45 protein-coding genes and 1 pseudogene (2 of these 46 only partly in view) are annotated in these 57671 nt (G+C 71.5%); 23 read left to right on the top strand and 23 right to left on the bottom strand.

Translation table 11 applies throughout. The features are described 5' to 3' along the window. Nucleotides 1–301, top strand: the final stretch of a protein-coding gene (locus tag SACTE_RS23065; protein ID WP_014048427.1) for an ABC transporter ATP-binding protein. It extends 1577 nt beyond the left edge of the window; only the last 301 of its 1878 coding nucleotides appear in the window; its start codon lies off the left edge, out of view; its stop codon occupies nt 299–301. Nucleotides 302–874: 573 nt separating this feature from the next. Here the strand turns inward: SACTE_RS23065 and SACTE_RS23060 are convergent. Continuing rightward, a pseudogene (locus tag SACTE_RS23060) lies at nt 875–1291 on the bottom strand (hypothetical protein); the annotation flags it as partial. Between the two features lie 50 nt (nt 1292–1341). Here SACTE_RS23060 and SACTE_RS23055 point away from each other — a divergent pair. From SACTE_RS23055 to SACTE_RS23045, 3 genes are all read left to right on the top strand, one after another. Then, nucleotides 1342–1782, top strand: coding sequence for a hypothetical protein (locus tag SACTE_RS23055; RefSeq protein ID WP_014048425.1), 441 nt, complete (start codon nt 1342–1344; stop codon nt 1780–1782). A gap of 83 nt (nt 1783–1865) precedes the next feature. Further along, on the top strand, nt 1866–2546 hold the full coding sequence (locus tag SACTE_RS23050) for a class I SAM-dependent methyltransferase (RefSeq protein ID WP_014048424.1): 681 nt from the start codon (nt 1866–1868) through the stop codon (nt 2544–2546). Between the two features lie 681 nt (nt 2547–3227). Then, a complete protein-coding gene (locus SACTE_RS23045; protein ID WP_014048423.1) occupies nt 3228–5276 on the top strand; it encodes a M4 family metallopeptidase in 2049 nt (682 codons plus the stop codon). A 70-nt stretch (nt 5277–5346) separates the two neighbouring features. On the opposite strand, the gene SACTE_RS23040 is transcribed toward SACTE_RS23045, so the two are convergent. From SACTE_RS23040 to glgP, 3 genes are all read right to left on the bottom strand, one after another. Further along, nucleotides 5347–6564 carry an alginate lyase family protein gene (locus SACTE_RS23040; RefSeq protein ID WP_014048422.1) on the bottom strand — a complete coding sequence of 406 codons (1218 nt, stop codon included), beginning with the start codon at nt 6562–6564 and terminating at the stop codon, nt 5347–5349. A 222-nt stretch (nt 6565–6786) separates the two neighbouring features. Then, nucleotides 6787–8577 carry a SpoIIE family protein phosphatase gene (locus tag SACTE_RS23035; protein WP_014048421.1) on the bottom strand — a complete coding sequence of 597 codons (1791 nt, stop codon included), beginning with the start codon at nt 8575–8577 and terminating at the stop codon, nt 6787–6789. A gap of 216 nt (nt 8578–8793) precedes the next feature. Then, a complete protein-coding gene (gene glgP / locus SACTE_RS23030) occupies nt 8794–11475 on the bottom strand; it encodes an alpha-glucan family phosphorylase (protein ID WP_014048420.1) in 2682 nt (893 codons plus the stop codon). Between the two features lie 707 nt (nt 11476–12182). Here glgP and SACTE_RS23025 point away from each other — a divergent pair. From SACTE_RS23025 to glgB, 4 genes are all read left to right on the top strand, one after another. Next, nucleotides 12183–14279, top strand: a complete 2097-nt coding sequence (locus SACTE_RS23025) for an alpha-1,4-glucan--maltose-1-phosphate maltosyltransferase (protein ID WP_014048419.1) — start codon at nt 12183–12185, stop codon at nt 14277–14279. After that, nucleotides 14276–16003: a maltose alpha-D-glucosyltransferase gene (gene treS / locus SACTE_RS23020; RefSeq protein WP_014048418.1), complete on the top strand. Its 1728-nt coding sequence runs from the start codon at nt 14276–14278 to the stop codon at nt 16001–16003. The genes SACTE_RS23025 and treS overlap by 4 nt, the downstream gene beginning before the upstream one ends. A gap of 232 nt (nt 16004–16235) precedes the next feature. Then, nucleotides 16236–17696: a phosphotransferase gene (locus SACTE_RS23015; protein ID WP_014048417.1), complete on the top strand. Its 1461-nt coding sequence runs from the start codon at nt 16236–16238 to the stop codon at nt 17694–17696. A gap of 48 nt (nt 17697–17744) precedes the next feature. Beyond that, nucleotides 17745–20291 (top strand): 1,4-alpha-glucan branching enzyme, encoded by a 2547-nt coding sequence (glgB, locus tag SACTE_RS23010; protein ID WP_014048416.1) that lies wholly within the window; start codon nt 17745–17747, stop codon nt 20289–20291. A 161-nt stretch (nt 20292–20452) separates the two neighbouring features. Here glgB and SACTE_RS23005 read toward each other — a convergent pair whose 3' ends face one another. Further along, nucleotides 20453–21019: a hypothetical protein gene (locus tag SACTE_RS23005; protein WP_014048415.1), complete on the bottom strand. Its 567-nt coding sequence runs from the start codon at nt 21017–21019 to the stop codon at nt 20453–20455. Beyond that, a complete protein-coding gene (locus tag SACTE_RS23000; RefSeq protein ID WP_014048414.1) occupies nt 21016–21417 on the bottom strand; it encodes a VOC family protein in 402 nt (133 codons plus the stop codon). Before SACTE_RS23000 ends, SACTE_RS23005 begins: the two co-directional genes overlap by 4 nt. A 282-nt stretch (nt 21418–21699) precedes the next feature. Here SACTE_RS23000 and SACTE_RS22995 point away from each other — a divergent pair, with 282 nt between their 5' ends. The 3 genes from SACTE_RS22995 to SACTE_RS22985 all read left to right on the top strand — a co-directional run bounded on the left by SACTE_RS22995 (nt 21700) and on the right by SACTE_RS22985 (nt 24011). Then, complete coding sequence (locus SACTE_RS22995; protein ID WP_014048413.1) at nt 21700–22233, top strand: hypothetical protein; 534 nt, start codon at nt 21700–21702, stop codon at nt 22231–22233. A gap of 240 nt (nt 22234–22473) precedes the next feature. After that, nucleotides 22474–23226, top strand: a complete 753-nt coding sequence (locus tag SACTE_RS22990; protein WP_014048412.1) for a hypothetical protein — start codon at nt 22474–22476, stop codon at nt 23224–23226. A gap of 242 nt (nt 23227–23468) precedes the next feature. Then, a complete protein-coding gene (locus tag SACTE_RS22985; RefSeq protein WP_014048411.1) occupies nt 23469–24011 on the top strand; it encodes a DUF1707 domain-containing protein in 543 nt (180 codons plus the stop codon). A 124-nt stretch (nt 24012–24135) separates the two neighbouring features. Here the strand turns inward: SACTE_RS22985 and trxA are convergent, their stop codons facing one another. Together trxA and SACTE_RS22975 are read right to left on the bottom strand one after the other, a co-directional pair. Beyond that, complete coding sequence (trxA, locus tag SACTE_RS22980) at nt 24136–24486, bottom strand: thioredoxin (protein ID WP_014048410.1); 351 nt, start codon at nt 24484–24486, stop codon at nt 24136–24138. Beyond that, the gene (locus tag SACTE_RS22975; protein ID WP_019992333.1) at nt 24483–24902 is read right to left on the bottom strand and encodes a MerR family transcriptional regulator; all 420 of its coding nucleotides are present in this window, start codon (nt 24900–24902) and stop codon (nt 24483–24485) included. The genes trxA and SACTE_RS22975 overlap by 4 nt, the downstream gene beginning before the upstream one ends. Before the next feature lie 173 nt (nt 24903–25075). Here SACTE_RS22975 and SACTE_RS22970 point away from each other — a divergent pair, with 173 nt between their 5' ends. Further along, nucleotides 25076–26542 (top strand): glycoside hydrolase family 16 protein, encoded by a 1467-nt coding sequence (locus tag SACTE_RS22970; RefSeq protein WP_037758335.1) that lies wholly within the window; start codon nt 25076–25078, stop codon nt 26540–26542. A 54-nt stretch (nt 26543–26596) separates the two neighbouring features. Here SACTE_RS22970 and SACTE_RS22965 read toward each other — a convergent pair whose 3' ends face one another. Further along, nucleotides 26597–27232: a hypothetical protein gene (locus SACTE_RS22965; protein WP_014048407.1), complete on the bottom strand. Its 636-nt coding sequence runs from the start codon at nt 27230–27232 to the stop codon at nt 26597–26599. Between the two features lie 204 nt (nt 27233–27436). Next, nucleotides 27437–28807: a C4-dicarboxylate transporter DctA gene (locus tag SACTE_RS22960; RefSeq protein WP_014048406.1), complete on the bottom strand. Its 1371-nt coding sequence runs from the start codon at nt 28805–28807 to the stop codon at nt 27437–27439. A 177-nt stretch (nt 28808–28984) separates the two neighbouring features. On the opposite strand from SACTE_RS22960, the gene SACTE_RS22955 reads away from it, so the two are divergent. The 3 genes from SACTE_RS22955 to SACTE_RS22945 all read left to right on the top strand — a co-directional run bounded on the left by SACTE_RS22955 (nt 28985) and on the right by SACTE_RS22945 (nt 32097). Beyond that, complete coding sequence (locus tag SACTE_RS22955) at nt 28985–30637, top strand: sensor histidine kinase (RefSeq protein WP_014048405.1); 1653 nt, start codon at nt 28985–28987, stop codon at nt 30635–30637. After that, nucleotides 30634–31308, top strand: coding sequence for a response regulator (locus SACTE_RS22950; protein ID WP_014048404.1), 675 nt, complete (start codon nt 30634–30636; stop codon nt 31306–31308). The genes SACTE_RS22955 and SACTE_RS22950 overlap by 4 nt, the downstream gene beginning before the upstream one ends. 165 nt (nt 31309–31473) lie before the next feature. Beyond that, complete coding sequence (locus SACTE_RS22945) at nt 31474–32097, top strand: helix-turn-helix transcriptional regulator (protein WP_019992336.1); 624 nt, start codon at nt 31474–31476, stop codon at nt 32095–32097. A gap of 124 nt (nt 32098–32221) precedes the next feature. Here the strand turns inward: SACTE_RS22945 and SACTE_RS22940 are convergent, their stop codons facing one another. Then, complete coding sequence (locus SACTE_RS22940) at nt 32222–33247, bottom strand: ATP-dependent 6-phosphofructokinase (protein WP_014048402.1); 1026 nt, start codon at nt 33245–33247, stop codon at nt 32222–32224. A gap of 429 nt (nt 33248–33676) precedes the next feature. On the opposite strand from SACTE_RS22940, the gene pta reads away from it, so the two are divergent. The 3 genes from pta to pyk all read left to right on the top strand — a co-directional run bounded on the left by pta (nt 33677) and on the right by pyk (nt 38486). Further along, nucleotides 33677–35749: a phosphate acetyltransferase gene (gene pta, locus SACTE_RS22935; protein WP_014048401.1), complete on the top strand. Its 2073-nt coding sequence runs from the start codon at nt 33677–33679 to the stop codon at nt 35747–35749. Nucleotides 35750–35754: 5 nt separating this feature from the next. After that, on the top strand, nt 35755–36984 hold the full coding sequence (locus tag SACTE_RS22930; RefSeq protein WP_014048400.1) for an acetate kinase: 1230 nt from the start codon (nt 35755–35757) through the stop codon (nt 36982–36984). Between the two features lie 74 nt (nt 36985–37058). Beyond that, entirely contained in the window at nt 37059–38486 is a 1428-nt protein-coding gene (gene pyk / locus SACTE_RS22925) for a pyruvate kinase (protein WP_014048399.1), read from the top strand. A 275-nt stretch (nt 38487–38761) separates the two neighbouring features. Here the strand turns inward: pyk and SACTE_RS22920 are convergent, their stop codons facing one another. The 4 genes from SACTE_RS22920 to SACTE_RS22900 form a co-directional block, all read right to left on the bottom strand. Beyond that, complete coding sequence (locus SACTE_RS22920; RefSeq protein ID WP_014048398.1) at nt 38762–40111, bottom strand: hypothetical protein; 1350 nt, start codon at nt 40109–40111, stop codon at nt 38762–38764. Then, nucleotides 40101–40664 (bottom strand): DUF6114 domain-containing protein, encoded by a 564-nt coding sequence (locus tag SACTE_RS22915; protein ID WP_014048397.1) that lies wholly within the window; start codon nt 40662–40664, stop codon nt 40101–40103. The genes SACTE_RS22920 and SACTE_RS22915 overlap by 11 nt, the downstream gene beginning before the upstream one ends. Before the next feature lie 301 nt (nt 40665–40965). Next, nucleotides 40966–41616: a DUF6230 family protein gene (locus SACTE_RS22910; protein ID WP_014048396.1), complete on the bottom strand. Its 651-nt coding sequence runs from the start codon at nt 41614–41616 to the stop codon at nt 40966–40968. A 600-nt stretch (nt 41617–42216) separates the two neighbouring features. Then, nucleotides 42217–43188: a tetratricopeptide repeat protein gene (locus SACTE_RS22900; protein WP_014048394.1), complete on the bottom strand. Its 972-nt coding sequence runs from the start codon at nt 43186–43188 to the stop codon at nt 42217–42219. A gap of 315 nt (nt 43189–43503) precedes the next feature. Between SACTE_RS22900 and SACTE_RS22895 the strand changes: the two genes are divergently transcribed. Then, the gene (locus SACTE_RS22895; protein ID WP_014048393.1) at nt 43504–44133 is read left to right on the top strand and encodes a TetR/AcrR family transcriptional regulator; all 630 of its coding nucleotides are present in this window, start codon (nt 43504–43506) and stop codon (nt 44131–44133) included. A gap of 74 nt (nt 44134–44207) precedes the next feature. Here SACTE_RS22895 and SACTE_RS22890 read toward each other — a convergent pair whose 3' ends face one another. The 6 genes from SACTE_RS22890 to SACTE_RS22865 form a co-directional block, all read right to left on the bottom strand. Beyond that, nucleotides 44208–44873, bottom strand: coding sequence for a hypothetical protein (locus SACTE_RS22890; protein ID WP_014048392.1), 666 nt, complete (start codon nt 44871–44873; stop codon nt 44208–44210). A gap of 10 nt (nt 44874–44883) precedes the next feature. Beyond that, nucleotides 44884–49911 carry a LamG-like jellyroll fold domain-containing protein gene (locus tag SACTE_RS22885; RefSeq protein ID WP_050986376.1) on the bottom strand — a complete coding sequence of 1676 codons (5028 nt, stop codon included), beginning with the start codon at nt 49909–49911 and terminating at the stop codon, nt 44884–44886. A gap of 353 nt (nt 49912–50264) precedes the next feature. Next, the gene (locus SACTE_RS22880; protein WP_014048390.1) at nt 50265–51965 is read right to left on the bottom strand and encodes a methylmalonyl-CoA mutase family protein; all 1701 of its coding nucleotides are present in this window, start codon (nt 51963–51965) and stop codon (nt 50265–50267) included. A 96-nt stretch (nt 51966–52061) separates the two neighbouring features. Beyond that, complete coding sequence (locus SACTE_RS22875) at nt 52062–52394, bottom strand: DUF3817 domain-containing protein (RefSeq protein WP_014048389.1); 333 nt, start codon at nt 52392–52394, stop codon at nt 52062–52064. A 53-nt stretch (nt 52395–52447) separates the two neighbouring features. After that, nucleotides 52448–52960 (bottom strand): MarR family transcriptional regulator, encoded by a 513-nt coding sequence (locus SACTE_RS22870; protein WP_014048388.1) that lies wholly within the window; start codon nt 52958–52960, stop codon nt 52448–52450. Nucleotides 52961–52991: 31 nt separating this feature from the next. Next, nucleotides 52992–54359, bottom strand: a complete 1368-nt coding sequence (locus SACTE_RS22865) for an MFS transporter (RefSeq protein ID WP_014048387.1) — start codon at nt 54357–54359, stop codon at nt 52992–52994. Nucleotides 54360–54430: 71 nt separating this feature from the next. Here SACTE_RS22865 and SACTE_RS22860 point away from each other — a divergent pair, with 71 nt between their 5' ends. After that, nucleotides 54431–55423 carry a DUF5937 family protein gene (locus tag SACTE_RS22860; RefSeq protein WP_014048386.1) on the top strand — a complete coding sequence of 331 codons (993 nt, stop codon included), beginning with the start codon at nt 54431–54433 and terminating at the stop codon, nt 55421–55423. Between the two features lie 31 nt (nt 55424–55454). Here SACTE_RS22860 and SACTE_RS22855 read toward each other — a convergent pair whose 3' ends face one another. Both SACTE_RS22855 and SACTE_RS22850 read right to left on the bottom strand, forming a co-directional pair. Next, nucleotides 55455–55748 (bottom strand): MTH1187 family thiamine-binding protein, encoded by a 294-nt coding sequence (locus SACTE_RS22855; RefSeq protein ID WP_014048385.1) that lies wholly within the window; start codon nt 55746–55748, stop codon nt 55455–55457. Next, nucleotides 55745–56095 carry a DUF3817 domain-containing protein gene (locus tag SACTE_RS22850; protein WP_014048384.1) on the bottom strand — a complete coding sequence of 117 codons (351 nt, stop codon included), beginning with the start codon at nt 56093–56095 and terminating at the stop codon, nt 55745–55747. Before SACTE_RS22850 ends, SACTE_RS22855 begins: the two co-directional genes overlap by 4 nt. 211 nt (nt 56096–56306) lie before the next feature. Between SACTE_RS22850 and SACTE_RS22845 the strand changes: the two genes are divergently transcribed. The 3 genes in view from SACTE_RS22845 to SACTE_RS22835 are tightly spaced (each overlapping or abutting the next) and all read left to right on the top strand, a layout consistent with a single transcriptional unit that may run on beyond the window. Continuing rightward, complete coding sequence (locus SACTE_RS22845; RefSeq protein WP_014048383.1) at nt 56307–56939, top strand: AIM24 family protein; 633 nt, start codon at nt 56307–56309, stop codon at nt 56937–56939. After that, nucleotides 56939–57589, top strand: a complete 651-nt coding sequence (locus SACTE_RS22840; protein ID WP_014048382.1) for an AIM24 family protein — start codon at nt 56939–56941, stop codon at nt 57587–57589. The genes SACTE_RS22845 and SACTE_RS22840 overlap by 1 nt, the downstream gene beginning before the upstream one ends. Next, on the top strand, nt 57586–57671 hold the beginning of the coding sequence (locus SACTE_RS22835; RefSeq protein WP_014048381.1) for an AIM24 family protein. The gene runs 670 nt beyond the window's last position; the window shows 86 of its 756 coding nt (coding positions 1–86); the start codon lies at nt 57586–57588; the stop codon falls past the right edge of the window. Before SACTE_RS22840 ends, SACTE_RS22835 begins: the two co-directional genes overlap by 4 nt.

Raw genomic sequence — 57671 nt, 5'->3', positions numbered from 1 at the left:
GCGCCAACTGGTGGCGTTCGCCCGCGCGCTGCTCGCCGACCCGGCGGTGCTCATCCTGGACGAGGCCACGAGTTCGCTCGACGTCCCCGGCGAGCGGGCGGTGCAACAGGCGATGGACACGGTGCTGCGCGGCCGCACCGCGGTGGTCGTCGCGCACCGGCTGTCGACGGTCGAGATCGCCGACCGGGTGCTGGTGATGGAGCACGGCCGGATCGTGGAGGACGGCGCCCCGGCCGAACTCATCGCGGGAACCGGCCGTTTCGCGGGCCTGCACCGGGCGTGGCGGGAGAGCCTGGCGTGACGGCCGGGTGCGGGGGTCGGACGGGGTGCGGATATCACGGCCAGATGCCCGCTCCTCAGCGCGGGGGAAGGAACGAACTTCTCGGCGACAAGTCTTTCCTCCATACCTGTAAACGTATGGCGTAAGCACTACGTTATGAGGGAGGGCCGTGTGCATTTGCACGGCGACTCGAAAAATTGTGTGGTGCGCCGGCCCCCAGCCGGACAGCAAGTGGCCGACGCCCACCAGCGGGCCCTGGCTGCTGGAAGTGGTTCCAGACGCTGATCCAGATCTGGATCAGCGGGAACACGATCTTCCAGCGGCCGGGGCCTCCTTCACCCCTCTTGCGGGGCTTCGCGTGTCGGCTCATCGGTCCTCCAATCAGCGAGCACCCGCCCCCGACGGGGGACTTGGCGGTGCAGGGTGATCAGAGGCCCGCAAAGCTCTACGCGGAGTCGACCTTACCCAGGGACTCCCCAACCCCGTCCGTGGTCGCAGAAATCGCCGTATCCAAGTCGCCGGGTGCAAGTCCGGGCCAGAAGAGCAGAAGGCGTCCAGAAGCCGGGCACGAGGTGGTTTCCCACCTCGCTCTCTTCACTGCGGAGGCCGGCTGTACTGCGCAAGCGAGGCCTTCGACATGGACCGGTCCACGAGCCTCAGTTCCCAGGGGCCTGTGTTCACCTCGAAGTCCTTCCCGAAACCCACCCACTTCCCGACCATGCGCCGCCCGGTCGGCTCCACGAGCAGTTGTACGGCCCCGTGGTAGCGGGCTCCCTGGTAGTACCCGTCGGCAGCCGTATGCTCCACCCAGCTTCCCGTGACCACGTTCCGGTCCACCGTCAGGTCCAGGGTGAGCGGGCTGTCCGGATTGCTGGACGCCCGTGGGAGGCTTTGCGCGGTCAAGCGGTTCCCATGCTGGACGATCACCACGTGATGTCGCCCCTCATAGGTGTCGCCCCGCCCGGACGAGTAGAACTCGTACCGGCTGAGCCACACACCGGAGAAGGTCTCGAAGGTATGCCCCGCGCCCGCCTTTGTGTTGCATGACGACGACTCCGTACATGCGCCCCGTCGAGATTGCCGACCTCATCAGCACCGAGGTACAGGCGCTGCTCATCAAGGACGTCCGGCACCACTGGCCCCACCTCACTGAGGACATGGGCAAGCGCGGCGTGCACCAGATGGTGGCCTTCCTTGCCACCAGCCCCCGCACCGAGCAACCACTGACCCCGTCGCTGCGCGTGGATGCGTTCTGGCACGCTTTTCTCCAGCGAACCGTGCCTTACGTCGCGTTCTCCAGGGCCCTCGGAGTCGACCTCATCCACCACGTACCGCAGGACGACCGCCCTGACCCGGAATCGGGCCGTCTCGCGATGGAGGTGACGAAGTCGGCGATCCGCGAGGCAGGATTCGAGGTGGACGCAGCGTACTGGCCCGGCGAAGGTGCGGCGGAGTGCACACAGTGCCATGCCGGATGCACGGACAGCCCGGTGAACACGTAGCTCCACGGAAGTAGCAGTGAGCCCGCATCGGCCGCCCGGTGGCACCACCGGGCGGCTGCCGCCTTGGATGAGAAGGGACGCACATGACCGACACCCGTGCCTCCGCATGGGACACCTACTCGCTGGCGACACCGCAACGCCGAATGGCGAACGGCAGGGGCGAGACAACGTGGTTCAACTGGACCCAGCATCCTGATCACGGGCCCGGCACGGAAGTCCTCTCCCTCGGTCCTGCGCAGGCCGCGCTCGACCTCGGTTGCGGGTCGGGGGGCAATCTGGCCCACCTGGCCGCCCTGGGGATGCGGGCCGTGGGCGTCGACCTGTCCCCGGTGCAGCTCGACAAAGCACGCACTCGGTGGTCCGACGTGCCCGGGTTGGAGCTCCACCAGGGAGATGCGCTCGCCTTCCTGGAGGACGGTGTGCAGCCCTTCCACGCCGTCTACTCCGTGTTCGGCGCCGCCTATTTCACCGATCCGGCCCGTATGCTCCCCGCCGTTCACAAGGCTCTCGCCCCCGGCGGGGTCTTCGCGATGTCCCAGCGTCCGGCGGTCGAGGGTTGCTACGGCTGCCAGGCCTCCTACATCCCGCGCGGCCCGGAGACGGACCCGGCCGTGGTGAAACGGTGGGACTACACACCCGAGTCCTGGGCCGGGTTGTTCGCGGCGAACGGATTCGACGACGTGACAGCCGTCGTTCTCCCGGCCCCGCCCCGAGGCCCGCTCCGGATCGGCACTCTCCTGCTCCGGGGCGTGCGCGGAACGTAGACGCGGCTCGCCCGAGTAGGGACGGGAGTTGGGGTCGGGCACCGAGTCCGCACCGCAGAGCACGCGTCCCACTTCAGGACTTCGCCACACGGCACTGCCGGAGCCCGGCAGGCCCCGCCGCACGTACACCGGACGACCCGGCGCCGTGCCCCCAGGCGTTCCTGGGCGCCTCAGACCGGTGACGCCGGGCTCACTCTCCTCGTCGGCGCGGCCTCGCAGAGGTCCCGTCGGACGGAGAGCTGTCCCGAGGGGGCTCCCCGCACCGTGCGGGGAGCCCTCGCTGTTCCGGCTCTCCCGGCCGCACTCCGTCCGGCCGGGAGAGGAGCCCGCACGGCACGGCGTGGAACCGGCCACAGTTCCGGTCCGTCTCAGCCCGTGGTCTTCGTCCGCTTCCCCGCGTGCGGCCCGAGGGCGGGGGATACCGGCGGAAACCCCTCTCTGCCCTGCGTCGTACGGCCCATGCCGTTTGCGGCGCCGTCTTACGCCATCGCGATGACACAGGGCGAAACGTCCGCTTAACGAACATGACCATTCCGGCAACGGACGAGTTCCGGCCAATGTGTTGACGCGGTCCTGACATGCCCCTGGTTCTGCTGGCACTCTTCCCCCGTTCCACGCATCGCCTGCTCTGCCGCCGACTCACCCAGCCGGCCGTCACCCCCCTCGCAGAAGGAGTTCCGCGTGAGATCCACGCCCAGCCGTCGTGCCACCGCGACCGGTGCCCTGATAACCGCCGCAGCCCTCCTCGCCGTCGGAGTACAGACCGGCGGCGCGTCGGCCGCGCCCGTGAGCGGTACCGCCGCCCCGGCCGCCGCGGTGAAAGGCGCCGACCCCGGCGCGCTCCCCGCCCAGCTCTCCCCCGCCCAGCGCGCCGAACTGCTCCGCGAGGCCAACGCCACCAAGGCGGCCACCGCGAAGGAGCTCGGCCTCGGCGCCACCGAGAAGCTGGTCGTCCGTGATGTCGTCCAGGATGTCGACGGCACCACGCACACCCGCTACGAGCGCACCCTCGACGGACTCCCGGTCCTCGGCGGCGACCTGGTCGTGGCCGAGACCAAGGCCGGTACGACCGAGGCGGTGACCAAGGCGTCCAAGGCGACCAGCGCCCAGCTGAAGGCCGTCTCCACCAAGGCGGACGTCGCTCCGGCCACCGCCGAGAAGCAGGCCCTCACCGCCGCCGCGGCCGACGGCTCGAAGAGCACCGAGGCGAGCGAGGCCCCGCGCAAGGTGGTCTGGCTGGCGAGCGGGACCCCGCAGCTCGCCTACGAGACGGTCGTCGGCGGCCTCCAGCACGACGGCACCCCGAACGAGCTGCACGTGATCACGGACGCCACCTCCGGCGCCAAGCTGTACGAGTGGCAGGCCATCGAGACCGGCACCGGCAACACCCAGTACAACGGCCAGGTGACGCTCGGCACCTCGGGCTCCGGCAGCTCGTACAACCTCACCGACTCCGGGCGCGGCAACCACAAGACGTACAACCTGAACCGCGGTACGTCCGGCACCGGGACCCTGTTCACCGGCCCCGACGACGTCTGGGGCAACGGCAACCCGTCGAACGCCGAGACGGCCGCCGCCGACGCGCACTACGGCGCCGCGGAGACCTGGGACTTCTACAAGAACGTCATGGGCCGCACCGGCATCCGGGGCGACGGCGTGGGCGCGTACTCACGCGTCCACTACGGCAACAACTACGTCAACGCCTTCTGGACCGACAGCTGCTTCTGCATGACCTACGGCGACGGCAGCGGCAACCTCGCGCCCCTGACGTCCCTGGACGTGGCGGCCCACGAGATGACGCACGGCGTCACCTCCAACACCGCCGGCCTCAACTACAGCGGCGAGTCGGGCGGTCTCAACGAGGCGACCTCGGACATCTTCGCGGCGGGCGTGGAGTTCTACTCCAACACCGCCACGGACCCCGGTGACTACCTCATCGGCGAGAAGATCGACATCAACGGCGACGGCACCCCGCTGCGCTACATGGACAAGCCGAGCAAGGACGGCGCGTCCAAGGACGCCTGGTACTCGGGGATCGGCTCGGTCGACGTCCACTACTCCTCGGGCCCGGCGAACCACTTCTTCTACCTGCTCTCCGAGGGCAGCGGGGCCAAGACCGTCAACGGGGTGTCCTACAACTCCCCCACCTCCGACGGCCTCCCGGTGACCGGCATCGGCCGCGACAAGGCGCTGCAGATCTGGTTCAAGGCGCTCACCACGAAGTTCACCTCGACCACGAACTACGCGGCGGCGCGCACCGGCACCCTCGCCGTGGCCGGTGAGCTGTACGGCACCAACAGCGCCGAGTACGCCGGAGTCGCCAACGCCTGGGCCGCCATCAACGTGGGCAGCCGCCCCGGTGGCAGCACCGACCCCGAGCCGGGCGGCAAGGTCTTCCAGAACACCACCGTGAAGGCCCTGGCCGACCGCGCCACCACGAACATCCCCGTCGTCGTCTCCGGCGTCACCGGCAACGCGCCCAGCAACCTGTCGGTCGCGGTCAACATCAGCCACACCTACCGCGGTGACCTGGTCCTCGACCTGGTCGCCCCGGACGGCACGGCCTACCGGCTGAAGAACTCCTCGTCGAGCGACTCGGCGGACAACGTGGTGGCGACCTACACGGTCAACGCCTCGTCCGAGGTCGCCAACGGCACCTGGAACCTGCGGATCCAGGACGTCTACTCCGGTGACACCGGCACGTTCAACAGCGTGAAGCTCACCTTCTGACGCCCACCCGCCGACCCACGCACGAGGACGACGGCCCGGGAGCACGCTCCCGGGCCGTCGTCGTGCGCGGTCAGTTCGGGTTGTCGGCGTGCGTCAGGGTCTCCCAGGCCACGAACAGGTTGTTCGAGGCGGCGGGCCGCTGCCGCTCGGTGAGGGTCTGGGTGTTCGTCATGGCGTAACCCATGCGGTTGTGCAGGGCGTTGAAGCCGACCTCGGTGACCGGGCCGAGGCTGTCCTTGAGCGAGCCGCCGCACAGGGAGGACGGGACCTTCTCCCCCAGCTGGTACTTGGCGTGCAGCCCCAGCGCGTGACGGAGCCGGTCGGCGACCTCCGGGTAGAGGTCCTGGCCCTGGATCCGGCTGGTCTCGGCGATGTGGGAGATCGCGGAGAGCCCGTAGCCGGTGTGGGTGAGGTCGCGGCAGGTCTCCTGCGAGAGCCCGTCCACGAAGGTCGACTGGCCCTGCCAGTAGTTGATGATCTTTTCCCGCGTGTCGAGACCGCTGCCGGGCGCGGCCTTCGGCAGCGATCCGTCGGCGGTCACGTATATGTACGCGGGGACGCGGCCGCGGAACTTGGCGACGGCCCTGTCGTAGGCGCCCCGGTCCTCCAGGAAGACCGCGATGCCGATCGCGGCCTCGGTCATGGAGAGTTCCCAGTTGCCGTTGCTGTTCGAGCCGTTGGCGACCTTGGGCAGGTAGACGTCACGCAGCATGGTGCCGAAGCGGCCGGACGCCGGCCAGTTGCCGTACGTGTACTTGATGATCTCGGCCGCCCGCGGCCAGGAGGAGCCGGCCCAGCCCGTCTGCAGCGGGGCGTTGCTGTTGGTGTGGTCCTTGATCACGCCCGACCAGGCGTCCATGATCTGGATCGCCTTCTGGGCGTAGCGGCCGTCCTGGCTGATGTACCAGGCCAGCGAGAGGGTGTACGCGGCCAGCGCGTCCTCGCGCTCGTCGGTGCAGCCGTTGTTGGGGTTGGAGTACGAGCCGCACTCCACGACGGCGCGGGGCTTGGCGGTCCGCGAGAGCGAGGCGTAGGGACTGGCCAGCATCTGGTCGTACGCCCCCTTCCACGGCTGGGCCCCCGCCTGGACCTTGCCGCGTACGAAGTCGAGCTGCGGCCGGCTGACCAGGACGCCGGGGTGGGTGAAGGACGCCGGGGCGGCCGCGGCGGACGGGGAGTCGGTGGCGTCGTGTTTGCCGGCCATGGCCGGGGCCATGAAGGCCGTGGTGAGCAGTGCGGCCAGGGCGGCGGCGAGGCCCAGGACGCGCGCGATGGATCCGGTACGCATGTGGGGGTGCCTTCCGGTGGGAGGTGGTCCGGCGACCGACCACGCGAACATGTTCATAGATATGAACGCTAGGCCGGTCTGTGAACTCTGCGATGAGTGAGGAACTTAAAGGCATCCCATGGACACGTCAAGACTCTGCGTTCAGGCATCGAAGGGTCGGCCCCCGGCGCTCACCACCCGGCGGACGCCGGGCCGTCGAGGTGTTCCGGGTACGGTGCCGGGTCAGCCCGGGATGTTCTGCTCGGCCCAGACGACCTTGCCGTCCGCCGTCCGGCACGAACCCCACCTGCGGCACAGCAGGTTGATGAGCTGGAGCCCGCGCCCGCCCTCGTCCTGGACGTCGGCGTGCTGGATCTGGGGCAGGTCGGGTCCGGTGTCCGAGACCTCCACCCGGAGCCGGTCGTCGCGCAGCAGCCGGAGCTGGCCGGGCCCGCCGCCGTAGCGCAGGGCGTTGCCGACCAGTTCGCTGACGACCAGTTCGGTGACGTCCGCGAGGTCGGCCAGGTCCCACCGGGCCAGCTGTTCGTTGACCAGCTTGCGGGCGGTGGAGGCGGCGTTGCCGTCGGCGGGCAGGTCCCACACCCGCAGTCCGACGTCATCCGGCAGCGCGCAGGCCTCGGCGACCTGGAGCACCGCCTCGTCGAACCGCGCGTCGTCCTTCCTCAGCGTGGCGAGCAGCCCGCCCTCGTCGAGGCGCCCGGGAGACATCGCCCCGACCGTGGCGCGCAGCCCCGCCAGTTGGACGTCCACGTCGTCGGTACGGGTCTTGATCAGGCCGTCGGTGTAGAGCACCAGCCGCCCGCCCTCGGGGACGCACAGCCGCAGCGGGTCGTACGGGATGACGCCGGCGCCCAGCGGTGCGCCCACCGGCACGTCCAGGAAGCGGGGCGCGCCGTCCCCGTCGACCAGCAGCGGCGGCGGGTGTCCCGCGCTGGCGAGTGTGTAGCTGTGGTCGGCCGGGTCGTAGACCGCGCAGAGGCAGGTGGCGACCTGGTCGTCCTCCAGGTCGCGGGTGGCCAGGTCGAGCCGGGCCAGCACCCGGTCGGGCGCGATGTCCAGCGTCATGAGGGTGCGGGCGACCGTGCGCAGCCGGCCCATGGTGGCGGCGGCCGGCAGCCCGTGCCCGGTGACGTCCCCGACCACCAGCGCCGTACGCCCGCCGGGCAGCGCCACCACGTCGTACCAGTCGCCGCCCACGCCGTGGGCGTCGGTGGCGGGGGCGTAGTGGGAACGGACGCGCAGGCCGGGGGTGTGCGGGGTGGCGCGCGGGAGCAGGCTGCGCTGGAGCGAGACGACGTGTTCGCGCTCGCGCCCGTAGAGCCGGGCGTTGTCCATGAACACGGCAGCGATGGCGGCGAGTTGACCGGCCAGCTCGACATCGGCGCGGTTGAAGGGCGGGCTGCCCCCGGCGCGTACGAAGTCGGCGGAGCCCAGCAGGACGCCCCGGGCGATCAGCGGCACGGCCATGTAGCTGTGCACCCCTTGACGGCGCATCGCGTCGGCGGCGCTGTCCGTGGGGGCGACGCGTCCGTAGTCCTCGTCGGTCATCCGGCTGACCAGCACCGGGCGGCCGTTGCGCAGGCAGTGGACGGTCAGGAGCGTCTCACGGCGCCGGCTGTGGTCGACCACCTCGCCGACCGGCGCGGGTTCCAGGCCCGACAGCGAGTCCAGGGCCTTGACCGCGATGGCGCGGGTGAGGGGGACGGCCGCGCCGGTGACCCGCTCGCCCTCCTCGCCCATCAGGACCGACTCCAGCAGGTCCACGGCGGCGCCGTCCGCGAGTCGCGGCACACTGAATTCGGCCAGTTCCCGTGCGGTGCGCTCCAGGTCGAGGGTCGTGCCGATCCGGGTGCTCGCCGTGTGGAGCCAGCGCAGCCGGGCCGCGGTGGTGAAGCGGTCGGCCCGGAGCTGGGTACCGGCCTCCGGGTGACGGATGTGCAGCTGACGGGACGCGCCGCGCTGTGCGGCCAGCCGACGGGTCAGGCGTCTCGCTCGGCTTCCGCCGCCGTTCACCGTGCCGACCTCCACTCGCGCCCGCGGGACGCCTCGCTGTCCTGTCGCATCGGTGGGACCAGGCCACACCGGCACCGGCTGTCATGTTAGCCAGGTCACGGTGGAATCACTCCTGCCGGTGAGGGGCGATCCCGTGGTGCGGACACCGGTGGGCCCGACGCCGTGCGGACGGCGCCGGGCACACCGGGAGGCGGGGCCGGGGCCAGGCGGCGCGGATCAGCGCAGGAGCATGCCCGCGCCGGTGCCCGTGTCCGTGCCGACGGCCTCTCCGGGCACCGCGACCAGCCCGAGTTCGGCACCCGAGGCGAGCAGCGGATGCGCGGGCAGCACCCGCACGGTGTAGCCGTAGGGCCCGGTGCGGTCCAGGGCGAGCGGTCCCTCGTACAGCCAGCGGTCCTCCAGGTCGTGGCCGCCGGCCGGTTTCAGCGGGAACGTCTGGGCCTCGGCGATACCGTCGCTGGAGTCGACCCGTCCCGCGACCACCTGGACCTCCACGTCGTCCGGGTCGAGGCCGCCCAAGGCGATCCTGACCCGCAGCGCCAGGGTGGAGCCGAGCTCGGCCGAGCCGCCCACGACGGCGTCGGCCAGGGCCTCCACGTGGTCGACGCCGACCTGGGGCCAGGCCGCGTGGATCTTCGCCTTCCAGTCGGCCAGCTCGCGGGCCGCCGCCGGGGTCAGCGCCCTGCGGGCCAGCGCGGCGGGGGCGTAGAGCCGTTCCACGTACTCGCGGACCATCCGGCCGGCGAGCACCTTCGGGCCGAGGGTGACCAGGGTGCGGCGGACCATCTCGATCCAGCGTTCGGGCAGGTCGTCGGCGTTGCGGTCGTAGAAGCGGGGGGCGACCCGGTCCTCCAGCAGCTCGTAGAGGGCGTGGGCCTCCAGCTCGTCGCGCCGCTCCTCGTCGGTGGCCGAGCCGTCGGCGGTGGGGATCGCCCAGCCGAAGTCGGGTTCGAACCACTCGTCCCACCAGCCGTCACGGACCGAGAGGTTGAGGCAGCCGTTGAGCGCGGCCTTCATCCCGCTGGTACCGCACGCCTCCAGGGGGCGCAGCGGGTTGTTGAGCCAGACGTCACAGCCCGGGTAGAGCTTCTGCGCCATGCCCATGCCGTAGTCCGGCAGGAAGACGATGCGGTGGCGCACCCTCGGGTCGTCGGCGAAGCGCACCAGCTCCTGGACGAGCCGCTTCCCGCCGTCGTCGGCGGGGTGCGCCTTGCCGGCGACGACGATCTGGACCGGGCGCGTGGGGTGGAGCAGCAGCTCCCGCAGCCGCTCGCGGTCGTGCAGCATCAGCGTGAGGCGCTTGTACGAGGGGACCCGGCGGGCGAAGCCGATGGTCAGCACGTCGGGGTCGAGCACGCCGTCGATCCAGCCGAGTTCGGCGGTGCCCGCGCCACGCCGTCGCCAGGAGGCGTAGAGCCGCTTGCGCACCTCGGTGACCAGCTGTTCGCGCAGGCCTCGGCGGAGGTCCCAGATCTCCCGGTCCGGGACGGCGGTGACACCGTCCCAGCGCCGGGGTGTGCCGGGCCGGGCGCCCTGGACGCTGCCGACGTCGGCGCCGGCCAGCGCGCTCTCCGCGCGTTCGGCGCCGAACTTCCTGGCCCCGAGGCGGAGGACCTCGGGCGCGACCCAGGTGGGGGCGTGCACGCCGTTGGTGACGGAGGTGATGGGGACCTCGGCGGGGTCGAAGCCGGGCCACAGACCGGAGAACATCTCGCGGCTGACCGCCCCGTGCAGGGTGGAGACTCCGTTGGCCCGCTGGGCGAGCCGCAGGCCCATCACCGCCATGTTGAAGAGGCCGGGCTCGCCGCCCGGGTAGGTCTCCGTGCCGAGACGCAGGATCCGTTCGACGTCGACGCCGGGCAGCTCGCCGTCGTCGCCGAAGTGCCGGGCGACGAGCTGGCTCTCGAAGCGGTCTATCCCGGCGGGCACCGGGGTGTGCGTGGTGAAGACCGCCCCGGCCCGCACCGTCTCCAGGGCGGCGTCGAAGCCGAGGCCCGTCTCGACGAGCTCCCGGATGCGCTCCAGGCCGAGGAATCCGGCGTGTCCCTCGTTGGTGTGGAAGACCTCGGGGGCGGCGTGTCCGGTGAGCCGGCAGTAGGTGCGCACGGCGCGCACCCCGCCGATGCCCAGCAGCATCTCCTGGAGCAGCCGGTGGTCGCTCCCCCCGCCGTAGAGCCGGTCGGTGACGTCGCGTTCGCCCGGGGCGTTCTCCTCGACGTCGGAGTCGAGCAGCAGCAGCGGGACGCGGCCGACCTGGGCCTGCCAGACGGAGGCGTACAGCGAGCGCCCGCCGGGCAGGGCCAGCACCACCCGGCTGGGGGTGCCGTCCGCCTCGCGCAGGAGGGTGAGCGGCAGCTCGTTGGGGTCGAGGACGGGGTAGTGCTCCTGCTGCCAGCCGTCGCGGGACAGCGTCTGGCGGAAGTAGCCGTGGCGGTAGAGCAGGCCGACCCCGATGAGCGGCACACCGAGGTCGCTGGCGGCCTTGAGGTGGTCCCCGGCGAGGATGCCGAGACCGCCGGAGTACTGGGGCAGGGCGGCGGTGACACCGAATTCGGGTGAGAAGTAGGCGACGGCCGAGGGGAGTTCGGCGCCCTCGGAGAGCTGGTCCTGGTACCACCTGGGGCCGTCGAGGTACGCCCGCAGGTCCTCGGACACCTCGGTGAGCCGGCGCAGGAACTGCTGGTCCGCGGCCAGCTCGGCGAGGCGCCCGGCGGACACGGCGCCGAGGAGGCGCACCGGGTCGGCGTCCGCGGGCCGCCAGCCCTCGGGGTCGGCCGCCTGGAAGAGCTGCTGGGTGTCGGTGTGCCAGGACCAGCGCAGGTTGCGGGCGAGGTCGCTGAGCGGTTGCAGGGGTTCGGGGAGGACGGGACGCACGGTGAATCGACGAATGGCCTTCACGTATCCCACCTTTACAGGGGACGTACGGATCCGAGGGGACGCACGGCGGTGTGCGTCCTGACCGTCACCCTCGACGGTAGCCGTGTGCGGCCGTACACAACCACGGCGCGCGACCGGCTCAGTGGACCGGGCGCCGCGCGGATCATCCGCCCCCGCCCCTGTCGTTGCACCGTGCGCGCTCTTCCCCGCCCCCTCCCCGGACCCGGTCGCCGCACCCGCCACGCCCGTCCCTCGCGACGCAGGCACCCCATGGGCCAGATGCGCACACATCCGGCACAGGCGATATGGCTGATTTCTACTCCTCACGCGACCTTGTGGCGCTTCGTGCCACAGGGAAGGCTGCGGAGTGCGCCCCAGGACGCTCCCTGAAGCGCCCGGAGACCGGCGCGCGACGCACGACACGTGCGCCGGGTGCACCCAGGAGTTAACACAGCGCCGGGTTGACCGCCCGGAAGCGGTGGGAAGGCTTCCCCGGTATCGGCCCGGCGTACGTCCCAGGTGCCCGGTCCGGGCACGAACCCCCCTTCGCACCTGCCATTCGAGTGCCATTCGAGTGAACGCGGACAGGAGCGGCCATGCACACCCCCCGTCACCCGACGTCCGAGCAGCTACAAAGGACGCAACCCCCCATTCGCGGCGCACGCGGTCAGCCCTCCCCACCCACCCCGCGCCCCGTGCATGCCCAGCTCCGGCCCCCAGGTGATTCCATGATCGGTCGCATTCCCGTCCTGGACGTCCGTCCCCTCGTCGACTGCGGGAGACGGCCGGCCAAAGCCGTCGTGGGCGAGACCTTCCAGGTCAGCGCCACCGTCTTCCGTGAAGGCCACGACGCGGTGGCCGCCGATGTGGTGCTGCGCGATCCGAGCGGGCGGCCCGGCCCCTGGACGCCGATGCGCGAGCTCGCCCCGGGGACGGACCGCTGGGGCGCCGAGGTGACACCGGACGCCGAGGGGCACTGGACGTTCACCGTCGAGGCGTGGAGCGATCCGGTCACCACCTGGCGGGCGCACGCGCGGATCAAGGTCCCCGCCGGGATCGACACGGACCTGGTCTTCGCGGAGGGCGCCGAGCTGTACGAGCGCGCCGCCTCGGGCGTACCGAAGCGGGACGGGCGCGAGGCGGTGCTGGCCGCGGTCGACGCGCTGCGCGACCCGGGCCGCCCGGCGGCCGAGCGGCTCGCGGCGGCGCTCTCCCCCGAGGTCGACGAGGCCCTCGGCCGCCACCCCCTGCGCGAACTGGTCACGGCCTCGCGCCCGCAGCCCCTCGTGGTGGAGCGCCGGCGCGCTCTGTACGGCTCCTGGTACGAGCTGTTCCCGCGTTCGGAGGGCGCGCGGTGGGAGGAGCCCGCGCCCGCCGAGCGCGCCCGCGCACCGAGGGCGAAGACGGCGAAGAAGTCCGCCGCCCCGGCCGCGAAGAAGCGGGCGGCGGCCACCACGCAGCTGCCGCCCGAGGCCCCGCGCCTGGTCAGCGGCACCTTCCGCACGGCGGCCGAGCGGCTGCCCGCCGTCGCCGCCATGGGGTTCGACGTCGTCTACCTCCCGCCGGTCCACCCCATCGGCACCACCCACCGCAAGGGCCCCAACAACAGCCTCACCCCGGGCGCCGACGACCCCGGGGTGCCCTGGGCGATCGGCTCGGCGGACGGCGGTCACGACGCGGTCCACCCGGATCTCGGCACGCTGGAGGACTTCGACCACTTCGTCGAGACGGCCCGCACCCTGCGGATGGAGATCGCGCTGGACTTCGCCCTCCAGTGCTCCCCGGACCACCCCTGGGTGAAGGAGCATCCGGAGTGGTTCCACCACCGGCCGGACGGCTCCATCGCCTACGCCGAGAACCCGCCGAAGAAGTACCAGGACATCTATCCGATCGCCTTCGACCAGGACCTCGCCGGGATCGTGGCGGAGACCGTGCGCATCCTGCGGTTCTGGATGGACCACGGCGTACGGATCTTCCGCGTGGACAACCCGCACACCAAGCCGGTGGTGTTCTGGGAGAAGGTCATCGCCGACGTCAACCGCACCGATCCGGACGTGATCTTCCTGGCCGAGGCGTTCACCCGTCCGGCGATGATGCGGACCCTGGCCGCGGTCGGCTTCCAGCAGTCGTACACCTACTTCACCTGGCGTAACACGAAGCGGGAACTCACCGAGTACGTCACCGAGCTTTCGGGCGACAGTGCCTCGTACATGCGTCCCAACTTCTTCGTGAACACGCCCGACATCCTTCCCGGTTACCTCCAGGACGGGGGCCGTCCGGCCTTCGAGACGCGGGCCGTGCTGGCCGCGACCCTCTCGCCGTCCTGGGGCGTGTACGCGGGCTTCGAGCTGTGCGAGAACACCCCGGTGCATTCCGGGAGCGAGGAGTACCAGGACTCGGAGAAGTACCAACTCAGGCCCAGGGACTGGGAGTCGGCGGAACGTGAGGGCCGCTCACTGGCACCCCTGATCACCTGCCTCAACCGGATCCGTCGTCGCCACCCGGCGCTCCAGCAACTGCGCGACGTGCACTTCCACTCGGTCGACAACGAGGCGCTGATCGCATACAGCAAGCGTTCCGGTTCGAACATCGTTCTGGTGGTCGTCAACCTCGACCCTCACCACACCCAGGAGGCCACGGTCTCGTTGGACATGCCGCGTCTCGGCCTCGACTGGCACGAGAGCGTGCCGGTGCGCGACGAGCTCACCGGCGACACCTATCACTGGGGCAGGACCTTCTATGTGCGTCTGGAGCCGGGTGCGACACCCGCGCACATCGCGGTCCTGCGACCGTCCCCGCCGACCGGAGGGTCACCCACACCATGATCGTCAATGAGCCCGTCCACGACCTGTTCGAGGACACTCCCGCCAAGGACCGCGATCCCGACTGGTTCAAGCGCGCCGTCTTCTACGAGGTACTCGTCCGGTCCTTCCAGGACTCCAACGGCGACGGCGTCGGCGACCTCAAAGGCCTCACCGCCAAGCTGGACTACCTCCAGTGGCTCGGCGTCGACTGCCTCTGGCTGCCGCCGTTCTTCAAGTCGCCGCTGCGCGACGGCGGTTACGACGTCTCCGACTACACCGCCGTGCTGCCGGAGTTCGGCGACCTCGCCGACTTCGTGGAGTTCGTGGACGCCGCGCACCAGCGCGGCATGCGCGTGATCATCGACTTCGTCATGAATCACACGAGCGACCAGCACGACTGGTTCCAGCAGTCCCGCACCGACCCCGACGGGCCGTACGGCGACTACTACGTCTGGGCCGACGACGACAAGCAGTTCCCGGACGCCCGGATCATCTTCGTCGACACGGAGACGTCCAACTGGACGTTCGACCCGGTGCGCAAGCAGTACTACTGGCACCGGTTCTTCTCCCACCAGCCCGATCTCAACTACGAGAACCCGGCGGTGCAGGAGGAGATCATCTCGGCACTCCGCTTCTGGCTGGACCTGGGCATCGACGGCTTCCGGGTGGACGCCGTGCCGTACCTCTACCAGCGCGAGGGCACGAACTGCGAGAACCTCCCGGAGACCCACAACTTCCTCAAGCGGGTCCGCAAGGAGATCGACGCCAACTACCCGGACACGGTGCTGCTGGCCGAGGCCAACCAGTGGCCGGAGGACGTCGTCGACTACTTCGGCGACTACACGGCCGGCGGCGACGAGTGCCACATGGCGTTCCACTTCCCCGTGATGCCGCGGATCTTCATGGCGGTACGGCGGGAGAGCCGCTACCCGGTCTCCGAGATCCTGGCGAAGACCCCGCAGATCCCGTCCGGCTGCCAGTGGGGCATCTTCCTGCGCAACCACGACGAGCTCACGCTCGAAATGGTCACGGACGAAGAGCGCGACTACATGTACGCGGAGTACGCCAAGGATCCGCGGATGCGGGCCAACATCGGCATCCGCCGCCGTCTCGCGCCGCTCCTGGACAACGACCGCAACCAGATCGAGCTGTTCACGGCGCTGCTGCTGTCGCTGCCCGGCTCCCCGATCCTCTACTACGGGGACGAGATCGGGATGGGCGACAACATCTGGCTGGGCGACCGCGACGCGGTGCGCACCCCGATGCAGTGGACACCGGACCGCAACGCCGGGTTCTCCTCCAGCGACCCGGGGCGGCTCTACCTCCCCACGATCATGGATCCGGTCTACGGCTACCAGGTCACCAACGTGGAGGCGTCGATGGCGTCGCCCTCCTCGCTGCTGCACTGGACACGGCGGATGATCGAGATCCGCAAGCAGAACCCGGCGTTCGGCCTCGGCTCGTACACCGAACTGCCGTCGTCCAACCCGGCGGTGATCGCGTTCACCCGTGAGTACAAGGACGACCTCGTGCTGTGCGTCCACAACTTCTCGCGGTTCGCACAGCCGACCGAGCTGGATCTGCGGGACTTCGACGGGCGTCACCCGGTGGAGCTGATCGGCGGGGTGCGTTTCCCGGCCGTGGGTCAGTGGCCCTACCTGCTGACTCTCGCGGGGCACGGCTTCTACTGGTTCCGGATGCGCAAGGACACGGCGGCCGCCCTGCCGCCGCGGGCCAAGAGCTGACGGCGCCTCACCTTCGTGGTGCCACCCGCGGGGCGGTTTCCGCCGCCCCGCACGGGGCACGTGGACACCGTATCGAGCTCTCATGGCTCCTTCGGGCTCCTGGTGCCCTTCGATCGATCGAGTCCGTACGGACCATCCTCACCCGACACGTCCCGCACAGCCGGACAGCCATTGCCGCAATCCGGGACACTCTTCGCATCCTGTGGTGTGCCCGGGGAAAGGACGCGATGCCATGTCGGAGGCTGCATCCACTCGAGTCGCCCTGGCGAAGAGCACAACAACGAGAAAGACCCCGAGACGAAGTCCGTCGGGGCCGGCGGCCGTTCCGCCGGGCACCGCGGGCACGACGGCCCTGCTGCCGTCGCTCGCCCCGCTGCTCCACGAGTGGCTGCCCCGGCAGCGGTGGTTCGCGGGGAAGGGCCGGCCGGTCACCGGTTTCTCACTCGTCGCGGCGACGGAGATACTGCCGCTGGATCCGTCGGCCGCGGGCCCGGGGCTGCTGCACCTGCTCGTCCGGGCCCACCAGCCGAACAGCCCGGCCCGGTCCCACGACGACGACTGCTACCAACTGCTGCTCGGTGTGCGCGGCTCGCTGCCCGCGCGCCTGGCGGCGGCCCGTATCGGCCAGGTGACGGACGGCCCGCTGGCCGGCCGCACCCTGTACGAGGGGCTGCACGATCCGCGCGTCGCCGACCTCCTGCTGGAACGATTCCGTAACCCTGGGTCACTCGGACCGCTGCGCTTCGAGCGGGCCGCGCCGATCGAGCCGGGGCTCACCCCGCGGGTCCTGGACGCCGAGCAGTCCAACTCCTCGCTGGTCTACGGCGACGCCTACATCCTGAAGATCTTCCGCCGGGTCTTCCCCGGCACCAACCCCGATCTGGAGCTGCCACTGGCACTCGCCCGCGAGGGCTGCGGCCGGGTACCGGCCCCGGTCGCCTGGTTCGAGGCGGCCACCCCGGAGCCGCTGACACTCGGTGTGCTGCAACCGTTCCTGCACGGCGCGAAGGACGGCTGGCAGCTGGCGCTGGCCGCACTGGGCGCGGGGCGCGACTTCGTCCCGGAGGCGCGTGCGCTGGGCCGGGCCACGGCGGAGGTGCACACCGCACTGGCCACCGCGCTCCCGACGCCCGCGCTGCTCCAGTCGCAGACCAGACACCTGGTGACGGGGATGGTCGAGCGTCTGGAGGCCGCCGCGCAGGCGGTCCCGGCCCTCGTCCCGTACGTCCCCGGGCTGCGCACCGCCTTCGACGCCGTGACCGCGCTGGGGCACCAGGGCCGCAGCTGGGCCGCCCAGCGGGTCCACGGCGACCTGCATCTGGGTCAGACGCTGCGCGGGGAGGACGGTTTCTGGTCACTGATCGACTTCGAGGGCGAACCGGCCAAACCCCTGCCCGAGCGCCGCAGCCCGCAGCCCCCGGTGCGCGACGTGGCCGGGATGCTCCGTTCCTTCGACTACGCGGCACGTACGCACCGCCCCTGGAGCCCCGAGTGGGCGGCCCGCTGCCGCGCCGCGTACTGCGAGGGCTACGCCGAGGCGGCGGGCACGGACCCGCGCAGCGAACCGGAGCTGCTGCGCGCCCATGAGACCGACAAGGCGGTGTACGAGGTGCTGTACGAGGCCCGGCACCGCCCCGACTGGCTGCCGGTCCCGATGGCGGCGATCCAGCGCCTGGCGGCCACGACCGTGTGACCCCTTCCCCCCGCCCCTCCCTTCTCCCCCTCCTAGGAGGCCGTCCCTGTGACCGCCCGTAAGCCGTCCCGCAAGTCGCCCGAGCCCATCGAGGTCCCGCCCGCAGCGCAGCCGGTGACCACCGAGGTCACCGAGACCGCCTCCGACACCCCGGCGCCCGCCAAGCGCCCCCGGGCCAAGCGGACCACGGCCACCAAGACCGCGAGCACGAAGTCCGCCGGGGCCAAGGCGGCGGGCACGAAGGCCGTGCGCGCCAAGGCCGCGAGCACCAAGGCCCCCGCCGCTCCCTCCGCTTCCCCGGCCCCGGCGCCCGCCGCCGACGACGTCACCGTCGAGGCGCCTTCCGCGACGGACGGCGCCCCCGTCCCGGCAGCAGCCGCTCCGCCCCGCCCCCGGCGCGGCGGCGGCAGCAAGGACGCGCTTCCGGCCACGGCCCTGGCGGACGGGGACCGCCGGCGGCTGTTGTCCGGTGAGCACCACGCCCCGCACGACGTGCTGGGCGCGCACCCGGCCCGGGGCGGAGTGGTCGTCCGCGTCCTGCGGCCCTTCGCCCGCGCGGTCACCGTACTGGCCGAGGGCCTGCGGGCCGAGCTGCAGAGCGACGGCGACGGCCTCTTCTCCGGCGTCCTGCCGATGGCGGCCGTCCCTGACGCGTACCGCCTGCTGATCACGTACGACGACAACGAGATCGAGGCGGAGGACCCGTACCGCTTCCTGCCCGCGGTCGGCGATCTCGATCTGCACCTGATCGGGGAGGGTCGGCACGAGGAGCTGTGGAAGGCCCTCGGCGCGCAGCCGATGGAGCACCAGGGCGTCGCGGGCACCCGCTTCACGGTGTGGGCGCCGGACGCGCGCGGGGTGCGGATCGCGGGTGACTTCAACTACTGGGACGGCGCGGGCTTCCCCATGCGTTCGCTGGGCTCCACCGGCGTGTGGGAGCTCTTCCTCCCCGGCGTCGGCGAGGGCGCCCTCTACAAGTACGACATCTGCCGCCCCGACGGTTCGCACACCCTGCGTGCCGACCCGATGGCCCGGCAGGCGGAGGTCCCGCCCGCGACCGCCTCGGTGGTCACCGCCTCGCACCACGTGTGGCAGGACGCCGACTGGATGGCGCACCGGGGCGACCGCCCGGTGCACGAGGCCCCGTTCTCCGTGTACGAGGTGCACCTGCCGTCCTGGCGTCCCGGCCTCGGCTACCGCGAGCTGGCGTCCCAGCTCCCCGCCTACGTGCGTGAGCTGGGCTTCACCCATGTGGAGCTGATGCCCGTCGCCGAGCACCCCTTCGGCGGGTCGTGGGGCTACCAGGTCACCGGTTTCTACGCCCCCACCTCCCGGCTGGGCACCCCGGACGACTTCCGTTTCCTGGTCGACTCCCTGCACGCGGCGGGCATCGGCGTCCTGATGGACTGGGTGCCCGCGCACTTCCCGCGCGACGACTGGGCCCTCGCCGAGTTCGACGGCCGCCCGCTGTACGAGCACTCGGACCCGAGGCGGGCCGCCCACCCGGACTGGGGGACGCTGGAGTTCGACTACGGCCGCAAGGAGGTCCGCAACTTCCTGGTCGCCAACGCCACGTACTGGTGCGAGGAGTTCCACATCGACGGGCTGCGGGTCGACGCGGTGGCCTCGATGCTCTACCTCGACTACTCGCGCGAGGAAGGCCAGTGGTCGCCGAACGAGTTCGGCGGGCGGGAGAACCTGGACGCGGTCGCCTTCCTCCAGGAGATGAACGCGACGGTCTACCGCCGCAACCCGGGCGTCGTCACGATCGCCGAGGAGTCGACCGCCTGGGAGGGCGTCACACGGGCGACCGACCAGGGCGGCCTGGGCTTCGGCCTGAAGTGGAACATGGGCTGGATGCACGACTCGCTGGTGTACGTCTCCAAGGAGCCGATCCACCGCAAGTACCACCACAACGAGATGACGTTCTCGATGGTGTACGCGTACAGCGAGAACTACGTGCTGCCGATCTCGCACGACGAGGTGGTGCACGGCAAGCAGGCGCTGGTCAGCAAGATGCCGGGCGACTGGTGGCAGCGCCGCGCCGACCACCGGGCCTACCTCGGCTTCATGTGGGCCCACCCCGGCAAGCAACTCCTCTTCATGGGACAGGAGTTCGCCCAGGGCGCGGAGTGGTCCGAGAGCCACGGACCGGACTGGTGGCTGCTGGACGAGACGTACGAGGCATCCGGCGACCACCGGGGCGTGCGGACGCTGGTGAGCGACCTGAACGCCGTGTACAACGCGCTGCCCGCGCTCTGGCAGCGTGACACGGACCCGGGCGGCTTCTCCTGGATCGACGGCGGCGCGGCGGAGGACAACGCGTTCTCGTTCGTCCGCTACGACGCGGACGGCTCCCCGCTGATCGCGGTCTCCCACTTCTCCCCGGTGGTACGCCACGACTACCGCATCGGGGTCCCGGAGGGCGCCGACGCCTGGGTGGAGGTCATCAACACGGACGCGGCCCGCTACGGCGGCGGCGACGTCCGCAACGAGGAGCCGCTGAAACCGGAGGCGGTACCGGCCCACGGCCGGGACACCAGCATCACCCTGACACTGCCGCCACTGGCGACGGTGTGGCTGCGGCCCGCCTGACGGGGCGGGGCACGGGGCGGGGCCGGCGCACCTCGGGTGCGCCGGCCCGCTTGCCCTGCGCGGACGCGTTCAGGGCTGTGCCGTGAGTCCTGGCGGGCGACAGCGAGATCGCGCGGGCGTCGCGGGGTCGCCGCCGACCATCCCGCTGCCCCTCGGCCGCCCTACTTGAGCTTGTACGAGCAGGGCTTGCCCTTGGGGCCGCTCTCGTTCTCCACGACGGTCTTGCCGTCGACGGTGATCGAGCAGCCCGCCGCGACCAGCGTGCCGTCGGCCGCGGTCGTGGTGCCGGGCGTGACGAGCACCAGCCTGCCGACCTCGCGCTCCGCGCCCCGCGGGGCGATGGTGGCGGTCTTGGACCACGGCAGGTCCACCTGCGCGAAGTCGGAGTCGTCGAGGGTGTACATGACGTTGCTCTTACCCGTCCCCTCGACCTTGATGGTCACCTCGTGCGAGGCGCCCTCCTTCACGGTGGTCCCGCCGGTCTCCTTCGGCTTGCCGGACTCCGGCGCGGCGGAGCCGTTGCCCTTGCTCTCGTCGGCGGGCTTGTCCTCGCCACCACCGCAGCCGGTCAGCAGAGCGGCCGCCAGGACGAAGGCCGTCGCGGTGAGTGTCTTGCGCATTGCATCCCCCGTGCTCGTTCCTCCCGGCACGCTCGCCGCGTCCGGGTCCTGGAAGAGCCTAGCCAGCGGCACGGACAGCCCTGCCACCGCCTTCGCTGACTCGCTCACGCGGCTCCGCTCTGCCGCAGGACGTCCAGGTAGTGGGGGTTGCGCATGACGCCCAGGATGTTGCCGAAGGGATCGACCACGGACGCGGTGACGAACCCCGCGCCGCGGTCCCGGAGCCCTTCGTACTCCTTCGCCCCCATGGACGTCAGCGTGTCGAGGGTGGCCGGCACATCGTCGACGTGCCAGTACAGGACAGCGCCGGCCGGGCCGGTCGCGGGGCCGTCGGGCGCGTAGCGGCTGTCGATGAGGCCGAGTTCGTGCTGGTGGTCACCGATGCGGAACTCGCAGTACCCCGGTCGCTCGAAGTACGGCTCGGTACCCAGAAGTTCGCTGTACCAGCTGCTCGCCGCAGCCAGATCGGCGGCCCAGAAACTGACGGTGGTGAGTCCTCGCAACATGTTCGCTTCCTTCGCCTCTACGGACACCGGATCCTGGCCGCGTTTTTTCTCGGCAGGTTCTGACGATAGGCGGGCAATAGGCCAGAAGCTGACCTGTTCGGGAGGCCGAGCCCGCGGCCGCCTTCGCGGTCCGGACCCTGGTGCCCGGAACCCGCTTTCCGGGCCTCGGGCTTCGGGCTTCGGGCCTCGGGCTTCGGGCTTCGGGCTTCGGGCTTCGGGCTTCGGGCTCCGGGCTTCGGGCTTCGGGAGGAGACCCCGTGAAATGATCGGACCATGACACGGATGCGTCTTCGTCTCACCGTCGCCCTCCCGCTGGCCCTCCTCGCCGCGACGGCGACCGGGTGCGGCGACGCGGGGACCGATCCCCGATCGGACGGCGCGCGGCCCACGAAGGAGGCCGAGGGATTCTGTCCGCTCCCCGAGGACGACCGGCCGGCTCCGACCCCCTGCATTACCGAGGACTGGAACGCGCGGCTGAAGGAGAACCACGCGTACCGCGAGCCGATGCCGATCACCGCCGAGCAGAAGGCGCAAGCCGCCCCCAGGGCGAAGGCACTGGCCGCGGCCCTGGGGGAGCTGGCGGACACCGGGACCGACGAGGGCGCCCTCCGCGCGGCGGCCGCCGAGGCCATCGGCATGACGCCGGAACGGATCGAGGTGGTCGGGACCGGCTTCGCACCGCTGCGGATGGTCAAGGTGGGCGGCGGCGAGGGACGCGTGTGCGTGAACGGGGCGGTCGACGGCTCGGGACACGCCGACGCCGAGGTCATCGGCCGCTCGGCCGACGGGGCCTGCCTGCCGCTGACGGGTCACTGACGGGACCTGCTACGCGGGTGCCGCCAGGTCCGGCGGTCCCGTCGGACTGTGCGCGCCCCGCCCCTCGCGGCGCGGATCCGGGGCCGCACACAGCCACACGCCCACGCCCGCCCACCGGCTCCCGCGACCCGCGACCCGAGCTCCGAGCCTCGAAGCCGCTTCGTCCAAGGCCGGGTTGGGGAGAAGTCCAGCTGAGCCGGGCCCGGCCCGGAGCGGTGATCAGAGGACAAGGGGACCGTGATGCACGAGGGCAAAGAGCGCCGAGCGGCGACGAGGGACGGAGCCGGTCGGCCGCGCGGCCCTGGTGTGCGAGACGCGGCCCGCGCGCTCGTCGGCCTCGCCCTGTTCGCGTCGCTCGTCGGGTGCACGGCCGACGGGAATGACGGGCAGGAGCGTGCGGCGCCCCCACGGTTCGACGCGACGGCGTCCCCCTTCACGGCGGAGGAGCTTCGCCACCGTCTCCTGTCGGGGGCCGAGGCGGGGAACGGCGTGGAACGCAGCGATCTGGACGAGGGCTCCGGTTCCCTCTCCGTGCAGGGCAGCACCCCGGACTGCGAGGAGCGCGCGCAGTACGAGGGGCGGCTCCCGGTCGTCGATCTCATGGGCACCACCCGTACGGCAGCCGCCGGTTACCGCCATGGGAAGGAACTCCTGGTGCAACGCCTCTACAGCGACGAGCCTGCCGCACTCATGACACGCACCCAGGCGCTGTTCACGACGCTGACCGCGTGCCCCCGGTACACGCAGATCATCTCCTTCGGAGACGAGGGGACTGCCGAGTACGACGTCAGAGCGCAGCGGGTCGAGGTCGCGGGCATGACGGGGCCGACCTACGGCTACTTGGAGACGAAGTCGCAGGCCGACGTCCCCGGTAGCACCACGGCCACCAAGGTGGTCGCGGTCCTCCGTGGCCGGGTGGCGGTCCTCCTGCAGGGAACCCCCGCGATGGTCGACCGCGCGCTGGCTCCGGCCGTGAGGAAGGCGACGAGCTGACGCCGCCGGAGGGGAGGGAGGATCTTCAGACGTCCGGGAGTCGACGTGACGCCCCGTCAGGACGCATGGCGATTCGCTTGCCGATGAAGGATGTTGGCGGGTCCCGGCCGGCCGTACCGCACTAGGGCTTGTTTCGAAAGTCCCGCCTGTCCGGCGACGCCTGGCACGCACGCTCGCTGCGTTGTCGGCCCCGCCCTCCGGGCGGACGGCGCTACTTTCGAAACAAGCCCTAGAGTGGGTCCGTGACCTCTCTGCCGGAGAACCCGCCGTCACCGCTCGGCGAAGACGACCGCGACACGGCCGTGCAGCGCCTCCAGGAGGCGTATGCCGAAGGGCACGTCTCCCACGAGGAGTTGAGCACGGGACTCGACCAGGTGCTCGCGGCCAGGACACACGACGAGCTCGCGCCGCTCCTGGCCTCGCTTCCCGGGGAGAAGGCGGGCACCACCTCCACGATCGCCGCCGCCGGTGGACGGATCCAGCGGCGCGGCGCATGGCGGGTACCGCGCACGCTCAAGGTCGAGTCCGCGTTCGGAAAGGTGCGCCTCGACCTGTCCCGGGCCGTTTTCGAGCACCCCGTGGTGGACATCGAGCTGCGCCTCGGCACCGGTAAGGCCAAGATCACGGTGCCTCACGACGCGGTCGTCGACATCGAGGGTCTGCGCACCGGCTGGAAGGACTCGGTCTACACGCCCCGGCGGCACTCCCCCGCCGGCGGTCCGACGATCCGTATCACCGGGGCCATGGGGTACGGACGGCTGAAGGTCCGCCACGCGCGGCGCTGAGGCCGGCCCGGGTCCTGGACGTCCGCCGGTCCGGCCGGCGACAGAGCCGTGGTGCGGGAACCCTGGGGCCAAAGGCGTCCCGCCCACCGAGGCGCCCCAGGTGAGCGCCGACGAGCGGGCACGGTCACGACCGGACCGCGGCCCCCAGCACCTCCTCCAGCTCCTGGAGCAGCCGTCGCTTCGGGCGGGCTCCCACCATCGACCGCACCGGTTCGCCGTCCTGGAAGACCATCAGCGTCGGCATCGACAGCACCGCGTAGCGGCTCGTGATGCCCGGGTTGGTGTCCACGTCCAACTGGACCACCTTGACGCGGTCGGCCTCCTCCGCGGCGATCGCGCCGAGTACCGGGGCGAGCTGACGGCAGGGCCCGCACCAGTCGGCGGTGAATTCCACCAGGACCGGGAGGCCCGCCCCCCGCACCTCCTCGTCGAATGTGGCGTCGGTGACCTCGGCTACGCCTTCCGCGTGGATCATCGGTCCTCGTCCTCCCAGTCGAGTGCACATCGTGGTTCGGGGCCGCCCGGCAGCCCGGCCGTCGCCTCCAGCTCGGCGCGGGCCAGCTGGGCGCCCACCTCCGTACGGACCGACTGGAGCTGGGCGATCAGCGTGTCCAGTTCGCCGAGCTTGCGCCGGTAGACGGCGAGCGAGGCGGGGCAGGTGTCGCCGGCCGGGTGGCCTGCGCGCAGGCAGTCGACGAAGGGCCGGGTCTCCTCCAGGTCGAACCCGAAGTCCTGGAGGGTCCGGATCTGCTGGATCAGCCTCAGGTCGCTGTCGTCGTACGCGCGGTAGCCGTTCTCCGCGCGGCGCGCGTGCAGCAAACCCCGTGATTCGTAGTACCGCAGCGTCCGTGTCGTCGTCCCGGCGCGTTCGGCCAGTTCCCCGATTCGCATACCGCGACCGTAATCCTTGACGCCGACGTCAAGGCAAGGGGCGGAGACCGTGCGTGCGGGAAGTGAGGCCGCCCGGGGCATTGACGGCTGTCCCGCCCGCCTCTACATAACACTGAGAGCGCTCTCAGCGACTTCTCGGCGCCGTCCCCCACCGGAGGTGTTCCTTGAGCACGATCCGCACGAGCCGTACCCGCCCCCGCCGCCACAGACGTACGACCGTCTTGGCCGGCCTGACCGCCGCGGCCATCGCCCTCGCGGGTGCCTTCACCGTCGCCACGACCGGGCCCGCCCGGGGTGACGTCCCGGCCGTACCGGGCTGGAATCTTGCCTGGAGCGATGACTTCGACGGGGCGAACGGCGCCCTGCCGTCCTCCGCGAACTGGCAGATCGACACCGGTCACGGCTATCCCGGCGGCCCCGGCAACTGGGGCACCGGCGAGATCCAGAACTACACCGCGAGCCCCGACAACCTGAGCCTCGACGGCAACGGCAACCTGCGCATCACCCCGCTCCGCGACGGTGCGGGCAACTGGACCTCCGGCCGCGTCGAGACCAGGCGCGCCGACTTCAAGGCTCCGGCCGGTGGCACCCTGCGCATCGAGGGACGCATCCAGATGCCGAACGTCACGGGCAACGCGGCCCTCGGCTACTGGCCCGCGTTCTGGGCGCTCGGCTCCCCGTACCGGGGGAACTACTGGAACTGGCCGGGCATCGGCGAGTTCGACATCATGGAGAACGTCAACGGCATCAACTCCGTCTGGGGCGTGCTGCACTGCGGGGTGAACCCGGGCGGCCCCTGCGACGAGACCACCGGCCTCGGCAACAGCCGCGCCTGCCCGGGCGCCAGCTGCCAGTCCGCCTTCCACACCTACCGCTTCGAGTGGGACCGCTCCGTGACGCCCAACGCCCTGCGCTGGTACGTCGACGACCAGCTCTTCCACAGCGTCACCGAGAGCCGGCTCGGTGCGGCGACCTGGGCGGACATGACGAACCACGCCGGGTACTTCCTGCTGCTGAACCTGGCGGTCGGCGGGGCGTTCCCCAACGCGCTGGGCGGCTCGACCCCGACCGCCGAGACCGTGCCGGGACGGCCCATGCTCGTGGACTACGTGGGCGTCTGGACCCGCGGCGGCAGCGGCACCACCGACCCGCCGACCGACCCGCCGACCGGTTCCTCCACCCTCGTCCTGCGCAGCGGCGGCGCGCTCGGCGCGGCCCAGTCCGCGGCCTCATCGGTGACGGTCGCGTCGGCGGGCGGCGGGAACCACGACGGCACCCCGCACTCCCCGCAGACGTTCACGGCGACGGGCATCACCCGGGCGTACGACGGCGGCTCCACCCAGTTCGACGTGTTCGCCGACTCGGGCACCACGATCGCCAACGGGCAGCAGGTGAGGGTGAGTTACGACCGTACGGGGGACGGGACCTGGGACCGCACGGAGACGTACCAGTACTTCGCCACCGATCCCGTCCCCGGCTACGAGCACTACACGCAGGCCAAGGGACTCAAGGCATCGACCGGCAGCCACGGCAACCTCGTGGGCGGCACGGTGAAGGTCGAGATATGGAACGCCATCGGCGACGGCCCCGGCACGGTCGGCGTGGGCAACCAGTCCTTCGTCCGCATCCCGTTCGGGTAGTACGGCGCACAGGGGTGCGGCCGGTACGGGAGCCCCGTACCGGCCGCACGCGTCCTACGCCCACGGGCCCCCGGACACGGCGGCGGTGCCGGTCAGCTCGAACGGCTCGCCCAGGAACCGGGCTCCGGCCCCGCCACGCGCCACCGCACGCACGGTGACGCGCTCCTCGGGCAGCACGGCCAGGAGAGCGACCTGGGAGACGAGCGGCTTACGGAGACGTGCGGGCGCCGAAACGGCTTGCGCCGAGACGTCCCGGACATCGAGATGACCGACATCCTCACACACCAACAGCGTTCGGAATCGCAGCAGTTGGTAACCCTCGTCCCCGCCGGGGCGCCCGGTGAACAGCAACGTCTCGGACTCACCCCACAGCGCAACCGGCCGGCCGGCCAAGGCGGCCTCGACGTCCCGGGGGCTGGTCGCCTCGACACCCAGGAGACCGCCCGAGAGATGTTCGGCCGCTCCCCAGGCGCCGGTGGCCGTGCGCCCGCAATGGAAGAGTTCCTCCGCGAGCTTCCCGTCCTTGCGCCGGTGCAGGAGCAGCACGAAGCCGAGGTCGCCCCGGACGCAGATGTCGGCGACGACGCCGGTGGAGCCGTCGAGGCGGGCGTACGGCGGCGGGGCACCGGCCCCGGGCGCGTGTGCGGCCGTCAGAACGGCGTGGGCGGTCTCCGCCAGATTCCCGCGCATGCTGCTCCTCGATTCGATCGGGCGTGCGGCGGCTGTGGTGGGCCCGCGGCCTGACACAGAGGCGCGACCTCCGCTGTGCGGAACGGTACGTCGGGTTCGTGAACGAAAGCGGCGAAGTCCCGCTCCGCGAGCCGGATCCGCCCCGGACACACGCGTGCGGCCGGTACGGGAGCCCCGTACCGGCCGCACGCGGCCGTGCCGGTCCTACGCCTTCGCGAGCGTCGGCTTCTCCTCGACGTCGCCGTCCCTGGACTCCGGGACGTGCGGCTCGCCGCCGTGGGTGTCGTCGGTCATCGTCTTCTCGTCGAACGGGAGCGCTCCGGAGAGGACCTGGTCGACGCGGGCCCGGTCGATCTCCTTGGTCCACGTGCCGACCAGCACCGTGGCGACCGCGTTGCCGGCGAAGTTCGTCAGGGCGCGGGCCTCGCTCATGAAGCGGTCGATGCCGACGATCAGGCCGACGCCGTCGACGAGCTCGGGGCGGTGGGACTGGAGTCCGCCCGCCAGGGTGGCGAGTCCGGCGCCGGTGACGCCCGCCGCGCCCTTGGACGCGATCACCATGAAGACCAGCAGCGAGATCTGCTCGCCGATGCTCAGCGGGTCGCCCGTGGCGTTGGCGATGAAGAGCGAGGCCATCGTGAGGTAGATCGCCGTGCCGTCGAGGTTGAAGGAGTAGCCGGTCGGCACGGTGATGCCGACGACGGGCTTGCTGACGCCCATGTGCTCCATCTTCGCGATCAGACGCGGCAGCGCCGACTCCGAGGAGGAGGTGGAGAGGATCAGCAGGAACTCGCGGCCCAGGTACTTCAGCAGATGCCAGATGTTGACCCCGGCCACCAGACGCAGGATCGCGCCGAGGACCAGGAAGACGAAGAGCGCGCAGGTGACGTAGAAGCCGATCATGATGATCGCGAGGGACTTCAGCGCGTCCACCCCGGTCTCGCCGACCACCGCCGCCATCGCGCCGAACGCGCCCACCGGGGCCGCCCACATGATCATGGCGAGGATGCGGAAGACGAGGCGCTGGATGTGGCCGATGCCGCGCAGGACGGGTTCGCCGGCCGAGCCGAGGGCCTGGAGGGCGAAGCCGGCGAGCAGGGCGATGAGGAGGGTCTGGAGGACCTCGCCCTCGGTGAACGCCGAGACCATCGTGGTCGGGATGATGCCGAGCAGGAAGTCGACGGTCGACTCGCTGGCACCCGCGGCCTGCTTCTCCCCGGCGGCCCGCGCCGCCTCGGTGAGGTGGAGGGTGGAGCCCGGCTCCAGCAGGTTGCCGACGACCAGGCCGATCGCCAGGGCGACCGTCGACATCACCAGGAAGTAGCCGAGGGCGAGCCCGCCGACCGCGCCGACCTTGGCGGCCTTGCGTACGGAGCCGACGCCGAGCACGATCGTGCAGAAGATGATCGGGGAGATCATCATCTTGATGAGGTTGACGAAGCCGGTACCGATGGGCTTGAGCTCGACGGCCAGGTCGGGGGCGGCGAGGCCGACGGTGATGCCGAGCACCACGGCGGCGATCACGGCCAGGTAAAGATAGTGCGTACGGTCCCGTCGTGCGGCTTGCTCTGCCACGGGGGCCCTCCTCGGCTCTCTGCGGTTCGCTCCCCCCGTCCCTGGGGGTCCCCCGTCCCTGGGGGTCCCGGCGACTATCCACCTCGGCGTGACGGGCGTCACCCTTGCGTTCATATCGTTCACAGACGCTTTCGAGCCACCTTGGGAGCGGGGTCGCCCGCCAGGCAGACTGGGGACATGCGCCCGCCCCGTGTCCTCCCCCGCAGCCTTGCGGGCCAGCTCTTCGTGATGCAGGCCCTGCTGGTGGCGGCCGTCGTGGCGGGATGCGCCGTCTTCGCGTACGTGTCGGGCAGGGCGCAGGCGGAGGAGACCGCGAAGCGGCAGGTGCGGACCGCCGCGCTCGCCATGGCCGAATCCCCGTCGGTGCGGGAGGCGATCCGTACCCCGGACCCGTCCGCCGTACTCCAGCCGTACGCGGAGCGGGTCCGCGCCGAGACCGGGATCGCGTTCGTCACGATCATGAACCCGCAGGGGGTCCGCTGGACGCACCCGAACGCCGCCGAGATCGGCAGGCCCTTCATCGGCCACACCGACCGGGCGCTGCTCGGGGAGACGTTCGACGAGACGTACACCGGGACCCTGGGGCCCTCGATACGGGTGGTCACGCCGGTCCGTGACGGGGGCAGAGTGGTCGGCCTGGTCAGCGCGGGCATCACCGTGGAGCGGGTGTCCACGCAGGTGCGGGAGCAGCTCGGCGCACTGGGCATGGCGGCGGGGGCGGCGCTCACACTGGGCGCGCTCGGTACGTACGTGATCAACGCGAGGCTGCGGCGGCACACCCACGGGATGAACGCCCGGGAGCTGAGCCGGATGCACGACTACCACGAGGCCACCCTGCACGCGGTGCGGGAGGGGCTGCTGATGCTGGACGGGCGGCGCAGGATCGCGCTGGTCAACGACGCGGCCCGGGAGCTGCTGGGGCTGGCGCCGGGCGCGGTGGGGCGCCGGGTGGACGAGCTGGAGCTGCCGGCCGCGCTGACGGGGGCGCTGCTGGCGTCCGAGCCGCGGGTGGACGAGGTCCATCTCACGGCGGACCGGGTGATCGTGGTGAACACCAGTCCGGTGGTCGGCGGGGAGCAGCGCGGCACGGTGGTGACCCTGCGGGACCACACGGAGCTGCAGGCGCTCTCGGGTGAGCTGGACTCGGAACGGGGCTTCTCGCAGGCGCTGCGCTCGCAGGCCCACGAGGCGGCGAACCGGCTGCACACGGTGGTCTCGCTGATCGAGCTGGACCGGGTGGACGAGGCCGTGGAGTTCGCGACGGCGGAGCTGGAGCTGGCGCAGGTCCTCACCGACCGGGTCGTCGGCGCGGTGGGTGAGCCGGTGCTGGCGGCGCTGCTGCTCGGCAAGGCCGCCCAGGCGAACGAGCGCGGGGTGGAGCTGGTGCTGGCCGAGGACAGCCTGATCGACGACGGGGCGCTGCCCGACTCGTTGGCGCCGCGTGATCTGGTGACGATCCTGGGCAATCTCATCGACAACGCGGTGGACGCGGCCTCGGAGGCGATGACGGGCGGTGCCGGAGCGGTCGTGCCCGGGCAGCGGACGGCGGCCCGGGCCCTGGTCACGGTGACGGCGCGCACGGTCGGCGGCGAGCTGCTGCTGCGGGTCGCGGACACCGGGGCCGGGATCGCCCCGGACGACGCGGACGAGGTGTTCCGGCGCGGCTGGACGACGCACGGCACGGGGCGGGGGCTCGGGCTGGCGCTCGTGCGGCAGGCGGCGTACCGCAACGGGGGGACGGTCACGCTCGACCGGTCCGAGGACGGCGGCGCGCGGTTCACGGTGCGGCTGCCGCTGACGGGCCGCCCGGCCCATGAGGTGACCGCGTGATCCGGGTGCTGGTCGTGGAGGACGACCCGGTGGCCGCCGCCGCCCACGAGATGTACGTGGGCCGGGTCCCCGGCTTCGAGGTGACGGCCGTCGCCCACTCGCGTGCGGAGGCCGTGCGGGCGCTGGACCGCGCTCCGGTGGACCTGCTGCTGCTCGACCTGTACCTGCCCGACGGGCACGGGCTGCACCTGCTGCGCTCGCTGCGGGCGGCCGGTCACGGCGCGGACGTCATCGCGGTGACCTCGGCGCGCGACCTGGCGGTGGTGCGGGAGGGGGTGTCGCTGGGGGTCGTGCAGTACGTGCTGAAGCCGTTCACCTATCCCACGCTGCGGGACCGGCTCGTGCGCTACGCCGAGTTCCGGGCGGCGGCCGGTGAGGCCAGCGGCCAGGAGGAGGTGGACCGGGCGCTGGGCGCGCTTCGGGTCGCGGAACCGGCCGCACTGCCGAAGGGCCTGAGCGGGCCGACGCTGGAGGCGGTCACCCGGGTCCTGCGGGCATCCCCGGACGGGGTGACGGCGGCGGCGGCCGGTGAGGAACTGGGCATGTCCCGGATCACCGCGCGCCGGTATCTGGAGCATCTGGTGACCGTCGGCTGCGCGGTGCGGCGCCCGAGCTACGGCCAGGTGGGCCGGCCCGAGCTGCATTACCGGTGGGTGGCCGAAAGTCGCTGATACCGCTGGACGGCCCGTGGTCCCCGCACTCGGAGGATCGTACGAAGGGTGAATGGTGACGCACAGCCTGTAGCCAGGCGGTTGTGTTCATCCTACGGTGGGGCCGTGCCTCAGAATCCGCCCTTCAACGCCCCCGCCGCGCGCCGCTTGCGCGAGGCGCTGGGAATGGCTCCCGGACATGTTGCCTACGGGCTCGGCGCCCAGTACGGGCTGCGCGTCACCGCCGAGACCGTACTGGCCTGGGAGCGTGGTGTGGCCCAGCCGGACGAGCGCGAACTGAAGGCATTGGCCGGGGTGTTGTGGTGCGCTCCGGGCGAACTCATATCAGCCGCCAGCACGTTGCGCGAACACCGGCTCGCCAAGGGCGTGGGCCCGGAGGACCTGGCGCGGACGCTGGGGATGTCGCCCGCCGCGTATCTGCGGATCGAGGAGTCGGGCCGGTGGCGCGGCAACGAGCGGCAGGCAGCCGCCCTCTGCGCGGCGCTGGAGATGTCGGCCGCGCAGTTCCTCACGGCGACCGGCCGCAACGACGAGCTGGCGGAGCTGCTGAACCGGGCGGTGACGACGCGCTGGCAGGCGTACGTCAAGCCGGTGGCCAAGCTGGTGCCGCTGGACCGGGTGCTGGTCGAGGACGTGCTCGCCCAGCTGCACGCCGACTACCAGTCGCTGATGGTGTCGACGCTGAGCTGGAGCAACACGGGCCGGGGCGGCGCGGGGACCGCCGAGGGGACGGGGCAGGACTTCCTGGACCGTGTGGTCGAGCAGTTCTGGCGGACGGCGGGGCTCTGACTCCGGCCCGGGCGGCTGCCGGCCGCGGACGCCCTGGGCGACGCGCGGCGGCCCCGGCCACCCGGGAAGGGCGGTCGGGGCCGCAGGCACGGCGAGACGCCGTCAGGGCTGGGGAACGGACAGGTCAGAAGACCGACTCCGCCTCGTACATCCGGTCGCTCGGCACGGTCTTCAGGCGGGTCACGGCGTCCGCCAGCGGGGCCATCACGATCTCCGTGCCGCGCAGGGCCGTCATCCGCCCGAAGTCGCCCCGGTGCACGGCCTCCACCGCGTTCCACCCGAAGCGGGTGGCGAGCACACGGTCGTACGCGGTGGGGGTGCCGCCGCGCTGGACGTGGCCGAGGATGACCGGCCGGGCCTCCTTGCCGAGGCGCATCTCCAGCTCCGCCGCGAGGCGGTTGCCGATGCCCTGGAAGCGCTCGTGGCCGTACTGGTCGATCTCGCCCTTGGCGTACGACATGGAGCCCTCGGCCGGATGCGCGCCCTCGGCGACGCAGATCACCGCGAACTTCTTGCCCCGCGCGAAGCGTTCCTCGACCATCTTGACCAGGTCGTCGACCTGGAAGGGCCGCTCCGGCAGGCAGATGCCGTGCGCACCGCCGGCCATGCCGGACTCCAGCGCGATCCAGCCCGCGTGGCGGCCCATGACCTCGACGACCATGACGCGCTGGTGGGACTCGGCGGTGGTCTTCAGACGGTCTATGGCATCGGTCGCGACGCCCACGGCGGTGTCGAACCCGAAGGTCCGGTCGGTGGCGGAGATGTCGTTGTCGATGGTCTTCGGGACGCCGACGACGGGCATTCCGGCGTCCGACAGCATCCGGGCCGCCGTCAGCGTGCCCTCGCCGCCGATCGGGATGAGGGCGTCGATGCCGTAACGGAGCGAGAGTTCCGCGCAGTTCTCCGCGGCCTCGCGGAGCCGGTCGCGCTCCAGCCGGGCGGAGCCGAGGATGGTGCCGCCGCGGGCCAGGATGCCGCTGACGGCGTTGAGGTCGAGGGGGCGGAAGTGGCCGTCGAGCAGGCCCTTGAAACCGTCCTCGAATCCGATGACTTCATCGCCGTGTCCCACCACGGCACGGTGGACGACCGAACGGATCACGGCGTTCAGGCCGGGGCAGTCCCCGCCTGCGGTGAGAATTCCGATGCGCATCGTGCTCTGTCTCCTGCTCGCTAGTGCCGTGCCTCCGGGCTGTCCCGTCCGTCCCTGGCGGGCGCGCGACGACAGTTGCCTCCCCACGCTCCCGGTCGCGCCCCGGGTGAGGGCCCGCTCCGGTCGCGTCGTCGGAAACACCCGGACGCATCCAGTATGCGGGCGCCCAGGGGCCCTCCGACACACCGCGTCCGGCACCGCGCCCCGGTCCGCCGGGGCTGTGGGGCAGCCCCCGGCGAACGGCACACGAAGCCCCCGTACCGTGAGTCACCACGATTGTCCCACGCCGTGCCGGGCACCGGTCCTGCCGAGGGGTCCCCGCACCCCGCCGACGGCGTCGGGAACCGGTCCGTCCCGGCGGGCGGCATACCTGCCTCCGTAGGTATCGTCAAGGAGGCAGGACCAGCCGAACACGACGGGAGGACACGCGTGGCGCGCAGCGTGTATGTGACCGGGATCGACCGGGGAGACGGCCGTCAGGTCGTCGATCTGGGAGTCATGGAGCTACTGACGCGCCAGGTGGACCGGGTGGGTGTCTTCCGTCCACTGGTCCACGACGGCCCGGACCGGCTGTTCGAGCTGCTGCGGGCCCGTTACCGGCTCTCCCAGAGCCCGGAGACGGTGTACGGCCTGGACTACCACGAGGCCTCCGCGATCCAGGCGGAGCAGGGTACGGACGAACTGGTCTCCCGGCTCGTCGAGCGCTTCCACCGGGTGGCCCGCGAGTACGAGGTGGTGCTGGTCCTCGGTACGGACTTCGCGGCGACCCAGCTCCCGGACGAGCTGGCGCTCAACGCCCGGTTCGCCAACGAGTTCGGCGCCTCGGTGATCACGGTCGTCGGCGGCCAGGGCCAGGACGCCGGCTCCGTGCGCTCCGAGGCCCGCAACGCCTTTCGCGCGTACGCCTCGCTGGGCTGTGACGTCCTGTCGGTGATCGTGAACCGGGTGGCGGCCGAGGACCGGGCGGAGATCGCCGGGCGGCTGGCGGAACAGCTGCCGGTGCCCTGCTCGGTCCTTCCGGACGAGCCCGCCCTGGCGGCGCCCACGGTCTCCCAGATCACCACGGCCCTGGGCGGAACGGTCCTGCTCGGCGACGACTCGGGGCTGGCCCGCGACGCGCTGGACTTCGTCTTCGGCGGCGCGATGCTGCCGAACCTGCTCAAGGCCCTGACCCCGGGCTGCATGGTCGTCACCCCCGGCGACCGGGCGGACCTGGTCATCGGCTCCCTCGCCGCGCACAGCGCCGGCACCCCGCCCATCGCGGGCGTCCTGCTGACCCTGGACGAGCGCCCCGGCGAGGAGATACTCCGGCTCGCCGCCCGCCTCGCACCGGGCACCCCGGTGATCGCGGTGGCCGGCGGGTCCTTCCCCACGGCGGGCGAACTCTTCGCCCTCGAAGGCAAGTTGAACGCCGCCACCCCCCGCAAGGCGGAGACCGCGCTCGGTGTCTTCGAGCGCCACGTGGACACCGCCGCCCTGCTGGAGCGGATCTCCGTGGCCCGCAGCGGCCGGGTCACCCCGATGATGTTCGAGCACGAGCTGCTGGAGCAGGCCCGCTCCGACCGGCGCCGGGTCGTCCTGCCCGAGGGCACCGAGGAACGCGTCCTGCGCGCCGCCGACGTCCTGCTGCGCCGTGACGTCTGCGACCTGACCCTCCTGGGCGACGTGGACGTCATCCGCAAGAAGGCCGCCGATCTCGGCATCGACCTCGCCGACACCCGGCTGATCGACCCGCAGACCTCCGAGCTGCGCCAGGGCTTCGCCGAGCGGTACGCCCAGCTGCGCGCGCACCGCGGGGTGACGGTGGAGCTGGCGTACGACGTCGTCTCGGACGTCAACTACTTCGGCACGCTGATGGTCCAGGAGGGGCTGGCCGACGGCATGGTCTCCGGCTCGGTGCACTCCACGGCGGCGACCATCCGGCCGGCGTTCGAGATCATCAAGACGAAGCCCGGGGCCTCGATCGTCTCCTCCGTGTTCTTCATGTGCCTGGCGGACAAGGTCCTGGTCTACGGCGACTGCGCGGTCAACCCGGATCCGGACGCGGAGCAGCTGGCGGACATCGCCGTGCAGTCGGCGGTCACGGCGCAGCGTTTCGGCGTGGACCCGCGGATCGCGATGCTGTCGTACTCGACGGGCACCTCCGGCACCGGCGCCGACGTCGACAAGGTGCGGGAGGCCACGGAACGGGTACGCGCCTCGCGACCGGACCTGAGGATCGAGGGCCCGATCCAGTACGACGCCGCGGTCGAACCGTCCGTCGCCGCCACGAAGCTGCCGGCGTCCGAGGTGGCGGGCCGGGCGACCGTCCTGGTCTTCCCCGACCTGAACACCGGCAACAACACCTACAAGGCCGTCCAGCGCTCGGCGGGCGCCGTCGCGGTCGGCCCGGTCCTCCAGGGGCTGCGCAAGCCGGTCAACGACCTGTCCCGGGGCGCCCTGGTGCAGGACATCGTCAACACCGTGGCCATCACCGCGATCCAGGCGCAGGGCGAGGAGTGAACGAGTTGTCCACCAACCGCGACACCACCACCGAGGAGACGGCGAGCCGGGTGCTCGTCCTCAATTCCGGGTCCTCCTCGGTGAAGTACCAGCTCCTGGACATGCGCGACCGGTCCCGGCTGGCGACCGGACTGGTCGAGCGGATCGGCGAGTCGTCCTCGCGGCTGGTCCACACCCCGCAGGACGGCGAGCCCCGTGAGCGCACCGGCCGGATCGCCGACCACGACCAGGCGCTGAAGGCCGCGGCCGAGGAGCTGGCGGCCGACGGCCTCGGGCTGGACTCCCCCGAGCTGGTGGCGATCGGGCACCGGGTGGTGCACGGCGGACTGAAGTTCAGCGAACCCACCGTGATCACCGACGAGGTGCTGAAGGAGATCGAGCGGCTCGTCCCGGTGGCCCCGCTGCACAACCCGGCGAACATCACCGGGATCCGTACGGCCCAGGCCCTGCGCCCCGACCTGCCGCAGGTCGCGGTCTTCGACACGGCCTTCCACCGGTCGATGCCGGAGTACGCCGCGCGGTACGCGATCGACGTGGAGACCGCGGACGCCCACCGCATCCGCCGCTACGGCTTCCACGGCACCTCGCACGCGTACGTCTCGCGGCGGGCGGCCGAGCTGCTGGGCCGCCCCGTCGAGGAGCTCAACCTGATCGTGCTGCACCTGGGCAACGGCGCCTCGGCCTCCGCGGTGGCCGGCGGGAAGTGCGTGGACACCTCCATGGGGCTGACCCCGCTGGAGGGCCTGGTGATGGGGACGCGCTCAGGCGACATCGACCCGGCCGTCACCTTCCACCTCAAGCGGGTGGCGGGGATGTCCGCGGACGAGATCGACGCCCTGCTGAACCAGAGGAGCGGACTGGTCGGGCTGTGCGGGGACAACGACATGCGCGAGATCCGCCGCCGGGTCGACGAGGGCGACGAGCGGGCCGCGCTCGCGTTCGCCGTCTACATCCACCGGCTGAAGAAGTACATCGGCGCCTACGCTGCGGTCCTCGGCCGGGTGGACGCGGTCGTGTTCACGGCGGGGGTCGGTGAGAACTCGGCTCCGGTACGAGAGGCTGCCGTCGCGGGGCTGGAGGGATTCGGCCTGGCCGTGGACCCGGAGCGCAACGCCGTGCGGTCCGGTGAACCACGGCTGATCTCGCCCGGGGGCGCACGGGTCGCGGTGGCCGTGGTGCCGACGGACGAGGAGCTGGAGATCGCCCGTCAGACCTTCGCACTGGCCCACAACTGAGCGGGTGGGCGCCCCTTTGTATCTTCCACCAGACGGAATATTCCGCAGCGAAACAAACCGATAGGATCCGCCTCATGCGCCGTTCCAAAATCGTCTGCACCCTCGGTCCCGCCGTCGACTCCCATGAGCAGCTCGTCGCTCTGATCGAGGCCGGCATGAGCGTGGCCCGTTTCAACTTCAGCCACGGAACACACGAGGAGCACCAGGGCCGTTACGACCGCGTCCGCAAGGCCGCCGCCGAGACCGGCCGCGCGGTCGGCGTGCTCGCCGACCTCCAGGGGCCGAAGATCCGCCTCGGGAAGTTCGCCGAGGGCCCCGTCGAGCTGGTCCGGGGTGACGAGTTCGTCATCACCGCCGAGGACGTCCCGGGTGACAAGTCGATCTGCGGCACGACCTACAAGGGCCTGCCCGGTGACGTCACCAAGGGCGACCCGATCCTGATCAACGACGGCAACGTCGAGCTGAAGGTCGTCTCCGTCGAGGGCCCCCGGGTCACCAGCATCGTCATCGAGGGCGGTGTCATCTCCGACCACAAGGGCATCAACCTGCCCGGCGCGGCGGTCAACGTCCCGGCCCTGTCCGAGAAGGACGTCGAGGACCTGCGGTTCGCGCTGCGGATGGGCTGCGACCTGGTCGCGCTGTCCTTCGTGCGGGACGCGGAGGACGTCAAGGACGTCCACAAGGTGATGGACGAGGAGGGCCGCCGGGTCCCCGTCATCGCCAAGGTCGAGAAGCCGCAGGCCGTGGAGCACATGGAGGGCGTCGTCGCCGCCTTCGACGGTGTCATGGTGGCCCGTGGCGACCTCGCCGTCGAGTACCCGCTCGAGAAGGTCCCGATGGTGCAGAAGCGCCTCATCGAGCTGTGCCGCCGCAACGCGAAGCCGGTGATCGTGGCGACCCAGATGATGGAGTCGATGATCACCAACTCCCGGCCGACGCGCGCCGAGGCGTCCGACGTGGCCAACGCGATCCTGGACGGCGCGGACGCGGTCATGCTGTCGGCGGAGTCCTCCGTGGGCGCGTACCCGATCGAGACGGTCAAGACGATGGCGAAGATCGTCGTCGCCGCCGAGGAGGAGCTGCTGTCCAAGGGCCTCCAGCCGCTCGTGCCGGGCAAGAAGCCCCGCACCCAGGGCGGTTCGGTGGCCCGCGCGGCCGCCGAGATCGCGGACTTCCTGAACGGCAAGGCACTGGTCGCCTTCACCAAGTCCGGCGACACGGCCCGCCGGCTGTCCCGCTACCGCGCGGCGCAGCCGATCCTGGCCTTCACCACGGAGGAGTCCACCCGCAACCAGCTGGCCCTCAGCTGGGGTGTGGAGTCCTACGTCGTACCGCACGTGGACAACACGGACGCGATGGTCGACCTGGTGGACGCGGAGCTGCTCAAGCTGAACCGCTACAACGACGGCGACACGATGGTCATCACGGCCGGTTCGCCCCCCGGCGTCCCCGGCACCACCAACATGGTCCGGGTGCACCACCTGAGCGGCGAGCGCGGCTGACCCGCCCTCACCCCGCACGACACGACCGCGGGCCGCCCCCTCTCGACGAGGAGGGGCGGCCCGCGGTGCTGTGCGGCTCCCGAACCGGGACGTGGGGTCCAGGGCTTGTTGCGAAAGTAGCGCCGTCCGCCCGGAGGGCGGGGCCGGCGGCGTCTGGTGCGTGCGATCGCAAGGCGGAGGGTCGCCCCGATACTGGACGTATCGGGGCGATCCCGACAACGCAGCGAGCGTGCGTGCCAGACGCCGCCGGACAGGCGGGACTTTCGAAACAAGCCCTAGCTGTTGCCGCCGGTGAAGTAGTTCTGCAGGCCGGGGATCTTCAGCGTGCCGCCGAACTGGCCGGCCTGGGTCACCTTGACCTTGGTGAAGAACGCGAACGGCACGTTGAGCGGCGGCGGGGTCTCGGGGCTGAAGGTGATGGGGATGAGGCCGAAGAGGTTGCCCTTCAGCTCCTCCGTGTACATCGTCACCTCGCCGTCCCGGATGGTGGACGTCGATCCGCTGCGCGCCTTGACGTGGCCGGTGGCACCGGCCGGGCCCGTCGTCAGCTGGTGCAGGTCCTTGATGTCGATGGAGCTCGCGGTGAACTTCAGCGCCTTCTTGACGCCGCCGTCCGCCGTGCGCACCTCGACGATGCCCTTGTAGTCCAGCCCGTTGAGCGTCAGCAGCGACGACTCCAGGATCCACGGGTCGGTCGGGAGCAGCGGGACACCCTGCTCCAGGTCGGCCGCGGCGAGGGCCTCGGGGTCGGGTGTCGGGCACGGGAAGCGCGGCTTGGCGCCGTCCGGGATGTCCTCGTCCTCGACCGGGTCGAGGCCCTTGACGTCCTCGCCCAGCTCCTCGACGTCCTGGCCCGCCTTGCCCGCGGCCTCGCGGATGGCGTCGGCGGTCTTGTCGGCCGCCTCCTTCGCGGCGTCCGCGGTGTCCTTCGCCGGGTCTTTCGCCGGGTCCTTCGTCTTCTCGGCCGGGTCCGGGGTCTTGTCCCCGGTCTCGTCCGCCGGCTCGGTGGTGGCGCTCGGGTCCGGGCTCGCCGTCTCCTTGTCGGGGATGCCGAGGAGGTCCCTGAGCGCGTCGCCGACTCCCAGCGGGTCGAGGGGGTTCTTCGACTTGGTGGGCGAGGGCGTCGCGCCGGGCGTCGCCTCGGCCTTCTCCTCGGCGCTCTCGGCTTTCTCCTCGGCGTTCTCGGCCTTCCGCTCGGCCGCTCCGCTCCCGGCGGAGGTGCTCGGGCCGGCGGAGGGCCCCGGGGCCTCGGTCGCGCCCGGGTCCGGCTTGCCGTCCTGCCCGTCCTGCCCGTCCTGCCCGTCCTTGCCGGTGTCGCCGGTGGACGTGGCGCTCGGGCTCGGTGTCGCGTCCGGCTCCGGTGACTCGCTCGGTTCGTCGGAGCGGGTCACACACGGGCCGGGGGCGAAGGGGATCTCGGGGTTGTCGTCGGCCAGCGCGAGCCTGGGGGTGAGGCCCATGCCGACGAAGACCGCGGTGGGCATCGCCGCGAGTGCGAACGCCTTCTTGCCCGCGGGCAGGTGCAGCTTCGTCAGCAGCGACTTCCTGGGCGCCGCGTGGCGGGGCCCGGTTCTCGCCCGGGTCCCGTCCCCGGTCGCGTTCGGCTGTGTCTCGTCACCCCGCACGATGCCTCCCGCCGTCGGCTTGGACCTGCTTGTCGAAATCCACCGCCTGCTGCGGGAAGGTCTGCGTCGGTCCGTCGTCCGGCACCTCCTGCGCGGCCACGGGTGCGCCGACCGTCACGGGGACCTGCTCCTCGTCGTCGGCCTCCTCGGCCACCGGCTCGCCCGGGGCCCAGGAGACGGAGAGCGCTCCGCCGAGCAGGGCGAGGAGGAAGCCGATCACGAAACCGCCGATGTTGGCGACGGGGATGGAGATCAGCGCCAGCAGGATCGCGGCGACCCCGGCGAACACCCGGACGATGCTGTGGAACCACATCGTCAGGCCCAGGGTGACCAGCAGGACCCCGATGATCAGTGAACCCGCTCCGGCCGTCGTGGACATCGCCAGCGTGACGTTGCCGAGATGCAGGTTGGCGTACGGGAAATAGGCGATGGGAAGGCCACCCGCCATGGTGAACAGACCCGCCCAGAACGGCCGGTCACCCCGCCAGGTGCGGAATCCCCTCCGCATGACGGTGAGGTAGTGCTCGTTCTGCCCTGTGGACTCGGGGCTCATGGAAAACAGCTCCCTGGAACCGGTACTGCGGTGAGAAGAGAAGGGGTGGGTGGCCGGAAGCCCGCGGTGCGCGCTCCGGCCACCCGGACGGTGCCTAGGGCTTGTCTCGAAAGTAGCGCCGTCCGCCCGGAGGGCGGGTCCGGCGGCGTCCGGTGCGTGCGATCGCACGACGGAGGGTCGCCCCGGTACTGGATGTATCAGGGCGGTCCCGACAACGCGGATGGGGGTCCCCCCGGCCCTCAAGGCCTTGGGGGAGTGCGTGCCGGGTGTCGCCGGGCAGGCGGGACTTTCGAAACACGCCCTAGTAGCACTCCTGGTCGAGGTCCCTGGAGAGCCGCAGCTTCAGGCCGCTGAGGTTGAAGGTGCCGGCGGTCGTGGCCCACGCCTTCTGCTCGACGTTCTTCAGCAGTGCCTTCTCGGCGCGCTGCGAGAAGCCGTAGGGGTTGGCCTGGGTCTTCGGCTGGATGCCGGGCTTGCCTTCCGACTTCGGCAGGGAACCCGCGGCCACGCCGATGTCGATGTTCTTGAACTCGGCGTCGGCGTCGAGCTCCGACACGTCGAGGTAGAGGCTCTTGGCGAAGACGCGGTCGTGCCCCTTGCCGCCCGCCTCCAGCCGCAGGACCACGTTACCGATGCCGAAGGGCACCTTGGGCGTGACGACCGACTGGCACATGTTGGTGATGTAGGCCTTGCTGAAGCCCGACACCGCCACCGGCTCGTTCAGATCTTTGCCTTCGAGCGTCTTGCCCGAGGCCACGTTGCCGTACTGGACGAAGTCCCAGCCCTCGAGCTCGGTGGCCTTGACCTTGAACTCCTGCCCGGACACGCTGAACGACGCCGCCAGGGCGCCCTGCGCCAGGCCGATGCCCACCGCGGCGGTCGCCGCGACGCTCGGCACCATGACCAGGGCGAAACGCTTCCATCTCGTTCCACCGCGAACTTGGGAACTCATTCATTTCCTCCTTCTCGGACGTACATCTCCGGTGCGGGCGTGGTGCCCGTCCTGGGATGGGAGAAGTGCTACGTCCTCGGGAAGGAGAGCGCCCGGACCGGAGGCGCGTACCGCTTCCGAATCACCGGCGATCACCCCCGAGCGACAACCACTGGCCACGCGTCTTGCGCGGCCGGCCGGACAGGCCCCGCCGAGGGGCAGGGAACCCCCCTGTCCGCGATCGGCACCACTGCCGCCGACCACCCGGTGGGGACCCAACAGGCCGTCGGCGCCGACCGGCTGTCGGGCTGACGGGTATTGGACCGAGCGTGGCCGATCGTGGTGCATTCACGGCCGTGACACAAGGGGGGTCGTTACTCACTAGTAACGGGGTGATAACCAGGGCGCGACGGGGCGATACCGGGCGGACACACAGGGTGGTACCAAAGGGACGCCCGAACGGTGCGATTGCCCCACTTAACCGGACAGACCACGGAAGGCGATTTACTGCGAGTAACAGCTCGTTCGAGTGTCAAGATTTGGTAAAGCGAGGGCGTCCATTGTCGTCCGCCCGCGAAAACGGCCGCGGCACCCGGGGGGTACCGCGGCCGTGTTGTCACATCAGAACAAGACGCGCGCCAGTGCCGTCCGCGCGGCGGCGACCCGGGGGTCCTCGGGGCCGATCACCTCGAAGAGCTCCAGCAGGCGCACCCGCACCGCGTCACGGTCGTCACCGAACGTGCGGCGGACCGTCTCGACGAGGCGCCCGAAGGCGTCCTCGACATGTCCGCCCACGAGGTCCAGGTCGGCGGCGTCCATCTGCGCGGCCGGATCGGCCGGCTTCTCCGCCGCAGCGGCGCGGACCTTCTGCGGGTCGATGTCCGCGACCCGGCGCAGCAGTTCGGCCTGGGCGAGGCCCAACTTGGCCTCGGTGTTCAGCGGGTCCTCGGACAGGACGTTGCGGTACGCCTGGACCGCGCCGTCGAAGTCGCTGGCGTCCAGCGCCTGGGCGGCGGCCTCCAGCAGCGCGTCGTACGGGCCGGCGGGCACCTCGGCGGGGGCGCCGTCGCCCTCACCGGCGTCCGCGTCGACCACGACCCCGGTGAGGCCGAAACGCTCCTCACCGACCTGGATCAGCTGGTCCAGCGTCTGGCGGATCTGGCTTTCCGGGGCTGCGCCCTGGAAGAGCGGCAGGGCCTGCCCGGCGACGACGGCGAAGACCGCCGGGATGCCCTGGATCCCGAACTGCTGCATCAGCATCTGGTTGGCGTCGACGTCGACCTTGGCCAGCACGAAGCGGCCGTTGTACTCGACGGCGAGGCGCTCCAGGAGCGGGCCGAGCTGCTTGCACGGTTCGCACCACTCGGCCCAGAAGTCGATGACGACCGGGACCTCGGTGGAACGCTGGAGGACGTCGCTCTCGAAGCCCGCCTCATCGACGTCGATCACCAGGGAGGCCGGGGACACCCCGCCACCGCCCCCGGTGCGGGCGGACTCGGCGCGCGCCTGCTCCGCCTTCGCCTTGGCCTCGCCGGCCGCCTTCACAGCGGCGAGGTCGACGACGCCGCTCATGGACATGTTCCTAGGCTGCATGCGTACATCCTCCCCCCTGGCACCACGGTTGCGAAAAACGATCCGCGAACCGTGTCCGTCCACTGCCGCACCGGTGTGCGCGACGGGCGGACGAACACGGTCGAGGGGCCCTGAAAACCCCGTGCTGCACCGGGTCCCCACCCGGTACCTGTGGCTGTCGTTCAGTCGTGGCGTGAGCCGGCGGTGCACCACCGTCCTTACGCTACGACCCGTAGCGTATCTGTCCGGACCCCCTCGGGGGCAACCCCTTCCGGTGATCTGTCTCACGCTTCCCGGGGCCGGTCAGCGGTACTTACCGGCCGGTATGGTCGCCGCATGCCGAGCCACAGCCTCACCGAACCCGCCCGGTCCGGACGCCCGCGCAGTGCCGCGGCGGACGCCGCGATCCTGGAGGCGACCCGCGCCTCGCTGGTCGACCTCGGCTGGTCGAAGCTGACGATGGGCGACGTGGCGAGCCGGGCGGGGGTGGCCAAGACGACCCTCTACCGCCGCTGGGCGGGCAAGAACGAGCTGGTCGTGGACGCGGTCGCGGTCCTCTTCGACGAACTGGAACTGCCGGACCTGGGCAGCCTGACGGCCGACGTGCAGGCCGTGGTGCTCCAGTTCGCGGCGCTGCTGGAACGCCCGGAGACCAGGACGGCGCTCATGGCGGTGGTCGCGGAGTCGACGCGCGACGAGGCACTGCGGGGCCGGATACGGAATTCGATCGTGGCGCGGCAGAAGCGCCTCGTCCTGCAGGGCCGCGAGCGCGCCCAGCGACGCGGCGAGCTGCCCGTCGAGCCGGACGCGGAGGTGGCGGCCCGGACGGCCGACCTGATCTTCGACGTGATCGCCGGCGCGGTGGTGCACCGGGCCCTGGTGAGCGCCGAACCCGTCGACGCGGACTGGGCCCGGCGCTTCACGCTGCTGCTGCTGAAGGGGCTGGGGTCGGCGGCGTCCCCGTAGCACCCACGGCACGCGGACGGCACGAGGGCGGTGCCGGTGGTTCCGGTACCGCCCTCATCCGCACACCGCCTACGTCAGTCGAGTTCCGGCCAGACGTTGAGGCAGCCGTCGTCCACCACGAACCGGTTGTGGCCGAGCCTCTCGCCCAGCGCCAGGAGCCGCTGGTGCGTGGTACCGCTGATCCGTACGAAGTACGCCTGCAACGCGCGCAGGAACAACCGGAACCCGAGGTCGGCGCCGACCTCGGCGACGGCCCGTTCCAGGGCCGGTACCAGCCCTGGAAGCGGATCCGCGTGGAGCGACGTCATCCCCGCCTCGGCCAGTGCCGGTCCGACGGCACGGATCTCGTCGAGGACCGCCGGCCTCAGCTCCGGGTGGCCCGGTCGTGCGGGGGCCGCCGGGACGAACGAGGGTTCGTCCCGGCGGATCCGCACGACGCACACCTCGGCGATCCCGCGCAGCCACGAGCGGCCGTCCATGGCGTGGGCGGTCGGATCGAAATAACCGCGTGTCGCACCGAGCCACAAGGTGACGATCACCTCGTCGGACAGGGACGAGGAGACCAGCCGCTGCGCGTCCTCCAGCAACTGCCAGGCGTAGGCGCCTTCGAACTGGTCCGCGACCGCCGCGACGACTTCCGTCGCGGCGGCGACGTCCTCGACCGGCGCCGGGTCCTGGAACTTCTGCGTCAGACCGCTGAGCCCGAAGTCCTCGTCGAAACCGTCGTGTGCTTTCTCCATGACCGACGTCCTATTCCGGGTAGGAGGTGTACACCACGTACTTCTTCGGGTGGTCCTTCACGTACTTCAGCTGGATCACCACGGTACTGCCGGTGGCCGTGCCCGCTCGCGGGCCGTCCTTGGTGAACACCTTGCCGAGTGACCCCTCGCCCCGGAGCTCCCACCGGATCGGCTTGAGGTCGACCGTCGGGTTGAAGGCGATTCCCTTTCCTCTCTTCTGGGCCTGCTTGGACACCCACTTGGACAGGACGGCGGCGTTGCCGGGTGCCTGGGCCCACTGCGCGAATGCCTCGGAGACGGCGCGGGCGGCCGTCGCCTGGTCCTTCCAGTTCGTCGCCTTGCCCTTGGTCTGCGCGCGGTCCCAGGCCGCCCCGTCGCTGATGACGTGGTCGGTCAGGGTGTGGGCGCCGCTGACGCCCTCGTCCGCGATGATGTTCGTGCAGTTGTGGACCAGGACGTCCTGCGCGCGCCCGCCCTCGGTCCGCACGAAGAACGTGTGCAGACCGCCGACCGTCAGGTCGTACACCGTTCGCGGGTCGAGGCCGGAACGGTCCCGGACGGCCGCGACCGTCTGCTCCGTGCCCTGCGGATCGCGCAGACGGTCGCCCGCCGCCAAGTCCGAGGTGAGGGTCCAGCCCCGGCCGGTGACGAAGAACTTGTGCCCGGCGGTGCTGCTCAGCGTCGCACCGTCCGCCATGGTGAGGTCCACCAGGCGCTCGGTGTCGTGCTGGAAGGTGTCGGTCACCGGCCGGGGGACCAGCGCCCCGCTCACCGGGTCGCCCGCCAGCAGCCGCTCGCCCACCCGCACCGACTCCAGCGGCCGGTGCGAGCCGTCGGCCATGAGCACCTGGGTGCCGGCCGGGAAGCTGTTGGCCTTGCAGGCGGTGAGCGCGTCCTCGACGACGTTGACCTCGCGCTCGATGGCCGCGAGGACCTGCGGGTCCAGATCCAGCTTCTTCAGGACCCGGTACGCGTCGCCGACGCCCACCCCGGTCTTCATCGCCGCGTCGAGGGCGCGTACGGCGTCCACCGCGTCGGCGATCTTCTTGCCCGGGACGAAGTTGCTGGCCGCCCAGAGACAACCGCTCACGCTGCCCTTCGCGCACTGCACGAAGTCGTCGACGAGCATGTGCCACAGGGTCTGGAGCACCATCTTGTCGAAGATCATCGTGATCTCCAGACGGCTGAAGTACTTGTCGATGTACGCCGTCTGGTTCTCGTGCTTCTCGCTGCCGAGCCACACGATGGAGTCCACCGGGCAGGTCGCGGCGCTGACGTCGGCGTCGGCGTCCTCCTCCGCGCACAGGTAGAAGTCGATCGTGATGTTGAAGCGCAGCTTGTACTTGACCGTGCAGCCCTCGAAGCCGATGTCCAGCACACAGTCGTTCTGCGGTGCCGGATCCCCGAGCTGCTCGACATTCTGCTTGGTGAACATCTGGCCGATGCCTGTGGCACCGCCCTTGGTCACGGTCTCCCGTTCCGCGGCGTTCTCCGTGCGGACGGCGGCTTCCTGTGCTTCCCGCGCGAGGTCCTGGGCGCGGGCGGCGGACGCCTCGGCGGCCGTGGCGTCGCGTTCGGCCTGGTCGGCCACCCCGCGCGCGGTGGCGGCGTCCGCCTCGGCGGCCGAGGCCGCGCTACGGGCCGAGGACGCGTCCAGCTCCGCGGCGTCGGCGGAGTTGCGGGCGTCGGTCGCGTAGCCGGTGGCCGTGGACGCCGCGGCGGCTGCCGCCGCCGCGTCGCTGGTGGCCTGCCGGTTGTACTCGATGGTGTTGGCCTCGGCCTTGAGCGTCGCCTTGACGGCGGCCGCCGCCTCGGCCGCGGAGGCCCGCGCCTTGGTGACGGACGCGGCGGCCCGCACGGCGGAGTCCGCGGCCTGGGACGCGGCGGTGGCCGCGGCCTTGTCGTCGGCCGAGGCCTTGGCGGCGAGCGCCTTGGCCGTGGCGGCGGCCTTGGCCGCCTCGTCCGCCCTGGCCTTGGCGACCGCGGCCTGCTGCTCGGCCAGCGACTTCGCCGTCTGGCCCACCAGGACGGCGAGGCCGGCCGAGGAGTCGGTCTCGCGGAACGGGGTGCCCAGCGAGATGGCGTTGTTGGCCGACGCGACGGCCGCGACGGCCGCGTCACGGGCGGCGTCGGCCGCCTGGGACGCCGCGTAGGCGTATCCGGCGGTGCGTACGGCCTCGGCGGCGGTGGCGACCGCCTCGATGTGGGCCATGTCCGCGTTCGCCTTGGCCTCGGCGGCCTTGGCCTTCGCGGTGTCGGCGAGTGCCTTGGCCGCGCGGACGTTCTGTGCCGCCGCCTCGGAGGAGGCGATCGCGTCGGCCGCGGCCGAGTGCGCCTTCGTCACGGCCGCGTTGGTGATCGCCACATCGCGCTGGGCGGCGTCGGAGGCGGCCCTGGCGCGCGATGCGGCCGCTTCCGCCTTGGTCGCGGCCTCGCGGGCGTTGGCCGCGGCCGTGGTGGCGTCGTTGGCGGCGGCGCGGGCGTTGGACGCGGCTGTGGTGGCGTCGTTCGCCGCCGAGCGGGCCTGGGTCGCCGCGGCACGGGACGCGGCCGCCGCGGCGGTGCCCTCGTCCGCGTCGGCCTTGGCCTCCAGCGCCCACCACTTGGCCTCGGCGACGTCCCGGTCGCTCTCGGCCCGCAGCGCTCCGTCACGGGCCTCCTTGGCCCGCTTCTCGGCGGCCAGGGCCTCGTTCTTCTTCGTCGCGGCGGTGGTTCCGGCCGCCTGTGCGGCGCTCAGTGCCCGGCCCGCGGCATCCCGCTGGGCCCGCGCCTCCTGGTCGGCGGCTGCCGCCTTGGCACGCTCGGCGGCGGCGATGTCCTTCTGCGCCTTGGCGTTGTCCCGTTCCTTCTCGGCTGTGGCCCGCTTCGCCTTCGCGTCGGCGGCGGCCGTCTTGGCCGTCTGCTCCGCGGCCTCGGCCTTGGCCTGCGCGGCCTTGGCCTTCTTGGCGTTCTCCGCGGCCTTGGTGGCCTGCTGCTCGGCGCCGGTTGCGGCGGCCTTCGCCTGCGCGGCCGCCTCCTCCGCCGCCGCGCGCTTGAAGGCGGTCTGGGCGGCGTGGGACTGCGTGGCGCCGAGCGAGTAGAGCGCCTTGCTGTCGGCCGCGGTGGCCGAGACGGCGCTCAGCGTCGCCTCGATCGCCTTGGCCGAGGACTGCGCGGCGGAGGCCGAGGCCTTGGTCACCTGCGCGGACTGCCGCGCGTAGGTGAGACCGCGGCCGTACGGGGTGCCGTTCGCCAGCGCGATGGCCCCGGCGTCGGTCTGCGCCGTCGCGGCCTTGCCGGCCTGGGTCTCGGCCGAGGTGGCGGCGTTCTTCGCGATCGTCAGCTGGGCGGAGATCGCCTTCTTGGCGTTGCTGATCGCGGTGGTCGCGTTGGTGAAGACAGCGGCCTTGGGATAGCTCGGGTCCGTCTTGGGCTTGCCCTGCCAGTACTTCTGGAAGACCAGCATCCGGCTGACGATGTAGGCCTGGCCCTGGGCCTCGATCATGGCGTCCGAGGCCTTGCGCAGGTCCTTGTACGACTGGATCTCGGCGGCCACGAGGTCACCGCGCTGCTTGGCCTGGCTCGCCTGCTCGGCCTGCCATTCGGCGTCCGCGATCTCCACCACGTCGCCGAACTTCTTGAACGGGTCGTAGGGGTCGTCGGTCGCGCAGCCGGCCCACTGGGTCTTGAGCTCCTCGGCCTCCATGCGGAATTCGAGGGAGTCGGCGTCCGGGCTGACCGAGGGGAGCCCGCCCAGCCGGATGAACCGGGCGATCTCGTAGGCCGACAGCTGCTTCAGGTCCTCCGCGGAGGTGAAGCCGTAGACGCCGCCGTAGGGCTCGTTCTTCGACTCCTCCTTCCGCTGCTCCAGAATGGCGAGCGCGTTGTCGAGCGCGGCCTTGGAGGGCTTGGTGGGCGGCAGTCCGTCGAAGTTCTTGGTCCCGTCGTCACCCAGGAACTGCAGCATCGTCTGCGCGTAGTCGGGGGCTTCCAGGAACGTCATGTAGTCGTCGTTGTGGACGGCGAACGGCTTCGTGATGCCCGCCCACCCGGTCCGGCGCGTCTCGTGGGCCGCGTCGGCCACCCGCAGGTCGTCCTGGTCCTCGCGACGCGCGATGCCGAGCGTGCCGAAGCCCCACGTGTAGACGGCCAGCCGGGCGTTGACCGCGGGGCCCGTCAGGCCCTGCGCGGCGGCGGCCTTGACCTTGGGGCCGCCGGCGTGCAGCCAGTTGCCGGTGGTGCAGTAGTCCGCGCGCGCGATGCGCTGGGGTATCGCCGCGCCGGACGCCTGGAGGTCGTCCAGGGCGCGGCTCCACACCCGCACGTCGTCCATCCGGCCCGGGAAGTACCCGGTCGGCTGCCCCGCCGCCAGCCCGCGGCCCACCTCGATGTCACCGGTGGCCCGCCAGCCCTTGGCGTGGGCCGCGGTGGCCACCCGGGCACCGTTCACGTACAGCCGGATCTGGCCGGCCGCCGCGTCGAAGACGCCGGTGAGGTGGGTCCAGTCGTTGGTGGTCGCCACCGGGGCCGTTCCGGTGACGGTGTCCCAGGCCGTCGCGGCGGTGTCCTCCTTCGGCATGGAGAAGGCGGGCTTGCCGTCCGCGTTGATCTTCAGCGCGAAGCCGGAGACCTGGGTCCCCGGCTGCGAGATGACGGTGTAGGGCTTGCCGGGCTTCTCCGAGCGCAGCCACGTCGATACGGTGAAGGACTGGTCCGTGGGCAGGGGCACCGGGATGGTGAGGTAGTCGTCCACCCCGTCCAGGCGCAGTGTGCGCCCGCCGGACCCGCCTCCCCAGATGTCCTCGTTGTCGGTCCTGGGGCCGGCGTAGATGCCGTTGTGGTGGGTGGCCTCCGGTCCGCCTTCCAGGTCCTGCCCGGTCGGGGTGTACTCCGGTTCGCTCCACTCGAAGTCGTAGTGGGCGACCTCACCCTTGAGCGGGTAGACGGGCGACTCGTCCTCCTGCGCGGCCGCGGCTCTCTGCGGGGAGGGGGCCTGCGGCACCGCGTGGGCGAGTGTCGACATCGTCGACAGCGCGGTGACGAAGGCCGTCGCCGCCATCAGTCTGGCCGCACCCCGCCGGGTGCGGCCTGGTCCTACCGGGATTTTGAACTGCACGATCCACCGTTCCCTGGTCATCGGATGACGCCCCAGGGCAAGGCGGGGACGGCGCACGGCGCAGTCGTGAACTCTCCGGGCGACGCCCCTCGAACACCCCCCAGAGCTCGTCATGATCATTACATCCATGACGGGCTCCTCACAACGGCTTCACAGGAAGTACGTTGTGCGACCTCGGTGTGACCGGCCGTCCTCCGCCGTCCCGTGCGGCCGGGGACGAGGGGCCGTCACCCCCGGAGGACCGGACACACGCGAGGGGCCGGCCGGGAGTCCGGCCGGCCCCTCGCGCACGCGGTTCAGAAGCCCGGCGGCTCGGTGTAGACGCCCCACTCGTCGCGCAGGACACCGCAGATCTCGCCGAGGGTCGCCTCGGCGCGGACGGCCCGGAGCATCGGCGCGATCATGTTCGAGCCGTCGCGGGCGGCGGCCAGCATCTCGTCCAGCGCGGTGCCGACGGCCGCGTCGTCGCGGCGCTCCTTGCGGGTCGCGAGCTCGCGCACCTGGTCGCGCTCGACCTCGTGGCTGACCCGCAGGATCTCCAGGTCCCCGGTGACCGACCCGTGGTGCGCGTTGACGCCGACGACCCGCTTGTCCCCCTTCTCCAGCGCCTGCTGGTAGCGGAAGGCCGATTCGGCGATCTCGCCGGTGAACCAGCCGTCCTCGATGCCCCGCAGGATGCCGGAGGTCATCGGCCCGATGGGGTGCCTGCCGTCCGGGTGGGCGCGGGTGCCGCGCTCCCTGATCTGCTCGAAGATCTTCTCGGCGTCGGCCTCGATGCGGTCCGTGAGCTGCTCGACGTACCAGGAACCGCCCAGCGGGTCCGCGACGTTGGCGACGCCGGTCTCCTCCATCAGGACCTGCTGGGTGCGCAGCGCGATCTCGGCGGCCTGCTCGGACGGCAGGGCCAGGGTCTCGTCCAGGGCGTTGGTGTGCAGCGAGTTGGTGCCGCCCAGGACGGCGGAGAGCGCCTCGACGGCGGTGCGCACGACGTTGTTGTACGGCTGCTGGGCGGTGAGCGAGACGCCCGCGGTCTGGGTGTGGAAGCGGAGCCACTGCGCCTTGTCGGTCCGCGCGCCGTACACCTCCTTCATCCAGCGCGCCCAGATGCGGCGGGCCGCGCGGAACTTGGCGATCTCCTCGAAGAAGTCCAGGTGCGCGTCGAAGAAGAAGGAGAGCCCGGGGGCGAAGGTGTCGACGTCGAGTCCGCGCGAGAGCCCGAGTTCGACGTAGCCGAAGCCGTCCGCCAGGGTGTACGCGAGCTCCTGCGCGGCCGTCGCCCCGGCCTCACGGATGTGGTAGCCGGAGACGGAGAGCGGCTTGTAGGCGGGGATGTCGCGGGCGCAGTGCTCCATCAGGTCGCCGATGAGGCGCAGATGGGGCTCGGGCTGGAAGAGCCACTCCTTCTGTGCGATGTACTCCTTGAAGATGTCCGTCTGGAGCGTGCCGTTGAGTACCCCGGGGTCGATGCCCTGGCGCTCGGCGGCGACCAGGTACATGCAGAAGACGGGGACGGCGGGCCCGCTGATGGTCATCGAGGTGGTGACGTCGCCGAGCGGGATGTCACCGAAGAGGATCTCCATGTCGGCGGCCGAGTCGATCGCGACGCCGCAGTGCCCGACCTCGCCCAGCGAGCGGGGGTCGTCGGAGTCGCGGCCCATCAGGGTCGGCATGTCGAAGGCGACGCTGAGCCCGCCGCCGCCCGCGGCCAGGATCATCTTGTAGCGCTCGTTGGTCTGCTGTGCGTTGCCGAAGCCGGCGAACTGCCGGATGGTCCAGGTGCGGCCGCGGTACCCGGTCGGGTACAGCCCGCGGGTGAAGGGGTACTCGCCGGGCCAGCCGATCCGCTCGAAGCCCTCGTACGTGTCACCGGGGCGTGGCCCGTACGCGGGCTCCACCGGGTCCCCGGAGAGCGTGGTGAAGTCCGCGTCACGCTTGCGGGCCTTGTCGTAACGGGCCTGCCAGCGGCGGCGGCCTTCCTCGATCGCGTCAGCGTCCATGCTTCAAATTTACTAGGACGTCCTAGTAAATGTCGATGGCAAACCGCCCGGCGCTTTTGCGCGGGGCGGTTGCGGGGTGTGCCTCCGCGGCGCGGGTCAGGCCTTCACGGGCTGAGCGGCGCCGCCCGCGACCAGCGGTCCGACCTCACGGACGACCTTGCGCTCGACGAAGAACGCGGCCGTCGGGATCGTGCCGGAGATCAGCACCCAGAGCAGCTTGCCCATCGACCACTTCGCCTTGGAACCGAGGTCGAAGGCGAAGACCAGGTAGATGATGTACAGCACGCCGTGGATCTGCGAGACCACGAGGGTGAGCCCCTCACCCGTGTCGAACCCGTACTTGAAGATCATGCAGACGCAGAGGATCAGCAGCATGACGGCGGTGACGTAGGCCATCACCCGGTAGCGGGTCAGGACGCTCGGTTTCATGACATCGAGCCTAACCGGGCGGCCGGGGCGATCTTGCGGCACCCCGGCCCCGTTCACTCCTTGTCCTCGAAGTCCTGGGCGGCCACCCGCAGCGGGCGCAGCATCGCGAAGATCTCGGCGCACTCCTCGGCGTCGTACGCCCCGAGTCCGAAGTCCATCGCCATCAGGTCCTCGGTCGCCGCCTCGACGACCTCGCGGCCCTTGTCGGTGATGGAGGCGAGGGTGCCCCGGCCGTCGTTGGGGTTGGGGCGCTTGGCCACCAGCCCGGAGCGCACCAGCCGGTCGACCGTGTTCGTCACGGACGTGGGGTGCACCATGAGCCGCTCGCCGATCTTGGACATCGGCAGCTCACCGGCCTGCGAGAAGGTCAGCAGGACCAGTGCCTCGTACCGGGCGAAGGTCAGTCCGTACGGTTTGACCACCGCGTCCACCTCGGCCAGCAGGATCTGCTGCGCGCGCATGATCGAGGTGATCGCGCCCATGGAGGGCACCGGGCCCCAGCGCCGCTGCCAGAGTTCCTCTGCGCGGGCGATGGGATCGAAGGAGAGGCTGAGCGGCTTCGGCACGGCACGACCTTACCCACTGGTCACATGACGGTCAGCCCTGTCTCGCACTTCGGTACCGGACACCCGTTCTACGGACGTCGAGAACGACCAGTGCTGTACAGAGCGTGCCGACCGCCCCGGAGCCCGCCACGACCGCGTGCACCGGGAGGAACTCGGCGGCCAGCCCGGCGAGGGCCATACCGAGGCCCTGGACGGTCATCAGCCCGGCGGTGAGCAGCGTCATGGCCCTCCCCCGCAGAGCCTGGGGCACCGCGTCCACGAACCACTGGTCGAGGCCGATGACGTACGCCGCCCCGGCCCCGGCCAGGACCAGTGCGAGCACCGCGAGCACGGCGCCGGGGCGCACCGCGTACAGCGCCAGTGGCAGCAGCCCGAGCAGGGCGGTGGGCAGCACGATCCGGGAGCGGGCGGCCGGACCCAGCAGGGAGCCCGCGCAGAGTTCGGCCCCGATGTGGCCGACGGCCATCGCGCACATCAGCAGCCCGACCCCGGCCGGCCCGATCCCGATCGCGTCGGCGTACGGGGCGGCCAGCGCCTCCGGCGCCACCACGAAGAACGCCGGGACCCAGAAGAGCAGCAGCAGCCCCCTGATCCGCCGGTCGGCCAGCACGTCCCGGGCCCCGCTCAGCGAGTCGGCCAGCAGGGTCCCGCCGCCCCGCTCACCGGCGGCGATCCGGGCCGGGCGGGCCCGGGTACCGAACCGGAGCAGCAGGGCCGAGCAGCAGAAGGTGACCACGGTGAGCGCCATCGCGCCGCGCGGTGACAGCGCCGCCAGCAGCAGTCCGCCCGCCCCGAAACCGATCAGCAGGGAGCTCTGCGACACGACCCGCAGCAGCGACCGCCCCAGCACGTAGAGGTCGCCCTCGCCGAGGATGTCGGTCAGGGCGGCGGTCCGGGTCCCGGTGAAGACCGGCGCGACGGCCGCGACGGCGCAGCGCAGCGCGAGGAGTCCGCCCACCGGGGTGCCGGGCAGCACCATCACGGCGACGCACCCGGCGCAGACCAGGTCGCAGACGACCAGCACCCGGCGGGCCGGGTAGCGGTCGGCGACCCCGGCGAGGAGGGTGCCGCCGACGATGTACGGGAGGAAGCCCAGGGCGAAGGTGAGGGCGGACAGCAGCGGGGAGCCGGTGAGGTCGTAGACCAGGACGGTCAGGGCCAGTTCGCTGACGGCGACGCCGAGCAGGGAGAGCAGATGGGCGGCGAAGACCGCGCGGAACTCCCGTACCGCGAACACCGCCCGGTAGCCGGTGGCCCGCTCGGTGCCGCCCCGGAGCGCCCGTGCCCGGCTCGGGTCGGTGCGGGGGGCCGGGGGCTCCGGGGCGAGGGCCGGGGACGGCACGTCGGGGGCGGGCGGGAGAGGGGGTGTACCCGCCGGGGGGCGGTCGTCGCTCGGCATGGGGGCAGCTTGGGGCGTCCGTGCGGTGTCCTCGTAGACTTTCGGCTGACGCCGAAACTTCGCGAGGCCCCGTGCCGTTCCATCTGCACTTCCACGAGAGCGACCTGCTGCGCTGCCGCTTCGCGCTCTCCCCGCTGTGGGAGACCCAGGAGGCGGTGCGCACCCTGGGGCGTCCGGGCCGGCACGGCTACCACCTGCCCTGGCTGCGCAGGACCGGTGAGAGTGCCGCCCGGCTGGACCTCGCGCCGCTTCACCTGCTGATGCCGGACGGCGGGCACAACCCCGACTTCATCTGCCCGCCCCCGCTGGGCCCCCTCGCCTCCTTCGAGGAGGAGATCGCGGCGCTGCGCGCGGTCGATCCGCAGGTCGCCCAGGACGACATCGCGCTGACCCTCGCCGACGTGCCCGGCGGGGCGCGGTCCGTTGCCGGGCGGCGGATGCTGGCCGATCCGGCACGGACGGTCCGGGAGCTGGCGGATCTGCTGGAGCAGGCATGGCGGGTACTGGTCGAGCCGTACTGGCCCCGGCTGCGCGCCCTGTTGGAGGCCGACATCGCGTACCACTCGCGCCGCCTGGCGGAGGTCGGCTTCGAGCGGCTGCTCGGCGAGATCAGCCCGCAACTGCGCTGGGCGGACTCCACGCTCACCGTCACCGGTACCCGGGGCGACCACATGCGGGTGCTCGGCGGGGAGGGGCTCGTCCTGATGCCCAGCGTCTTCGTCTGGCCGGATGTCGTCGGCGGGTACGAGCCGCCGTGGCTGCCCGCCGTGATCTACCCGGCGCGCGGCATCGGCGGGCTGTGGGCCCAGGCCGCCGACCGCACACCCGACGCCCTGGCCCGGCTGCTGGGACGGGCCCGGGCGGACGTGCTGTGCGCCCTGGACGAACCGGCCGGCACCAGCGCGCTGGCGCACCGGCTCGGCCTCGCGCCGTCGTCGGTGTCGGCGCATCTGTCGGTGCTGAGGGCCGCGGGACTGCTGACCTCGCGCCGCTACGGCCACCAGGTGCTGTACGAGCGCACCCCACTGGGTATGGCGCTGGCGGGGCAGGAGCAGGCCCCGTGACCGCCGTCGGACGGTCACGGGGCCCGGATCGTCAGTCCGCCAGATAGCGCTCCACGGTCTCCACCTTCGAGGTCAGACCGTCCGTGACGCCCGGCCGGATGTCGGCCTTGAGGACCAGGGAGACCCGGCCGGCGCGGGCCTCAACGGCGGCGACGGCACGCTTGACCACGTCCATCACCTCGTCCCACTCGCCCTCGACCGAGGTGAACATCGCGTCCGTGCGGTTGGGCAGCCCGGACTCGCGGACGACGCGTACGGCGTCGGCGACGTACTCGCCGACGTCCTCGCCGACGCCCAGCGGGCTGACGGAGAAGGCGACGATCATGCGTTCACCGTGCCCTCGGCGCGGGCGCGGGCGGCGATGACGCCGTCGGCCTCGTACCGCTTGAGCAGCTTCTCGCCGTACAGCCCGCCGAAGGGGATCACCGCGAGGAAGAAGAACAGGGCCACGCGCTTGAGCGGCCACTTGGTCTTCACCCACACGTCCAGCAGGAAGACCACGTAGATCGTGAAGAGGATGCCGTGCAGCGCGCCGAGCGGCATCATCAGGAAGTCGATGTCCGAGACCCGGCTGAGCACCGAGCCGAAGATGATCAGCGCCGGGAAGGAGAGCGCCTCGGGAAGCGAGATGAGGCGCAGCCGGTGCAGGGCGGAAGCGGTCTTGATGTCCACGAGGGCACCTTCGGTGGGAGGGGGCGTGACGGCTTGTGAACGCGGGCACAAGCACAGCCCATTGTGGCATCGGCCCACACCCCGGACGGCATCGGGTCGCGGCGGCACGTATCACCGCATTCCAGGGCCGCATCCGGGTCATTTCGGGGTACGGATCCACCCGGGGGCCCTGTCCGCGCGGCGGCCCGGGGGCTACCGTCACCCCGTGGCGATGTTCCGACTCCAGGGAAGCAAGACGCTCGCCGTCGATCTGACGGGCGATGCCGTCAAGGCGAAGAACGGCTCGATGGTCGCGTACGACGGCCGGATGACCTTCAAGAAGATGACCGGCGGCGGTGACGGGCTGAGGGGCATGGTGACGCGCCGGCTGACCGGTGAGCAGATGGCCGTCATGGAGGTGAAGGGGCAGGGCACCTGCTACTTCGCCGACCGGGCGAGCGAGATCAGTCTCGTCTCGCTGCACGGCGACAAGCTGTACGTCGAGGCGAGCAATCTGCTGGCCACCGACGCGGGGCTGCGCACCGGCACGGCCTTCACGGGCCTGCGCGGCGGGGCGAGCGGCAACGGCCTGTTCACCACGACCGTCGAGGGCACCGGCCAGGCCGCCCTCATGTCGGACGGCTCGGCCGTGGTGCTCCGGGTAACCCCGCAGTACCCGCTCCAGGTGGACCCGGGCGCCTACATCGCCCACCAGGGCTCCCTGCGGCAGCAGTTCCAGTCCGGGGTGAACTTCCGGACGTTCATGGGCGAGGGGTCCGGCGAGGCGTTCCAGATCCGCTTCGAGGGCGACGGCCTCGTCTACGTGCAGCCGAGCGAGCGCAACACCCTCGGGGGTGACGTCTGATGCCGTTCCGCGAGATCAACGACAAGATGGTCGAGGCCACGGTGGCGCCCGGCCAACGGATGTACAGCCAGCGCGGCGCGATGCTGGCCTACCGCGGTGACGTCTCCTTCACCCCGAACATCCAGGGCGGCCAGGGCGGTCTGGGGTCGATGATCGGCCGGCGGGTGGCGGGCGAGGCGACCCCGCTGATGACGGTCGAGGGGAACGGCACGGTGATGTTCGGCCACGGCGGCCACCACATCCAGGTGATCAACCTGGCGGGCGACACCCTGTACGTGGAGGCCGACCGGCTGCTCGCCTTCGACGGATCGCTCCAGCAGGGCACGATGTTCATGGGCTCGCAGGGCGGCGTGATGGGCATGGTGCGCGGCCAGGTGACCGGTCAGGGGCTGTTCACCACCACGCTCCGGGGACACGGCGCGGTCGCGGTGATGGCGCACGGCGGGGTGATCGAGCTGCCGATCACGCCAGGGCACACGGTGCACGTGGACCCGCAGGCGTACGTCGCGCACCACGGCGAGGTGACCAACAAGCTGTCCACGGCGCTCGGCTGGCGGGACATGGTGGGGCGCGGGTCGGGCGAGGCGTTCCAGCTGGAGCTCGGCGGCAGCGGAGCGGTGTACGTCCAGGCGTCGGAGGAGAAGCTGTGAGCGGGCCCGTGATCTTCGACCCGATGACGCTGCCGTCGGACGACAACGTCAACTCGTACACCTTCTGCGTGGAGCTCAAGGG

It is taken from the genome of Streptomyces sp. SirexAA-E (assembly GCF_000177195.2).
Lineage (GTDB): Bacteria > Actinomycetota > Actinomycetes > Streptomycetales > Streptomycetaceae > Streptomyces > Streptomyces flavovirens.
The sequence above is the reverse complement of the archived record's forward strand: the minus strand, read 5'-3'. Positions and strand labels throughout refer to the sequence as shown.

Coding starts and splice junctions, on each gene's coding strand:
- SACTE_RS23055 (WP_014048425.1), top strand. CDS start 1,342: ATGCGCCCCGTCGAGATTGCCGACCTCATCAGCACCGAGGTACAGGCG.
- SACTE_RS23050 (WP_014048424.1), top strand. CDS start 1,866: ATGACCGACACCCGTGCCTCCGCATGGGACACCTACTCGCTGGCGACA.
- SACTE_RS23040 (WP_014048422.1), bottom strand. CDS start 6,564: ATGCGTACCGGATCCATCGCGCGCGTCCTGGGCCTCGCCGCCGCCCTG.
- SACTE_RS23025 (WP_014048419.1), top strand. CDS start 12,183: ATGATCGGTCGCATTCCCGTCCTGGACGTCCGTCCCCTCGTCGACTGC.
- treS (WP_014048418.1), top strand. CDS start 14,276: ATGATCGTCAATGAGCCCGTCCACGACCTGTTCGAGGACACTCCCGCC.
- SACTE_RS23015 (WP_014048417.1), top strand. CDS start 16,236: ATGTCGGAGGCTGCATCCACTCGAGTCGCCCTGGCGAAGAGCACAACA.
- SACTE_RS23000 (WP_014048414.1), bottom strand. CDS start 21,417: ATGTTGCGAGGACTCACCACCGTCAGTTTCTGGGCCGCCGATCTGGCT.
- SACTE_RS22995 (WP_014048413.1), top strand. CDS start 21,700: ATGCGTCTTCGTCTCACCGTCGCCCTCCCGCTGGCCCTCCTCGCCGCG.
- SACTE_RS22990 (WP_014048412.1), top strand. CDS start 22,474: ATGCACGAGGGCAAAGAGCGCCGAGCGGCGACGAGGGACGGAGCCGGT.
- trxA (WP_014048410.1), bottom strand. CDS start 24,486: ATGATCCACGCGGAAGGCGTAGCCGAGGTCACCGACGCCACATTCGAC.
- SACTE_RS22975 (WP_019992333.1), bottom strand. CDS start 24,902: ATGCGAATCGGGGAACTGGCCGAACGCGCCGGGACGACGACACGGACG.
- SACTE_RS22965 (WP_014048407.1), bottom strand. CDS start 27,232: ATGCGCGGGAATCTGGCGGAGACCGCCCACGCCGTTCTGACGGCCGCA.
- SACTE_RS22955 (WP_014048405.1), top strand. CDS start 28,985: ATGCGCCCGCCCCGTGTCCTCCCCCGCAGCCTTGCGGGCCAGCTCTTC.
- SACTE_RS22945 (WP_019992336.1), top strand. CDS start 31,474: ATGGCTCCCGGACATGTTGCCTACGGGCTCGGCGCCCAGTACGGGCTG.
- SACTE_RS22940 (WP_014048402.1), bottom strand. CDS start 33,247: ATGCGCATCGGAATTCTCACCGCAGGCGGGGACTGCCCCGGCCTGAAC.
- pyk (WP_014048399.1), top strand. CDS start 37,059: ATGCGCCGTTCCAAAATCGTCTGCACCCTCGGTCCCGCCGTCGACTCC.
- SACTE_RS22915 (WP_014048397.1), bottom strand. CDS start 40,664: ATGAGCCCCGAGTCCACAGGGCAGAACGAGCACTACCTCACCGTCATG.
- SACTE_RS22910 (WP_014048396.1), bottom strand. CDS start 41,616: ATGAGTTCCCAAGTTCGCGGTGGAACGAGATGGAAGCGTTTCGCCCTG.
- SACTE_RS22900 (WP_014048394.1), bottom strand. CDS start 43,188: ATGCAGCCTAGGAACATGTCCATGAGCGGCGTCGTCGACCTCGCCGCT.
- SACTE_RS22895 (WP_014048393.1), top strand. CDS start 43,504: ATGCCGAGCCACAGCCTCACCGAACCCGCCCGGTCCGGACGCCCGCGC.
- SACTE_RS22890 (WP_014048392.1), bottom strand. CDS start 44,873: ATGGAGAAAGCACACGACGGTTTCGACGAGGACTTCGGGCTCAGCGGT.
- SACTE_RS22885 (WP_050986376.1), bottom strand. CDS start 49,911: ATGGCGGCGACGGCCTTCGTCACCGCGCTGTCGACGATGTCGACACTC.
- SACTE_RS22880 (WP_014048390.1), bottom strand. CDS start 51,965: ATGGACGCTGACGCGATCGAGGAAGGCCGCCGCCGCTGGCAGGCCCGT.
- SACTE_RS22875 (WP_014048389.1), bottom strand. CDS start 52,394: ATGAAACCGAGCGTCCTGACCCGCTACCGGGTGATGGCCTACGTCACC.
- SACTE_RS22865 (WP_014048387.1), bottom strand. CDS start 54,359: ATGCCGAGCGACGACCGCCCCCCGGCGGGTACACCCCCTCTCCCGCCC.
- SACTE_RS22855 (WP_014048385.1), bottom strand. CDS start 55,748: ATGATCGTCGCCTTCTCCGTCAGCCCGCTGGGCGTCGGCGAGGACGTC.
- SACTE_RS22845 (WP_014048383.1), top strand. CDS start 56,307: ATGTTCCGACTCCAGGGAAGCAAGACGCTCGCCGTCGATCTGACGGGC.
- SACTE_RS22840 (WP_014048382.1), top strand. CDS start 56,939: ATGCCGTTCCGCGAGATCAACGACAAGATGGTCGAGGCCACGGTGGCG.